40 protein-coding genes and 1 pseudogene (2 of these 41 cut by a window edge) are annotated in these 57,671 nt (G+C 75.1%); 27 read left to right on the top strand and 14 right to left on the bottom strand.

All coding sequences use genetic code 11. The annotated features are described in order from the left end of the window. Positions 1–110 carry the beginning of a M48 family metalloprotease gene (locus ACZ3TI_RS04560; protein WP_465723244.1) on the bottom strand. It extends 1,126 nt beyond the left edge of the window, so 110 of the gene's 1,236 nt are visible here — the first part of the coding sequence; its start codon is at positions 108–110; its stop codon lies beyond the left edge, outside the window. 129 nt (positions 111–239) lie between these two features. Next, entirely contained in the window at positions 240–1,124 is an 885-nt protein-coding gene (locus ACZ3TI_RS04555; protein WP_465723242.1) for a universal stress protein, read from the bottom strand. A gap of 249 nt (positions 1,125–1,373) precedes the next feature. On the opposite strand from ACZ3TI_RS04555, the gene ACZ3TI_RS04550 reads away from it, so the two are divergent. The 8 genes from ACZ3TI_RS04550 (at position 1,374) to ACZ3TI_RS04515 (ending at position 8,763) form a co-directional block, all read left to right on the top strand. Then, positions 1,374–2,579, top strand: a complete 1,206-nt coding sequence (locus ACZ3TI_RS04550) for a CapA family protein (protein ID WP_465723240.1) — start codon at positions 1,374–1,376, stop codon at positions 2,577–2,579. A gap of 498 nt (positions 2,580–3,077) precedes the next feature. Then, entirely contained in the window at positions 3,078–3,860 is a 783-nt protein-coding gene (locus ACZ3TI_RS04545) for a 2,3-dihydro-2,3-dihydroxybenzoate dehydrogenase (protein ID WP_465723238.1), read from the top strand. 85 nt (positions 3,861–3,945) lie between these two features. Next, positions 3,946–5,157: an isochorismate synthase DhbC gene (gene dhbC, locus ACZ3TI_RS04540; RefSeq protein WP_465723237.1), complete on the top strand. Its 1,212-nt coding sequence runs from the start codon at positions 3,946–3,948 to the stop codon at positions 5,155–5,157. Next, complete coding sequence (locus ACZ3TI_RS04535) at positions 5,154–6,842, top strand: (2,3-dihydroxybenzoyl)adenylate synthase (RefSeq protein WP_465723235.1); 1,689 nt, start codon at positions 5,154–5,156, stop codon at positions 6,840–6,842. The genes dhbC and ACZ3TI_RS04535 overlap by 4 nt, the downstream gene beginning before the upstream one ends. 79 nt (positions 6,843–6,921) lie before the next feature. Continuing rightward, positions 6,922–7,569 carry an isochorismatase family protein gene (locus ACZ3TI_RS04530; RefSeq protein WP_465723233.1) on the top strand — a complete coding sequence of 216 codons (648 nt, stop codon included), beginning with the start codon at positions 6,922–6,924 and terminating at the stop codon, positions 7,567–7,569. Next, complete coding sequence (locus tag ACZ3TI_RS04525) at positions 7,566–7,724, top strand: hypothetical protein (RefSeq protein WP_465723231.1); 159 nt, start codon at positions 7,566–7,568, stop codon at positions 7,722–7,724. The genes ACZ3TI_RS04530 and ACZ3TI_RS04525 overlap by 4 nt, the downstream gene beginning before the upstream one ends. 5 nt (positions 7,725–7,729) lie before the next feature. Continuing rightward, on the top strand, positions 7,730–7,954 hold the full coding sequence (locus tag ACZ3TI_RS04520) for a phosphopantetheine-binding protein (protein ID WP_465723229.1): 225 nt from the start codon (positions 7,730–7,732) through the stop codon (positions 7,952–7,954). Further along, positions 7,954–8,763, top strand: coding sequence for an AMP-binding protein (locus tag ACZ3TI_RS04515; protein ID WP_465723227.1), 810 nt, complete (start codon positions 7,954–7,956; stop codon positions 8,761–8,763). Before ACZ3TI_RS04520 ends, ACZ3TI_RS04515 begins: the two co-directional genes overlap by 1 nt. A 125-nt stretch (positions 8,764–8,888) precedes the next feature. On the opposite strand, the gene ACZ3TI_RS04510 is transcribed toward ACZ3TI_RS04515, so the two are convergent. Then, on the bottom strand, positions 8,889–10,121 hold the full coding sequence (locus tag ACZ3TI_RS04510; RefSeq protein ID WP_465723225.1) for an amidohydrolase: 1,233 nt from the start codon (positions 10,119–10,121) through the stop codon (positions 8,889–8,891). A 119-nt stretch (positions 10,122–10,240) separates the two neighbouring features. Between ACZ3TI_RS04510 and ACZ3TI_RS04505 the strand changes: the two genes are divergently transcribed. The 4 genes and pseudogenes from ACZ3TI_RS04505 to ACZ3TI_RS04490 all read left to right on the top strand — a co-directional run. Further along, positions 10,241–17,872 carry an amino acid adenylation domain-containing protein gene (locus ACZ3TI_RS04505; RefSeq protein ID WP_465723223.1) on the top strand — a complete coding sequence of 2,544 codons (7,632 nt, stop codon included), beginning with the start codon at positions 10,241–10,243 and terminating at the stop codon, positions 17,870–17,872. Continuing rightward, positions 17,869–18,054 (top strand): MbtH family protein, encoded by a 186-nt coding sequence (locus ACZ3TI_RS04500; RefSeq protein ID WP_465723221.1) that lies wholly within the window; start codon positions 17,869–17,871, stop codon positions 18,052–18,054. The genes ACZ3TI_RS04505 and ACZ3TI_RS04500 overlap by 4 nt, the downstream gene beginning before the upstream one ends. Further along, positions 18,051–19,454, top strand: a complete 1,404-nt coding sequence (locus ACZ3TI_RS04495) for a DHA2 family efflux MFS transporter permease subunit (protein ID WP_465723219.1) — start codon at positions 18,051–18,053, stop codon at positions 19,452–19,454. The genes ACZ3TI_RS04500 and ACZ3TI_RS04495 overlap by 4 nt, the downstream gene beginning before the upstream one ends. Before the next feature lie 45 nt (positions 19,455–19,499). Then, positions 19,500–19,616 (top strand): annotated as a pseudogene (locus ACZ3TI_RS04490) (Uma2 family endonuclease); the annotation flags it as partial. A gap of 222 nt (positions 19,617–19,838) precedes the next feature. On the opposite strand, the gene ACZ3TI_RS04485 reads toward ACZ3TI_RS04490, so the two are convergent. From ACZ3TI_RS04485 to fhuB, 3 genes are all read right to left on the bottom strand, one after another. After that, positions 19,839–20,693 carry an MBL fold metallo-hydrolase gene (locus ACZ3TI_RS04485; protein ID WP_465723217.1) on the bottom strand — a complete coding sequence of 285 codons (855 nt, stop codon included), beginning with the start codon at positions 20,691–20,693 and terminating at the stop codon, positions 19,839–19,841. Between the two features lie 89 nt (positions 20,694–20,782). After that, the gene (gene fes / locus ACZ3TI_RS04480; protein WP_465723215.1) at positions 20,783–21,961 is read right to left on the bottom strand and encodes an enterochelin esterase; all 1,179 of its coding nucleotides are present in this window, start codon (positions 21,959–21,961) and stop codon (positions 20,783–20,785) included. A 19-nt stretch (positions 21,962–21,980) separates the two neighbouring features. After that, positions 21,981–24,161 carry a Fe(3+)-hydroxamate ABC transporter permease FhuB gene (gene fhuB, locus ACZ3TI_RS04475; protein ID WP_465723213.1) on the bottom strand — a complete coding sequence of 727 codons (2,181 nt, stop codon included), beginning with the start codon at positions 24,159–24,161 and terminating at the stop codon, positions 21,981–21,983. Between the two features lie 116 nt (positions 24,162–24,277). Between fhuB and ACZ3TI_RS04470 the strand changes: the two genes are divergently transcribed. From ACZ3TI_RS04470 to ACZ3TI_RS04430, 9 genes are all read left to right on the top strand, one after another. After that, the gene (locus ACZ3TI_RS04470; protein ID WP_465723211.1) at positions 24,278–25,294 is read left to right on the top strand and encodes an ABC transporter substrate-binding protein; all 1,017 of its coding nucleotides are present in this window, start codon (positions 24,278–24,280) and stop codon (positions 25,292–25,294) included. Positions 25,295–25,321: 27 nt separating this feature from the next. Further along, on the top strand, positions 25,322–26,104 hold the full coding sequence (locus tag ACZ3TI_RS04465) for an ABC transporter ATP-binding protein (RefSeq protein WP_465723209.1): 783 nt from the start codon (positions 25,322–25,324) through the stop codon (positions 26,102–26,104). 155 nt (positions 26,105–26,259) lie between these two features. Continuing rightward, positions 26,260–27,411 carry a PQQ-dependent sugar dehydrogenase gene (locus tag ACZ3TI_RS04460; protein ID WP_465723207.1) on the top strand — a complete coding sequence of 384 codons (1,152 nt, stop codon included), beginning with the start codon at positions 26,260–26,262 and terminating at the stop codon, positions 27,409–27,411. Positions 27,412–27,640: 229 nt separating this feature from the next. Further along, positions 27,641–28,498: a DUF4132 domain-containing protein gene (locus ACZ3TI_RS04455; RefSeq protein ID WP_465723205.1), complete on the top strand. Its 858-nt coding sequence runs from the start codon at positions 27,641–27,643 to the stop codon at positions 28,496–28,498. Next, a complete protein-coding gene (locus ACZ3TI_RS04450; protein ID WP_465723203.1) occupies positions 28,495–33,594 on the top strand; it encodes a hypothetical protein in 5,100 nt (1,699 codons plus the stop codon). Before ACZ3TI_RS04455 ends, ACZ3TI_RS04450 begins: the two co-directional genes overlap by 4 nt. Further along, on the top strand, positions 33,591–34,742 hold the full coding sequence (locus ACZ3TI_RS04445; RefSeq protein ID WP_465723201.1) for an ATP-binding protein: 1,152 nt from the start codon (positions 33,591–33,593) through the stop codon (positions 34,740–34,742). The genes ACZ3TI_RS04450 and ACZ3TI_RS04445 overlap by 4 nt, the downstream gene beginning before the upstream one ends. Positions 34,743–34,746: 4 nt before the next feature. Then, entirely contained in the window at positions 34,747–38,373 is a 3,627-nt protein-coding gene (locus ACZ3TI_RS04440; RefSeq protein ID WP_465723199.1) for a vWA domain-containing protein, read from the top strand. A gap of 2 nt (positions 38,374–38,375) precedes the next feature. Further along, the gene (locus ACZ3TI_RS04435) at positions 38,376–40,388 is read left to right on the top strand and encodes a hypothetical protein (protein ID WP_465723197.1); all 2,013 of its coding nucleotides are present in this window, start codon (positions 38,376–38,378) and stop codon (positions 40,386–40,388) included. 14 nt (positions 40,389–40,402) lie between these two features. Continuing rightward, on the top strand, positions 40,403–40,705 hold the full coding sequence (locus ACZ3TI_RS04430; protein WP_465723195.1) for a MarR family transcriptional regulator: 303 nt from the start codon (positions 40,403–40,405) through the stop codon (positions 40,703–40,705). Positions 40,706–40,754: 49 nt separating this feature from the next. Here the strand turns inward: ACZ3TI_RS04430 and ACZ3TI_RS04425 are convergent, their stop codons facing one another. The 5 genes from ACZ3TI_RS04425 to ACZ3TI_RS04405 all read right to left on the bottom strand — a co-directional run bounded on the left by ACZ3TI_RS04425 (position 40,755) and on the right by ACZ3TI_RS04405 (position 46,049). Next, complete coding sequence (locus ACZ3TI_RS04425) at positions 40,755–41,330, bottom strand: GTP-binding protein (protein ID WP_465723193.1); 576 nt, start codon at positions 41,328–41,330, stop codon at positions 40,755–40,757. An 84-nt stretch (positions 41,331–41,414) separates the two neighbouring features. Further along, a complete protein-coding gene (locus tag ACZ3TI_RS04420; protein WP_350629240.1) occupies positions 41,415–41,798 on the bottom strand; it encodes a DUF742 domain-containing protein in 384 nt (127 codons plus the stop codon). Next, positions 41,795–42,226 (bottom strand): roadblock/LC7 domain-containing protein, encoded by a 432-nt coding sequence (locus ACZ3TI_RS04415; protein ID WP_350519085.1) that lies wholly within the window; start codon positions 42,224–42,226, stop codon positions 41,795–41,797. Before ACZ3TI_RS04415 ends, ACZ3TI_RS04420 begins: the two co-directional genes overlap by 4 nt. Continuing rightward, on the bottom strand, positions 42,226–44,361 hold the full coding sequence (locus ACZ3TI_RS04410) for a sensor histidine kinase (protein WP_465723191.1): 2,136 nt from the start codon (positions 44,359–44,361) through the stop codon (positions 42,226–42,228). The genes ACZ3TI_RS04415 and ACZ3TI_RS04410 overlap by 1 nt, the downstream gene beginning before the upstream one ends. Before the next feature lie 416 nt (positions 44,362–44,777). Next, positions 44,778–46,049, bottom strand: a complete 1,272-nt coding sequence (locus ACZ3TI_RS04405; RefSeq protein WP_465723189.1) for an acyl-CoA dehydrogenase family protein — start codon at positions 46,047–46,049, stop codon at positions 44,778–44,780. A 416-nt stretch (positions 46,050–46,465) separates the two neighbouring features. Between ACZ3TI_RS04405 and ACZ3TI_RS04400 the strand changes: the two genes are divergently transcribed. From ACZ3TI_RS04400 to ACZ3TI_RS04390, 3 genes are all read left to right on the top strand, one after another. Then, entirely contained in the window at positions 46,466–47,542 is a 1,077-nt protein-coding gene (locus tag ACZ3TI_RS04400; RefSeq protein ID WP_465723187.1) for a GAF domain-containing protein, read from the top strand. Between the two features lie 350 nt (positions 47,543–47,892). After that, entirely contained in the window at positions 47,893–49,479 is a 1,587-nt protein-coding gene (locus ACZ3TI_RS04395; RefSeq protein WP_465723360.1) for a lipase maturation factor family protein, read from the top strand. 207 nt (positions 49,480–49,686) lie between these two features. Next, a complete protein-coding gene (locus ACZ3TI_RS04390; protein ID WP_465723185.1) occupies positions 49,687–51,864 on the top strand; it encodes a hypothetical protein in 2,178 nt (725 codons plus the stop codon). 143 nt (positions 51,865–52,007) lie between these two features. On the opposite strand, the gene ACZ3TI_RS04385 is transcribed toward ACZ3TI_RS04390, so the two are convergent. Further along, positions 52,008–52,829 carry a helical backbone metal receptor gene (locus ACZ3TI_RS04385; protein WP_465723157.1) on the bottom strand — a complete coding sequence of 274 codons (822 nt, stop codon included), beginning with the start codon at positions 52,827–52,829 and terminating at the stop codon, positions 52,008–52,010. 122 nt (positions 52,830–52,951) lie between these two features. Here ACZ3TI_RS04385 and ACZ3TI_RS04380 point away from each other — a divergent pair, with 122 nt between their 5' ends. The 3 genes from ACZ3TI_RS04380 (at position 52,952) to ACZ3TI_RS04370 (ending at position 56,004) form a co-directional block, all read left to right on the top strand. Next, positions 52,952–54,034, top strand: coding sequence for an ABC transporter substrate-binding protein (locus tag ACZ3TI_RS04380; protein WP_465723126.1), 1,083 nt, complete (start codon positions 52,952–52,954; stop codon positions 54,032–54,034). A gap of 138 nt (positions 54,035–54,172) precedes the next feature. Further along, positions 54,173–55,207, top strand: a complete 1,035-nt coding sequence (locus ACZ3TI_RS04375; protein ID WP_465723358.1) for a FecCD family ABC transporter permease — start codon at positions 54,173–54,175, stop codon at positions 55,205–55,207. Then, positions 55,204–56,004: an ABC transporter ATP-binding protein gene (locus tag ACZ3TI_RS04370; RefSeq protein ID WP_465723124.1), complete on the top strand. Its 801-nt coding sequence runs from the start codon at positions 55,204–55,206 to the stop codon at positions 56,002–56,004. Before ACZ3TI_RS04375 ends, ACZ3TI_RS04370 begins: the two co-directional genes overlap by 4 nt. A gap of 18 nt (positions 56,005–56,022) precedes the next feature. Here the strand turns inward: ACZ3TI_RS04370 and ACZ3TI_RS04365 are convergent, their stop codons facing one another. Further along, entirely contained in the window at positions 56,023–56,982 is a 960-nt protein-coding gene (locus ACZ3TI_RS04365) for an L-tyrosine/L-tryptophan isonitrile synthase family protein (protein ID WP_465723122.1), read from the bottom strand. A 125-nt stretch (positions 56,983–57,107) separates the two neighbouring features. Next, positions 57,108–57,671, bottom strand: partial view of a cytochrome P450 family protein gene (locus tag ACZ3TI_RS04360; protein WP_465723120.1) — the end only. The gene runs 756 nt beyond the window's last position; only the last 564 of its 1,320 coding nucleotides appear in the window; its start codon lies beyond the right edge, outside the window — the gene reads right to left on this strand; the stop codon is at positions 57,108–57,110.

The raw sequence follows: 57,671 nt of genomic DNA, 5'->3' as shown, positions 1-57,671 counted from the left end.
GCGCGGCGCAGCGCGCGGCCCCGGGCGCGCTCGGCGGGGGTGAAGTCGGGGTCGGGGCCGAGGTCGGGGCCGGTGTGGAGCTGGGCGGCGGGATCGGGGGTGGTGTCCATGGGCGGGGTACGGCTCTTCCGGTCGTCCGGTTTTCCGGGCAGGTGTCGCGGTTCAGCATGGCGTACCCGGCCGGGGGCCGCGCACCCCTGCGCCGGTGGTGACCCTTCCGGTCGCGGCTGCGGCGGGCTTCACTCCTGCGCGGCATCGGTGGCGCTGTGGACGCCCGCGCGCAGCAGCTGGTGGCCGAGGTCGACCAGGGCGCGGCCGACCGCGAACTCGTCGCCGACCTGCGGGGCCGGGGTGTCGCGGGGGTTGCGGCGGGATCGGGCGTCGCTGTGCAGGACGTTGCCGTCGGCGTCCAGCACGGCGTGCACCCGGGTGGTGTCCCGGTCCTCCACCACGTGCAGGCTGAGCTGCCAGTCCTTGGTGCGGACGGCCTGCTCGCCGACCGCGCCCGCGTCGCCCGCCGCAGCCGCAGCCGCAGCCGCCGTCGCGCCCGTCGCCGCAGCGGGCCGCGGTGGCACGGTCGCCGATCCGTCGGAGCGGACGATCACCACCGGGCAGCTCCCGTGCACCGCGCAGCGGGCACTGACGGAGCCGAGCAGCGTCCGGGCGAAGGTGCCGCGGCCTCGGCTGCCCAGCACCAGCAGGTCGGCGTCCTCCGCCGCATCCAGCAGCACCTCGGCGGCGTGGCCGAGCACCAGGCTCTCCCGGACCTCCACCGGGCGCTCCGGGCCGAGGACCTCGTTGATCTCGGCGCTCAGCGTGCGGCGGGCGGTGCGCTCGAACCCGTCGTCCACCATCGGAGCGAACCAGCCGTACAGCGACGGGTACTCCCAGGCCGCCACCGCGTGCACCGTCGCCCCGGTCAGGACGGCCTGTCCGACCGCCCAGCGTAGGGCGGCCTTCGAGGGGGCGGAACCGTCGATGCCGACCACGATCCGGCGCGCCCGGGCGGGGGAGGGACGGCTGCCGCCCGGGCCGCCGGTCGCGCTGCCGCCCGTGTCGCCGTTGCCGCCGCCGCTGCCGATGCCGCCGCCATTGCCGTTGCCGCCGCCGATGTTGCTGCCCATCACGTCACACCTCCGGACCCCCGGCGCGGGACCGCTTCCCCTTCCCCGTACCACCCACGCTGCGCGCCCTGCCCGCCGCCGCGCCAGGGACGCGGTGGCCGGGGCGGGTGGGGTGATTGGGACGAGTGGGCCAGGATTCGCTCCGCCGGTGCCCCTTTGTGGCCGGAATGTTGCGGGTGCGGGCTCAAGTCGTGGGGATTCGGTGGCGTAGGCTGACCGCTCTTGCACCGTCCTCGGGGGGAACCACTCATGCGCCGTGCCGCGGCCGCCGTCGCGCTGCTCGTCGGGCTGACCGCCGTCACCGCCTGCGGTCCGGACGACCCCGACCCGGCCCCGGCCGGCGCGGCTCCCGCCCCGTCCTCCTCCGCCGTCGCCCCGGGAGGCCCGGGCACCCCTTCCCCAGGCGCGCCCCCGAGCAAGAGCAGCGCGCCCCGGCCCGACGGCACCATCACCGTCGCCTTCGCGGGGGACGTCCACTTCGAGGGCCGCACCGAGGCCAGGCTGGCCGTCCAGCCGCCCGAGCCGGCGCTCGGCCCGACCTCCCGCACCCTCGCCGACGCCGACCTGTCCGTCCTCAACCTGGAGACCGCGATCACCGGGCGCGGAGCCCCGGAGCCCAAGCTCTACACCTTCCGCACCTCGCCCAAGGCGCTCTCGGTGCTGAAGGACTCGGGCGTCGACGTCGTCTCGATGGCCAACAACCACGCCGTGGACTTCGGTGCCGACGGCCTCACCGACACCCTCGCCGCCAAGGACTCCTCGCCGATCCCGGTCGTCGGCGTCGGCCGCAACGCCAAGGAGGCGTTCGCCCCGTACGTCACCACCGTGCGCGGAGTGAAGGTCGCCGTGGTCGCCGCCAGCCAGGTCGAGGACCTCACCAACCAGAAGTGGCGGGCCGGCGCGAACAAGCCGGGCATCGCCTCCGCGCTGGACGTCCCGGCGCTGGTCAAGGCGGTGGAGACGGCCAAGCAACAGGCCCCGGTCGTGCTCGTCTACCTGCACTGGGGCGAGGAGGGCAAGGCCTGCCCGACCGCCGCGCAGACCACCGTCGCCAAGAAGCTCGCCGGCGCGGGCGCCACCGCCGTGGTCGGCACCCACGCGCACACCATGGTCGGCTCGGGCATGCTCGGCAACACCTACGTCGGGTACGGCTTCGGCAACTTCCTCTGGTACGGCACCTCCAACTACCCGAACTCCAACGAGACCGGAGTCACCACCCTCACCCTCACCGCCGACGGCAAGGTGACCGGCGAGGCGTTCGACCCGGCGACCATCGACGACAAGGGCGTCCCGCAGCCGGTCACCGGCGCCGCCGCCGAGGCCGCCCTCAAGCGCCGCGACGGCCTGCGGGGCTGCGCGGGCCTCTCCCCGGCGCCGAAGGCTCCGGCTGCTGCTGCAGCTCCCTCGGCCCCCGGGGCCCCCGCGGCTTCCGGGGCTACCACCGCGTCGCCGTAAGGCGCCCGTACGGTCACCTCATGACGGACCTGTCAGGCATGACGAACTGACGACCCGTCGGCCCGCCCTGCGTCTCCCGGGCGAGGGCGGCACTGCCGTAGCGGCCTGGGCGGGGGCCACCGAGCCCGGGCTCCCCCTGATCGCCCGCATCCGTCCGGTCGGCCCTGGCTGTGGCGCTTACGCCCGGCCGACCTCGTCTCCCGGCGGGTGGCCTTACGAGTCGGCCTGCGGCGCGCCGAGCACGTCGACGGCGTGGGTCGCGACGGCTTCGACTGGATCCGTCGGTTCCCCGCTGGGCGGTGGTTCCGCCGCCGCCGGATCGGTGCAGCCGGTCGTCCGCGGCCCCGGGGGCCGTCCCCGGCTCGCCGCCGTCCGCGGGTGTTTCCGCGTTCGGCGGGCGGGCTTTCCCCGAATTGACGTTCGCACAGGCTCTCGGCGTAGGCGAACAACTGTGTTAGGTTAGCCTTGCCTAATCTTGCTGGTCGGAGGGGATGTCCTGTGCAGCAGCAGTCCGAATTCGCCGGTACCGTCGCATTGGTCACCGGGGCCGGACAGGGCATCGGCGCGGCCGTGGTCCGGGCGCTGGTGGCCGAGGGAGCCGTCGTCGCGGCGGTGGACCGCAAAGCCGGTGCGCTCGACGCCCTGGTGGCGGAACTGCCGGCCGTCAGGCCGTACGTCCTGGACGTGTCCGACGCTCAAGCGGTCGGTGGCGCGGTCGAGTTGATCGAAGGTCGACTCGGCCCGGTGGAGACGCTCGTGAACGTCGCCGGGATCCTGCGCACCGCGCCGGTCGTCGAACTCACCGACACCGACTGGGCGGACACCTTCGCCGTCAATGCCACCGGCGTCTTCCACGTCAGCCGCGCCGTCGGGCGGCGGATGGCGGAGCGTGGGCGCGGAGCCGTCGTGACCGTCGGGTCCAATGCCGCCGGGGTGCCGCGGGCCGGGATGGCCGCGTACGGGGCGTCCAAGGCGGCGGCCACCATGTTCACCCGCTGCCTGGGGCTGGAACTCGCCCGGTCCGGGGTGCGGTGCAACGTCGTGTCGCCCGGGTCCACCGACACCGAGATGCAGCGCGCGCTGTGGGGCGAGGACGCCTCAGCGGCCGAACGGCGGGTGATCGAGGGCGACTTGGGGGCCTGGCGGGTCGGCATCCCGCTCGGCCGGATCGCCGCGCCCGCCGACATCGCGGAGGCCGTGGTGTTCCTGGCCTCCGACCGGGCGCGGCACATCACCATGCACGACCTGTACGTCGACGGCGGCGCGACCCTGCGCGCCTGAGCCGTCCCCTCGACCCTCCCAAGGCCTGCCGGTCACCGAAGGCCTGCTGCCCCCCATAGACCCGTCCCAGACTGGAGAATCCACCGTGACCACGGTGCACCACGCCCCGGCGGCCCCCGCCGCCGGCGGACCCGACCACGCCGTCATCGGCGCGGCCAGCGGACTGCTCGGCCAGTACCGGGCCGCCCCCGACGAGGCGTTCTTCGCCTCGCCGACCCGCACCCTGCTCACTTCCGGCGTGCACGCCCGGGTGCCGCAGGACGGGCGGCCGCTGCCCGAGCGGGTCGCCGGGGCGCTGGCCGAGGCGGGCCGCACCGGGGTCGAACGACCGCTGGTGGTCGGCGCGGTGGCGTTCGACCGGGACAGTCGGGTCGAGCTCGTCGTGCCCGAGCGGGTCCGGACCGCCGGGGCGCTGCGCGACGACCCGCTGATCGCGCTGCCCGCGCCGCCCGCCGAGCCGACCGACTGGCGGATCCGCCCGGTGCCCGAGCCGGAGGCGTACGGCGCCGGTGTCGCGGCGGCCGTCGAGCGGCTGCGCGGCGGGGAGTTGAGCAAGGTGGTGCTCGCCCGGACGCTGGAGCTGAGCGCCGCCGAGCCGCTCGACCTGCCCGCGATCCTGCAGCGGCTGGCCCGCCGCGACCCGGGCGGCTACAGCTTCGCCGTCCCGGCGGGCGGCGGTCGCACCCTGATCGGCGCCAGCCCCGAACTCCTGCTCTCCCGGCGGGGAACGGCCGTGCTGGCCAACCCGCTGGCCGGCTCGGTGCCGCGCAGCGAGGACCTCGGCGAGGACGTCCGGCGCGCCGCCGCGCTGCTGGAGTCGCCCAAGGACCTGCACGAGCACGCCGTGGTGGTGGACGCCATCCGCGAGGCGCTGGCGCCGTACTGCCGCACCCTGACGGTGCCCGAACGGCCCACCCTGGTGCGGACCGCCGCGATGTGGCACCTGGCCACCACGATCACCGGCGAGCTGGCCGACCCGGCGGTCTCCGCCCTGGAGCTGGCCTGCGCGCTGCACCCGACCCCGGCCGTCTGCGGCACGCCGACCCGCCTCGCGCGCCGGGTGATCCGCGAGGTCGAGCCCTTCGACCGCGGGCTCTACACCGGCATGGTCGGCTGGGGTGACGCGGCGGGCGACGGCGAGTGGGTGGTCACCATCCGCTGCGCGGAGGCGGACGAGCGGACGCTGCGGGTGTATGCCGGCGCGGGGGTGGTCGACCGGTCCCGGCCGGAGGACGAACTCGCCGAGACCAGCGCCAAGTTCCGCACCTTCCTGGACGCCGCGGGGGTGAACCGGTGACGACGACGGACGGATTCACCCCGTACCCCGCCGAGTTCGCCGAGCGCTACCGGACCGCCGGGTACTGGCGCGGCGAGACCTTCGGACGGATGCTGCGCGAGCGCGCCGCCGCGCACGGCGAGCGGATCGCCGTCGTCGACCCGGGCGGCCACTCGGTGGCCGCGACGGAGCGGCGCTGGACGTACGCCGAACTCGACCGCCGGGCCGACCGGATGGCCGCCGGCCTGCGGGCCCGGGGGATCCGGTCCGGGGACCGGGTGGTGGTCCAACTGCCCAACGCCGCCGAGTTCTTCGAGGTGGTCTTCGCGCTGTTCCGGATCGGCGCGCTGCCGGTCTTCGCGCTGCCCGCGCACCGGTACACCGAGATCGGGCACTTCTGCTCCTTCACGGGTGCGGTTGCGTACGTCGTGCCGGCCGTCGACGGCGGCTTCGACTACCGCGAACTCGCCTCCCGGGTACGGGCGGAGAACCCCGCGCTGCGACTGGTGCTGGTGGCCGGCGAGGACGCGGGGGAGCACGTGCGGCTGGCGGACGTGCCCTGCGACGGTTCCGGCGACACGGCCCATGGCGAGCCCGGCGGCACGCCCTGCGACGAGCCCGGGCCGGGGGATGTGGCCTTCCTGCAGCTCTCGGGCGGCAGTACCGGTGTGCCCAAGCTGATCCCGCGCACCCACGACGACTACATCTACTCGCTGCGCGGCTCGGTCGAGCTGTGCGGGCTGGACGCGGACAGCGTCTACCTGTGCGTGCTGCCCGCCGCCCACAACTTCCCGCTCAGCTCCCCGGGTTCGCTCGGCACACTGTACGCGGGCGGCCGGGTGGTGCTCTGTCCGCAGCCCAACCCGGAGACGGCCTTCCCGCTGATCGAGCGCGAGGGCGTGACCGTCACCGGTCTGGTGCCGCCGCTCGCGCTGCTCTGGCTGGAGGCCGCCGAGCGCGGCGCCCGCGGTTACGAGAGCCTCGAGGTGCTGCTGGTGGGCGGCGCCAAGTTCAGCACGGAGGCGGCCCGGCGGGTGCGGCCGGTGCTGGGCTGCACGCTCCAGCAGGTGTTCGGGATGGCCGAGGGACTGGTCAACTACACCCGGCTGGACGACCCGGAGGAGCTGATCACCACCACCCAGGGCCGTCCGATCTCCCCGGACGACGAGGTCCGGGTGGTCGACGACCAGGACCGGGACCTGCCCGACGGTGCCACTGGCCACCTGTTGACCCGCGGCCCGTACACCATCCGCGGCTACTGGAACGCGCCGGACCACAACGCGAACTCCTTCACCGCGGACGGCTTCTACCGCACCGGCGACCTGGTCCGGCGGACCCCGACCGGCCACCTGGTGGTCGAGGGGCGGGCCAAGGACCAGATCAACCGGGGCGGCGAGAAGGTCGCCGCCGAGGAGATCGAGAACCACCTGCTCGCACACCCCGCCGTGCACGACGCGGCGGTGGTGTCGATGCCCGACCCGTACCTCGGCGAGCGCACCTGCGCGTACGTGGTACTCCGCGCCGAGCACCGCGAACAGCCGCCGAAGGGCGTCGAGTTGAAGCGGTTCGTGCGGCAACGGGGGCTGGCCGAGTACAAGGTGCCGGACCGGGTCGAGTTCGTCGAGGCCTTCCCGGCCACCGGGATCGGGAAGGTCAGCAAGAAGGACCTGCGCGCCGCCATCGCGGCCTCCCTGACCGCCGGTTGACGGCCGCCCGGTCCTCGTCCGGTCGCTGTCCAGCCGTTGTCCAGTTGCTCTCCGTCTAGTTGTTAAGGAACCGACCACCGTGGGCCTGCCCCGCATTCCCTCCTATCCCATGCCCGCCGCCGAGGAGCTGCCCGCCAACCGGGTCGCCTGGACGGTGGACCCGGCGCGCGCCGTCCTGCTGGTGCACGACCTGCAGAACCACTTCCTGGGCGCCTTCGACACCGAGGCCGCACCGGTGCCCGAACTCCTCGGCAACGTCGCGGGGTTGGCCAAGGCGGCGGGTGCCGCAGGTGTCCCGGTCGTGTACTCGGCGCAGCTGGGCGGACAGAGCCCGGCCGAGCGCGGGCTGCAGCAGGACTTCTGGGGACCGGGCATCCCGGACGACCCGCGCGCCACCGCGATCGCCGACGCCGTCGCCCCGGCGCCCGGCGACACCGTGCTGACCAAGTGGAAGTACAGCGCCTTCGTGCGCACCGAGTTGGAGCGGCTGCTGCGCGAGCAGGGCCGGGACCAGCTGGTCATCACCGGCGTGTACGCGCACATCGGGGTGCAGGCCACCGCCTGCGACGCCTGGATGCGGGACATCCAGGCCTTCGTGGTGGCCGACGCGGTCGCCGACTTCGGCGCGGCGGAGCACCGCGCCGCGCTGGCCTGGGTGGCCGGGCGCTGCGGAGTGGTCACCATGACGGAGACCATGCTCGGGATGCTCGACGGGATGAGCGGATGAGCGGTACGGGCGGGATCAGCGGTACGGGCGAGATCAGCGGTACGGGCGGGATCAGCGGTACGGGCGCGATGGGTGCGATGGGTACGACGGGCGCGATGGGTACGACGGGCGTGATGGACGGCATGGGCGAGACGGACGAGGTGGGCGGGAAGTGACGGGTATGGGATTCACGGTGGAGCGGATCCGGGCCGAGGTCGCCGACCTGCTCGGCGAGGACCCGGCGGACATCCCGGTGGACGAGAACCTGGTCGACTGGGGGCTGGACTCCATCCGGCTGATGACGCTCGCCGAGCGCTGGCGGGCGGAGGGCGCCGAGGTGGCGTTCGTCCAGCTCGCTGAGCGTCCGGCGGTCGAGGCCTGGGCCGAGCTGCTGGGCGCGGCCTGATGGAGGCGGTGGTACGGGACGCCGCGCGGGGGTTCGTGCCGGAGGCCGTCCGGGAGTTGGTGCGGGAGGAGGTGCTGGCCGCGGCGCCGTCGCTGCCCCGCCGCACGGTGACCTACCCGGCGACCACCGTGGTGGGCCCGGTCGAGGCGCAGGCCGCCCGGACGCCGGACGCGCCGGCGCTGGTGCTCGCGGGCGGGGAGACCGTCACCTACCGGGAGCTCAACGCCTCGGCCAACCGGCTGGCGCGCGCCCTGGCCGCCCGCGGGGCCCGTCCGGGTGCGGTGGTCGGCCTGGCGAAGCCCCGGCGTCCGGCGGAGCTGCTGACGGCGCTGCTGGCGGTGGTGAAGTCGGGTGCGGCGTACCTGCCGCTGGACCCGGCGGACGCGCCCGGGCGGCGGGAGCGGCTGCTCGCGGAGAACGCGCCGGTGTGCGTGCTGGGGGAGGGGGTGCCGGGGGCGCTCGCCGGGCTGGAGACGGACGGCGAACTGCCCACCGACCCGCCCCGGGCGCTCACCCCGCAGCACCTGCTCTGCGTCGGGTACGGCCCGGGCGGGCGCCCGACGGCCGTCCGGCTCACCCACGCCGAGGCGGACCGCCGGATGCGCGAGCTGCAGGCGGAGCACCCGCTCGGCCCGGGTGACCGGATCCTGCAACTGGGCCTGCCGCTCTGGGAGTTCCTCTGGCCGCTGCGGACCGGCGCCGCCGTGGTCCTCGCCGACCCGCAGCGGGAGGGGGAGATCGGGGAGCTGGTACGGGAGCTGGGCGTGACGGCGGTGCGGGTGGCGCCGACGGTGCTGCTGGGCGGGTGACGGCGGACAGCTTCCAGACAGACTTCGGCGAACAGATTTCGGTGAACAGATTTCAGCGAACAGACGATGAAATCTGTTCGCTGAAATCTGTCAGCTGTCACCTGCCGTCTCCCACCTGTCGCTTGTTACTCGCCCGCCGCCAGGTCCGCCGCCGTCCACGCCATCGCCACCGCGCCGTCCAGTACCGCCCGCTCCGCCGCCGCACCCAGCGCCGCCTCGGCGAACGCCTCCTCGTGCGGGGCGCAGGCGCCGCCGGTGATGTCCAGGACCGGATGGATCGAGGGCACCGCGTGCGACACGTTCCCCATGTCCGTACAGGCGAACGGTCCGCGCTCGACCGGCTCCGGCCGGCCGAGCGCCGCCGCGTTGGCCCGCCACAGGTCCAGCAGCCTCGGGTCGGAGCGCATGTCCAGGTAGTCCGGCTCGGGTCGGGAGAGCTCGACCTCGCAGCCGGTGGCGACGGCCCCGGCGCGGAAGCAGTCCTCGACCCGGGTGCGCAGCTCCGTCAGGTCCTCGGCGGCCGAGGCTCGGATCTCGTACTCGGCGCTCGCGCTGTCCGGGATCAGGTTCGGCGCCGTCCCGGCCGCGGTGGTGATGCCGTGCACCCGCCAGTGCGGCGGGAGTTGCTGGCGCAGCAGCCCGATCGCGACCTGCGCGACGGTGAGCGCGTCGGCGGCGTTGCGCCCGTCGTGCGGGTTGAGGCTCGGGTGGGCGGCGCGCCCGGTGTAGCGGACGGAGAGCGTGCCGAGCGTGAAGGAGCGGAAGTCGGCGACCTCGACCGGGCAGGGGTGGATCATCATCGCCGCGTCCACCCCGTCGAAGGCCCCCGCCGCGAGCAGCAGCGCCTTGCCCGCCCCGCGCTCCTCGGCCGGCGCGCCGATCACCCGTACCGTGAGCCCGAGTTGATCGGCGTACGGGGCGAGCCCGAGCGCCGCGCCGAGACCCGCGGCGGCGATCAGGTTGTGCCCGCAGGCGTGTCCGAGGCCGGGCAGCGCGTCGTACTCGCAGACCAGTGCGACGGTGACCGGTCCGCTGCCGAGGGTCGCGCTGAACGCGGTGGCGAGGCCGTGCGCGGGCGCGGTGACGGAGTAACTGTGGTCGCGCAGCAGGTCGGCGCACCAGGCGGCCGCGCGGTGCTCCTCGAAGGCGGTCTCGGGGTGGGAGTGGATGCGGCGGCTGAGCGCGAGCAGCTCCGCCCGGTGCGCGTGCACGCGGTCGTGGACGGCCTGCTTGGCCGCGGTGAGGTCCGCGGGCAGCTTCACGGTGAGGTCCGCGGACAGGTCCGCGGGCAGCTTCACGGCGAGGTCTGCGGACAGGTCCGCGGGCAGGGGCTCGGAAAGGGACTCGGGCAGGGGCATGGGCGGCGCCTCCGGGGCGTCAGGGCTCGGCCTTTGGGGGGCCGTTGACCGGATCATATGAAGTTAGATTAGGCTAACCTAAGTAAGGCGTTCCGGATCCCCGAGGAGCTCTCCGAACCATGCCCGCCGCCGAGACCCAGACTGGCGACACCCAGACCGTCGAGACCCGGACCGGGGAGGCCCGGACCGTCGGGACCCGGACCGGAGAGCCCCAGGCCGTCGACATCCCGTTGCTCGCCGCCCAGGCGGCCATCTGGTACGCCCAGGCGCTCGACCCCGCCACCCCGGTCTACAACACCGGCGACGCCGTCGAGATCGCCGGCTCGCTCGACGAGGACCGGTTCGAGCGGGCGCTGCGGCAGGCGGTGGAGGAGGCGGAGGCGCTCGGCGCCGTCTTCGTCACCGGCCCCGACGGTACGCCCCGTCAGCGGCTGCGCCCGGCCCGCCACTGGCCGCTGCACCGCCTCGACCTGCGCGCCGAGACCGCCGGTAGCGAAACCGCCGGTAGCGAAACCGCCGGCAGCGAGACCCTGCGCAGCGAGACCGAAGCCGACCCGCAGGAGGTCGCCGAGGCCTGGATGCGAGCCGACCTCGCCCGCCCGGTCGACCTCGCCGAGGGGCCGTTGTTCACCCACGCGCTCATCCGCCTCGCCGACGACCACCGGATCTGGTACCGGCGGATCCACCATCTCGCCGTCGACGCCTACGCGTTGACCATCCTCGGCGAGCGGGTCGCCGAGCTGTACCGCGCAGGCGCCGCCGCCGAGGCCGCGACTGCCGAGCCCGCCGCTGCCGGACAGCCGGCCCCGAGCCCGTTCGCCCGCCTCGCCGAGGCCGCAGCCGAGGAGGCCGCGTACCGCGACGGCGAGGACTACCGCGCCGACCGCGCCTACTGGTCCGCCCGGATGGCCGACGCCGACACCCCGGCGACCCTCCCCGGCATCCCCGACCACCAGCCCGATCGCCCCACTGATCCCCACGCCGACGCGACCCCGCTGCGCCTCACCGCCGAGCTCCCCGCCGGCACCCGCGACCGCCTGGAGCGCGCCGCCGGCGCCGTCCGCGCCACCTGGGCCGAGCTGATCCTCGCCGCCACCGCCGGCTACCTGCACCGCCTGACCGGCAGCCGGGACGTCGTCCTCGGCCTGCCACTCGCCAACCGGCGCGGCCCGGCCGCCCTGCGCACCCCCGTCGCCGCCGCCAACGTGCTCCCGCTGCGCCTCGCCGTCAACCCCGCCGACAGCGCCGAGGCCCTGCTGCGCCGGGTGGTCCGCGAGCTGCGCGCCGTCCGCCGCCACCAGCGCTACCCGTTGGAGGACCTGCGCCGCGACCTCGGCCGCACCGGCGACCGCCGCGCCCTGTTCGGCCCGATGGTCAACATCAAGGCCTTCGAGGGCGACCTCGACCTGGCCGGCCTGCCCGGCACCGTCCGCAACCTCGCCGCCGGTCCCGTGGACGACCTCGCCCTGAACGTCTCGCCCGGCCCGGACGGCGCGCTGCGCCTGGTCATCGACGCCGACCCGGCCCGCCACGGCGCCGCTTCCCTCGCCGCCCACCGCGACGGCCTGCTGCGCTACCTCGACGCCCTCGCCGAGCTGCTGCTCACCGCCCCGCAGGAGCCGATCGCCCGGATCGACCTGCTCGACGCCGACGCCCTACGCCGGGCCACCGCAGGCCGCGCCGAACCCCCGGTCGAGCGGACGGTGCCCGAACTGTTCGCCGCCCAAGCGGCCCGCACCCCGGAGGCCGTCGCAGTCCGCTGCGGCGCAACCGCCCTGACGTACCGCCAGCTCGATGCCGCCGCCAACCGTCTCGCGCACCGGCTGACCGCCCTCGGGGTTCGGGGCGGCGCGCCGGTCGCGATCGCCCTGCCGCGCGGCGTGGACACCCTGATCGCGATGCTCGCCGTCCTCAAGGCCGGCGGCGCCTGCGTCTCCCTCGACCTTGCCCACCCCCCGCAGCGGCTCGCCGCCGTCCTGGCCGACGCCCGCCCGGTCTGCGTCGTGGGCACCGCCGAGGCCCTCGCCGGACTCGACCTGCCCGCCGACCTGCCCGCCGACCTGCCCGCCGTGCTCCCGGGGGAGGGCGACGGCGCTCCGGACACCGCCCCGCCCGCACCGCAACTGCACCACCCTGCCTATGTGTTGCACACCTCGGGCTCCACCGGCCGCCCCAAGGGCGTGGTGGTCACCCACGCCTCGCTGGCCAACCTGCACGCCGGCCTCGCCGAGGACCACATCGTCCCCGCCCTGCGCCGCACCGGCCGCGAGCGCCTGCGCGTCGCCCACAGCGCCTCGTTCGCCTTCGACGCCTCCTGGGACCCGGTGCTCTGGATGGTCCACGGCCACGAGCTGCACCTGCTGGACGACGCCACCTACCGCGACCCGGCCGCCCTGGCCGCCCACCTCGACCGCGAGCGCATCGACTACCTCGACCTCACCCCCTCCTACCTCGAAGTCCTCATCGCCGAAGGGATCCTGGACGAGGGGCGGCACCGTCCGTCCGTCCTCGTGGTCGGCGGCGAGGCCACCCCGCCCGCCCTCTGGCAGCGTCTGACCGCCGTCCCCGGCCTGCACCCCGTCGACCTCTACGGCCCGACCGAGACCACCGTCGACGCCTACGCCTGGAGCCCGGGCCCGGACGGCGCCCCGGTCGGCCGGGTGGTGCGCGGCTCCCGTGCCTACGTCCTGGACGGCTCGCTGCGCCCCGCACCCGACGGCGTGACCGGCGAACTGTACGTCGCCGGAGCCTGCCTGGCCCGCGGCTACCTCGGCCGCCCCGACCTCACCGCCGAGCGCTTCCTCGCCGATCCCTTCGGTCCGCCCGGCAGCCGGATGTACCGCACCGGCGACCTCGCCCGCCGCGGCCCGGACGGCACCCTGGCGTTCCTCGGCCGCGCCGACGGCCAGGTGAAGATCCGCGGCTTCCGGGTCGAGCCAGGCGAGATCGCCGCCGTCCTCGCCGAACTGCCCGGCGTCGCCCAGGCCGTGGTGATCGCCCGCCCGGGACCGCAGGGCCGGCGCCTGCTCGGCTACGCCGTCCCCGCACCCGGCAGCGCCCCTGAGCCGGACGGGCTGCGCGCCGCGCTCGCCGCCCGGCTGCCCGCGCACATGGTCCCGGCAGCCGTGCTGCTGCTGGACGAACTGCCGCGCACCACCCACGACAAGCTCGACCACCGCGCCCTGCCCGAGCCGGCCGTCGCCACCGAAGGCGCCGCCGCGGCCACGCCGCAGGAGGAGCTGGTGTGCGGGCTGTTCGCCGACGTCCTCGGCCTGTCCCAGGCCCCCGGCCGGGATGCCTCCTTCTTCGACCTCGGCGGGCACTCGCTGCTCGCCGGGCGCCTCGCCAACCGGCTCCGCGAGACCTTCGCCAGGCCGGTCGGGTTCGCCGACGTGTTCCGCCACCCCACCCCGGCCAGCCTCGCCGCCCTGTTCGGCGGCCAGGCCGATCCCGGCCACTCCGACACCCCGGAACCGCGATCCGCCGCGGTGCCCGTCCCGGTGCCCGTTCCGCGCACCGAGCGGATGCCGCTGTCGCCCGCCCAGCGCGGTCTCTGGTTCCTGCACCGCCTCGAGGGCCCCAGCCCGACCTACAACATCCCGCTCGCACTCACCCTCACCGGCCCGCTCGACCGGCAGGCGCTCACCCTCGCCCTCGGCGACCTCGTCGCCCGCCACGAGGTCCTGCGCACCGTCTACGGCGAGGAGCCGGACGGCACGCCGTACCAGCGGATCCTGCCCGCCACTTCGGTCGAACTGCGCGACGGGAGCGGAGAGTTGGCCGACGCCGTCCGATACTCGTTCGACCTGACCGCCGAACCGCCGCTGCGGGCCACGCTGTTCTCCGACGGGCCTGACGGGCCTGACGGGCCTGACGGGTCTGGCGGGTCCAACGGGCCTGGGTCTGACGGGCCCAATCGGCCTGATGGTCCAAGCGGACCTCCTGTCGGGCACACCCTGCTCCTCCTGCTCCACCACATCGCCGGCGACGGCGCTTCCACCACCCCGCTGGTCCGCGACCTGGCTGCCGCCTACTCCGCCCGACTCGACGGACGGGTGCCCGAACTGCCGCAGCTCACGGTCCAGTTCGCCGACCACGCGGCCTGGCAGCGGCAGCGCCTCGGCACCGCCGACGCGCCCAGCCCGCTCGCCGTCCGCCAGACGGAGTACTGGCGCACCGCGCTCGCCGGAATCCCCGACCAGCTGGAGCTGCCCACCGACCGTCCCCGCCCCGCCGTCGCCGACCACCGGGGTGCGACCGTGCCCTTCGCCCTCGACACCGAGGCGCACTCCGCCCTCGCCGGGCTGGCCCGGGCCGCCGGCAGCACCGTCTTCATGGCCGTCCAGGCCGGGCTCGCCGCCCTGCTCACCCGACACGGCTGCGGCGCCGACATCCCGGTCGGCACCCCGGTGGCCGGGCGTGAGGACGAGGAAACCGCCGCACTGGTCGGCTACTTCGTCAACTCCGTGGTCCTGCGTACCGACATGTCGGGCGATCCGACCTTCCGCGAGCTGCTGGCCCGCGTCCGCACCACCGTCCTCGACGCCCACGAGCACGCCGACCTGCCCTTCGACCGCCTGGTGGAGGAGCTCAACCCGGCGCGCTCGCTCGCCCGCCACCCGCTGTTCCAGGTGATGCTCGCCTGGCAGAGCCGCCCCGACGAGCGCACCGCGCTGGGCGGCGGGCTCACCGCCGAGATCGCCGCCGTCCCCAGCGGCACCGCCAAGTTCGACCTCACCCTCAACGCGGGCGAACTGCCCGGCGGCGGCATCGGCGGCTTCCTGGAGTACCGCACCGACCTCTTCGACGCCGCCACCGTGGCCGCGCTCGCGGAACGGCTGTCCCGGCTGCTCACCGCCGCCGCGGCCGCCCCCGACACCCCGATCGGCCGGCTCCCGCTGATCAGCGAGGAGGAGCGACTGCGCGCCCTGGTCGAGTGGAACGCCACCGGTGACGCTGTCGGCCCGACCACGACTCCCCCCGCCGCCACCCTGCCCGAACTGTTCGAGGCAGCCGCCGCAGCCAACCCGCACGCTGTCGCGGTGAGTTACCAGGGAAGCGAGCTCGACTACACCGAACTCGCCGCCCGCGCCGACCGGTTGGCCCGGTTGCTGGTCGCCGACGGCATCGGCCCCGGTACCATCGTCGCCCTCGCCCTGCCGCGCTCGCTCGAACTCGTCGTCGCGCTGCTGGCGGTGGCCAAGTCCGGCGCCGCCTACCTGCCCCTCGACCCGGACTACCCGGCCGACCGGCTCGCCTACATGCTGGCCGACGCCACCCCCGCCGCCCTGCTCACCGACCGCGCCACCGCACCCCGGCTGCCCGACCACCAGGTGCCGCAGATCCTGGTCGACGGGCCGGAATCCGCGCGGTACCCGGCCGTCCCGCTCGCGCAGCACGAGCGCACCCGCCCGCTGCGCGCCGGGGACACCGCGTACGTCATCTACACCTCCGGCTCCACCGGCCGCCCCAAGGGCGTGCCCGTCACCCACCACAACGTGGTCCGGCTGTTCAGCGCCACCGACCACTGGTTCGGCTTCGGCGCCGAGGACGTCTGGACGCTCTTCCACTCCTACGCCTTCGACTTCTCCGTCTGGGAGCTGTGGGGCGCCCTGCTGCACGGCGGGCGGCTGGTCGTCGTCCCGCACCTGGTCAGCCGCGACCCGGCCGCCTTCCTCGAACTGCTCGCCCGCGAACGCGTCACCGTGCTCAACCAGACGCCGTCCGCGTTCTACCAGCTCAGCGCCGCCGACCGGGACCGACCTGGTAGCGAACTCGCCCTGCGCTACGTGGTGTTCGGCGGCGAGGCACTGGAACTCGCCCGGCTGGACGACTGGTACTCCCGGCACGCCGAGGACGCACCGACCCTGGTCAATATGTACGGCATCACCGAGACCACCGTGCACGTCTCGTACATCGCCCTCGACCGGGCTAGGGCCGCAGCCGGAAGCAGCAGCACCATCGGCGTCAACATCCCCGACCTGCGCGTCTACGTCCTCGACCGGCACCTGCAGCCCGTACCGCCCGGCGTCACCGGCGAGATGTACGTGGCCGGGGCGGGCCTCGCCCGCGGCTACCTCGGCCGCCCCGACCTCACCGCCACCCGCTTCGTCGCCGACCCGTACGCCGGACTGTTCGGCGAGCGCGGCACCCGGATGTACCGCTCCGGCGACCTCGCCCGCCGCCGCGCCGACGGCGTTCTCGAGTACTTCGGCCGCGCCGACCAGCAGGTCAAGCTGCGGGGCTTCCGGATCGAACTCGGCGAGATCGAGGCCGTGTTGGCCGCTCACCCGGCCGTCGCCGACGCCGCGGTGGTCGTCCGCGAGGACACGCCGGGGGACAAGCGGCTGGTCGCCTACGTGGTGGCGGGTGGAACGGTGCCCGACGGCGGCAGGGTGCCCGACGGCTCGGAGTCCGATGGCGCGATGCCCGGCAGCCTGGTGCCTGAAGACCTGCGCGCCCACGCCGCCGCCGAACTGCCCGTCCACATGGTGCCCTCCGCCGTCGTGCTGCTCGACCGCCTGCCGTTGACCGCCAACGGCAAGCTCGACCGCCGCGCCCTGCCCGCCCCCGGGGCCCCTGCGGCGGGTGCCGGCCGCCCGCCGCGCACCCCGCGCGAGCAGCAGCTGTGCGAACTGTTCGCCGAGGTGCTGGGCGTGGCCGCGGTCAGCGTCGAGGACGACTTCTTCGCCCTGGGCGGGCACTCGCTGCTGGTCGTGCGCCTCGCCGGGCGGATCCGCGAGGTGCTCGGGCTGGAGGTCGGCATCGGGACGCTCTTCCAGGCGCCCACCGTCACCGCCCTCGATGCGGCGCTCGCCGCGGGGGCGCAGGGCATCGACGCGCTGGACGTACTGCTCCCGCTGCGGCCCGCCGCCCCCGGACGGCAGCGCCCGCTGTTCGCCATCCACCCCGCCGGCGGCCTCAGCTGGTGCTACACCGGCCTGATCCGCCACCTGCCCGGCGAGGTGCCGATCTACGGTCTCCAGGCCCAGGGCGTCGGCGCCGCCACCGCCGCCGACCCGCTGCCCGGCACGATGGAAGAGCTGGCCGCGCACTACGCCGACCGGCTGCGCGAGGTCCAGCCCGAAGGCCCGTACCGGCTGCTCGGCTGGTCCACCGGCGGGATCATCGCCCACGCCGTGGCCGTCCGGCTCCAGGAGCTCGGCCAGGACGTCGAGTTGCTCGCCATCCTGGACGCCTACCCCGCCGAGGGCTTCCGCGAGCTGCCCGTCCCCGACCAGGCCGAGGCGCTCGAGGCGCTGCTCACCATGGGCGGCTTCGGACCCGAGGACCTCGACGGCCGCCCGCTCGAACTCGACTCCGTCACCGAGCTGTTGCGCCGCGAGGGCAGCCCGCTCGCCGGACTCGACGACGCCACCGTGGCCGCGCTGAACCGGATCTACCTCAACACCAACCACCTGGTGCGCGGCTACGACCACCGCCGCTACGAGGGCGACGTGCTCTTCTTCCGCGCGACCGTCGACACCATCGACGACGCCCTGGTGCCCGAGCTCTGGACCCCGTACGTGTCCGGCCGGATCGCGAACACCGACGTGGCCTGCTCCCACAAGGACATGACCCTGCCCGCCCCGATCGCGCACATCGCGAGCGTGATCGCCGAACGCCTGACGGCTGCCGAGCACCCGATGGCCGCCGAGCAGCCGGTGGCCACCGAGCCCGTGCCCGCCGCCGACCACCTGGCGACCGCCGACCACCCGAAGAAGACCGACGATGGAGAAGACCACCGATGAGTGACGCCCCCGCCAACCCCTTCGACGCCGACGGCGACTTCCTCGCCCTCGTCAACCCCGAGGGACAGCACTCCCTGTGGCCCGCCTTCGCCGCCGTCCCGGCCGGCTGGAACGTCGCCCACGGCCCGTGCGAGCGGTCCGCCGCCCTCGCCTGGATCAGCGCGCACTGGACCGACCTGTGACCCCTCCCGAGGCCCCCGCCGTCCAGGCCCCGGCGCGCCCCCTGCTCGCGGGGCGCGCCGCGGTAGTGGTCGTCTACACGGCCGCGATGTGCATGAACGGCCTGGACTCGACCATCGTCAACCCCGCGCTGTTCAGCATCGCCGACGACTTCGGCAGGCCCGTCTCGGCGGCCAATGCCGTCGAGACCGCCTTCCTGGTCGGCCTCGCCCTCGGTCTGCCGGTGGCGGGCTGGCTGGGCGACCGCTTGGGCGTCAAGCGGGTCTTCCTCGCCGCGCTGAGCGCCTTCACCCTCGCCTCCGCCCTGTGCGCCGCCGCACCCGGCCTCGGCTCGCTGGCCCCCGCGCGCGCCGTGCAGGGCGTGGCGGGCGGACTGCTCACCCCGGTCGGGATGACCCTGCTGTTCCGGGCCTTCGCCCCGCACGAGCGGGCGGGCCTGGGCCGGATCCTGATCGTCCCCACCGCGTTGATGCCCGCCCTCGGGCCGCCGCTCGGCGGCTTCCTCACCGAACACCTGTCCTGGCACTGGCTGTTCCTGGTCAACGTGCCGATCGGGGCGGCGGCCGTCGCCATCGGTGTCCTCGGGCTGCGCGGCGCGGAGGAACCGCCGGCCGGCCGCTTCGACACCACCGGATTCCTGCTCGCCACCCCCGGCCTCGGCCTGCTGACCTACGCCCTCGGCTTCGGCCCGGGCCACGGCTGGTCCTCCCCGGGCGTGGCCCTGAGCGGGATCGCGGGCCTGGTCCTGCTCGGCGCGGCCGTTCGCCACCAACTCCGGTCCGACGAACCGCTGGTGGACCTGCGACTGCTCGCCGACCGGACGTTCGGCACGGCGAGCCTGCTGGCCCTGCTCACCTCGGCCGGACTGATGGGTGCGCTGTTCGCCCTCCCGCTGCTCTACCAGGCGGCCCTCGGTGCCTCCGCGCTCGACGCCGGGCTCAGCGTCTTCCCGGAGGCGCTCGGCCTGATGGCCGCCTCCCAGCTGGTGGACCGCCTGCTGCCCCGCCTCGGCCCACGACGCCTCGCCCTGCCCGGCCTGCTGCTGGCCGCCGCGGTGCTCGCCGCGCTCGGCTACGCGGAGGACCCGTGGCTCGTCCGGGCCCTGATGTTCGGCGTCGGCCTGATCCTGGGCACCGCCGTCCTCACCGTCCAGATCGCCGGCTTCGCCGACGTCCCCCCACCCGCGATGGGCCGCGCGATGGGCCTCTTCACCATCCTCCGCACCCTCGGCGGCGCCCTCGGCATCGCCGCCACCGCCGCCCTCATCGCCGCCCTGCCCACGGACTCGGGCACCACCCCCTACCGCCTGGCCCTCCTCCTGACCGCTCTCCTGGTCGCCGTCGCCGCCGTCCTCGCCACCCGCCTCCCCGCACAAGCACCGCCCCCACCCCCGGAGGACTGAGGGCAGCGCCGGGCGTGACGCCTCCGGTGCGCCGGCCGCCGCGGCATCGAGCTGGGGCGCGAGGTCCCCGCCGAACTGGCCCTGATCGCGGTCGAGATCGTCTCACCGTCCAACCCCGAGAACGACTGGAGCGGGAAGGTCCGCGACTATCCGCGGATGGGCTTCCCGCTCTACCTGATCGTGGACCCGCGGCAGAAGACCGTGGCTGTTCTCCGAGCCGAACCGCGACCGCTACCACACGAGGACGGAAAGGGAGTTCGGCGAGTCCATCCGCATCCCCGAGCCCTTCGCCTTCGAGCTGGACCTGTCCCGACTCGTCCCGTACCGGGACTGACCCCACCCGGCGCTCCTTGGCCCGGGGCGGCGCCGCCGTCCTGTCAGTCCTCAGCCGCCGGGCCGGAGGATCAGGTCGGGGAGGGCGTGACGGCGGGGGTGGTCGCCGAGGCGGGTGAGGGCGGCGTGGATCTGGTGGAGGTGGTCGGGGGTGAGTTGGAGGGGGGCTTCCTGGGGCTGGTAGGTGGTGCGGGCGGGGTAGTCGAGGCCGGGGTAGCGGGTCATCTCGATGTGGCAGCCGAGGAGGTGCGTCACCGGGCGGGTGGCGGTGAAGCGGAGCAGGCGGTCGACGGTGCGGCGGAAGGCGGCCCAGTCGTCGATGTGGATCCGGCCGGGGTAGACGGTGTCACCGGTGAGCAGGATGCCGGTCCACGGGTCGTAGTAGGTCACCGCCGACTTGTGGTGCCCGGGTGTGGCGAGGCATTCCAGCACGCGTCCGCCGCCCAGGTCGACCGTGGCCACGGCCTCCGGGTCCCGGTCGAAGCCGAAGTACGGCCAGGTGGTGGTCATCCGGGCGTCGACCACGGTCGTCGCGGGGCGGTCGGCGAACTGCCGGTCGCCCGCGATGTGGTCGACGTGGTCGTGGGTGTGGAGCACGAGGAGTTCGTAGCCGTTCCGGGGGTTGCGGGCGAGCCACTGGTCGATGAGGCCGTCGACCACCGTGCGCAGCGGGAAGAACTCCGGTTCGGCGGTGGCCCCGGTGTCGAGCAGCAGGGCGCGGTCCGTCCCGAACAGGAGGTAGAGGAACGGCGCCTCGTGGTGGACCGCCTTGTTCTGCCGCAGGATGACGGTGTGCTCGTCGTACGCGTGGACCTGGAGTTCCGGGTCCGTGTTGTGCTTCGCCGACGGGGACCCGTGGATCCACCGGGCCGCCAGCGGACGTGCGACCGGCACACCGACAGTCATGGACATCTCCTGTTGGGCCGCCCGCTCCGGACGGGCGCGCTCCCTCGAACGCTAGGGGCTCGGCCGCCCGGCGGACGGGCCTCCTCGCGCTACTTCGCCCTTTCGGGTGACCCGGGTGCCTCGGCTTCCTCGGCTTCCTCGGCTTCCCCGGGCGCACCGAGGGGCCCGGCCGGCCCCAGCAGGTGCGCCAGCCCGTCCGCCAGTCCGCCGCGCCAACAGGCGTAGTCGTGCCCGCCGTTGAACTCGCGGTACGCGAGGTCGTAGCCGCGCGCCACGAGCACGTCCCGCAGGTGCCGGTTCTGGGTGAGCAGCATCCACTCCTGCAGCCCGACCTCCAGGTAGAAGCGCGCCGGGCGCCGTTCCCCGGCCGCGAACTGCCGGGTGAGCCATTCGCTGCCCGCGTCGAACTCCGTCCCGTCCGGCCACCAGAAGGAGCCGGACTGGGAGAGCGCGTTGCCGAAGCGGTCGGGCCGCCGGTACGCGGCGAAGGCGGCGGTGAGCCCGCCCGCGCTCTGGCCGGCGATCACGGTGCGGGTCGGGTCGGTGGTGACGCCGAACTCCCGCGCGGCCCAGGGGAGGAGGTCGTCGGCGAGCAGGTCGGTGAAGGCGGGGTTGCAGCTGAGGTCGTCGGGACGTCCGGGGCCCATGGTGTGGACGAGGAGGGCCACGGTGGGCGGGATCACGCCGTCGGCGGTCAGGTTGTCGAGGGTGTCGCCGACGGACAGCACCTCGCCCCACATCTCCCCGTCCAGCAGCACCGCCACCGGGTAGGGGCCGATCCCGTGCCCCGCCGGCAGGTGGACGTCGACCCGACGCCCGGCGACGGTGTGTGGCACCGTCCGCCCGCGCGGCACGCCGTCCCGCCGCCGGACGTACGGCTGCGCGGGCGCGTCGGGCAGGCTGAGGACCGAGGACGGGTGGCGGCCGTCGCGGGCGGGCAGCCGGGGTTCGGTGTCGTACGGGTCGGGGCGGGCGTGGTCGAGGACGCGCAGCCAGTCGGGGCGGGCCGTGCCGGGGACCTCGCCGCGGAACGGGTACAGCTGGTAGGAGGCCCGGTGGTCGGCGCGCAGCCGGTAGGTGATCGACCACGCTCCGCCTGTCTGACGCTCCATCAGATGCGTTGCCAGGTCGCCGGTGTGGCGGTCCTTGTCGGTGACGGTGTGCAGCAGTGCGAGGACGCCGTCCCACTCCTCGTCCCGGTGGGTGAGGGTGACCAGGCGGTACGCGGGGTCGTCGGGGTCGGGCGCGACGACGGGATGGTTTTCCACGGCAATGACTCCAGGTGGCTTACGCGGTGCTGCCCTTGCGGCTGAGCAGCACCCAGAGGAGGAAGGGACCGCCGAGGACGGTGGTGACGATGCCGACGGGGATCTCCACCCCGCCGATCAGCACCCGTCCCAGGGTGTCCGCGAGGACGACGAGCAGGGCGCCGGTGAGCGCCGAGCCGAGGACCGGCACGCGTGCCGGTCCGGCGAGGCGTCCGGCGATGACGGGTGCGGCCAGCGCCACGAAGCCGACCGGTCCGCAGACGCCGACGGCGAGCCCGGCGAGCGCGACCGCCAGCAGCAGGCAGGCGAGCCGGACCCGGCCGGGGTCGACGCCGAGCGCGGAGGCGACGTTGTCGTCGAAGCGCAGTACGGCCAGCCGCCGGGCCGCCGCCAGGGCGAGCGGCACCAGGACCGCGAGCCCGATCAGGACGGGCGTGGCGATCGCGTAGTCCCGCCCGTTGAGACTGCCGGAGGTCCAGACGTACAGCGAGCCGGCCGAGTTGAGCGAGCGGCGGGCGAGCGCGACCTGGATGACCGCCGAGGCGAGCGCGGACATCGCGAGCCCGACGACCAGCACCCGGTACCCGCGGGCGCCGAGCCCGCCCGAGACCAGGGTGACGACCAGGACGGCGGCGAGCGCGCCGAGCGGCCCGGCCCACCAGGCGCCGAAGGTGCCGGAGGCGGTGGCGGAGATCAGGACGGCGGCCGTCGCGCCGTCGTTGACGCCGAGGAGTTCGGGGGTGGCGAGGCGGTTGCGGGCGAGGGTCTGGGTGAGGCAGCCGGCCAGGCCGAGCGCGGCTCCGGAGGCGAGCCCGGCGACGATCCGCCCGAGCCGGAACTTCTGTACCAGCAGCACGTCGAGGCGGTCGCCGTAGCCGAACACGGCCTGGAAGGTGCGGCCGAGGTCGAGTTCGCTCTGCCCGGCGTGCGCGGAGACCACGACGGCGGCGAGCAGCGCGGCGGCCAGGCCGAGCGAGGCGGCCAGCGCCCGGCGGGGGAGCAGCAGCGACCACACGCCGTGGCGCAGCGCCAAGTCCGGCTTCGGGGCGGGCGGTTCGCCGCGCCGTGCGGGCGGGGCGGCGGTCTCGGCGGGGTCGGCCATGGCGAGGACGGCGGAGCGCCGGGAGCGGACGATCGCGATCAGCGCGGGGGCGCCGACCAGTGCGACGATCACCGACACCGGCGCCTCGAACGGCCGGGCGACCACCCGGGCGAGGACGTCGGCACCGGTCAGCACGGCGGCGCCGAACAGCCCGGCGAGCAGCGTCAGTCGGCCGACCCGCGGGCCGGCGACGGCCCGGGCCAGGAACCCCGCGAGCAGGCCGAGGAAGGAGATGGGGCCGGCCAGTGCGACCGCCGAGGCGGTCAGCAGGGTGACCGCGAAGGCGACCGCGGCCCGGGTCGCGCCGGGCCGGTGGCCGAGGCCGCGGGCGAGGTCGTCGCCGAGCGCCAGGGCGGTGAGCGGGCGGGTGGTCAGCAGGGCGAGCAGGAACCCGACACCGAGGACGGGGGCGAGCCGGCACAGTGTCGCCCAGCCCTCCACCCCGGACAGCGAGCCGAGCACCCATACCCGATAACGGTCGTAGGCCTCGGGAGAGTTGACGATCAGTACGCCGGTAAGCCCGCCGAAGGTCGCGCCCACCGCCGAGCCGCCCAGCACCAGTCGCATCGGCGACCCGCCGCCCCGGCTGCCCGCGATCAGCAGCACCAGGGTGCTGGCGAGCACCGCGCCGCCGAAGGCGAAGGCGAGGTAGCTGTACGAGGTCTGCACGCCGAGGACGGCGATGCCGAGGACGACGCCCAGCGAGGCACCGGCGTTGACGCCGAGCAGGCCGGTCTCGGCGAGCGGGTTGCGGGTGACGGACTGCAGTTGGGCCCCAGCGACGCCGAGGGCGGCGCCGACCAGCAGGGCGGTGGCGGTGCGGGGGAGTCGCAGGTCGCCGACGACCAGGGCGAGCCGGCCGTCGGCGCGGGCGCCGTCGCGGTTCAGCAGGTAGTCCAGGACGCGTCCGGGGCCGACCTCGCCGGCGCCGACCGACAGCGAGAGCGCCGTCAGGGCGAGCAGCAGCGCCGCTACCCCGACGACGACGGGCCAGGCGGGGCGCCCGGGTTCGGACCGGCGGGGCTCTTCCGTCGGCGGCGGGGCGTCCGGCGCGGCGGCGGGGGACGCTTCGTGGACGCCCGCTTGCGACAATGTCATAAGGTAAGGCTAACCTAATGGTCGAGCCGTCCCGTCGGGCCCCGCGCAGGGCACCCGTCGTTCCACGTTGCCGGGACGCCACTCAACTCCCGTACCACCGTTGCCCGGAGGCACCCATGCCGTTCGCCCGTCGCCCGCTCAGCCCCGTCCGCCGCCGCGCGGCCCAGGTGCTGGCCGTCACCGGGGCGGCCACCCTCCTGCTCACGGGCTGCGGCTCCTCGGGTTCCTCCGGCTCCTCCGCGGCCTCCTCGGCCCCGGCGGCGGACGCGGCGGGCGGCGGCAACGGCGGCAAGCGGACCGTCAAGGACGCCACCGGCAAGCCGGTCGAGGTCCCCGCCGAGCCCAAGCGGATCGTCACCCTCACCCAGGAGGACCTCGACGCGGTGCTCGCCCTCGGCGTCAAGCCGGTCGGCATCACCAACGGCCAGGGCCTCAACGAACCGCCCGCGTACCTCAAGGAGAAGGTCCAGGGCGTGCCGGTGGTCGGCAACCTGCTGCAGCCGGTGATGGACAGGGTGATCGCCGCCAAGCCCGACCTCATCCTGGCCGGCGACATGCAGGACGAGCAGGTGCTCAAGCAGCTGCGCGAGATCACCCCCGCCACCCTGGTCACCATGGCGCCCACCGACGACTGGAAGCTCGCCTTCCGGGGCATCGGCAACGCCGTCAACAAGCTCGACCAGGCCAACAAGGTGATCGGCGACTACGAGACGAAGGCCGCCAAGGCGGGCGGTGAGCTCACCAGGAACAAGGGCGCCGCCGTCTCCATCGTCCGCTGGAACCCCACCGGCCCGAGCTGGATGGAGAAGAAGCAGTTCGCGAGCGGCGTCGCCCTCGACATGGGCCTCACCCGTCCGGCCGCGCAGGACAAGGACGGCAACGCGCACAGCCCGGCGCTCAGCCTGGAGAAGCTCTCCGAGATCGACGGCGACTGGCTGTTCCTGTCCACCCTCACCGACGACGGCAAGTCCGCGCTCAAGGACGTCCAGTCCAAGCCCGCCTACCAGGAGCTGAACGCGGTGAAGAACAACCACGCCGTGACCGTGGACGGCTCGGTCTGGTCCACCCGGGGCGGCCCGCTCGCGGCCGACGTCGTCATCGGCGACCTCGGCAAGGCGCTCGGCGGCAACTGAGCGCGCGCACGACTGGGGGAGTCTGCCATGGAGTTGACGATCGAGGGGCTCACCGCCGGCTACGGCCCCGGCCGCCCGGTGCTCGGCGGGGTCGACCTCACCGTCCCGGCCGGGCAGGTGGTGGCGGTGGTCGGGCCGAACGGCTGCGGCAAGTCCACCCTGCTGCGGGCCGTCGCCCGGCTGCACCGGCCGGACGGCGGACGGGTGCTGGTCGGCGGCGAGGACGTGTGGCGGCTGCGCCCGCGTCAGGCCGCGCACCGGATCGCCCTGCTGCCGCAGAGCCCGCAGGCGCCGGAGGCGGTCACCGTCGCCGGACTCGTCCGCTACGGCCGCCATCCGCACCAGGGCCTGTTCCGCCAGTGGTCGCCGGACGACGAGCGGCTCACCATCGAAGCCCTGCGCGCCACCGGCGTCGAGGAACTCGCCGACCGCCGCCTCGACCGCCTCTCCGGCGGGCAGCGCCAGCGCTGCTGGCTCGCCATGGTGCTCGCCCAGGACACCCCGGTGGTCCTGCTCGACGAGCCGACCAGCGCGCTCGACCTCGGGCACGCGGTGGAGGTGCTGGAGCTGGTCCGCCAAGTCGCGGCGGGCGGGCGGACGGTGGTCATGGTCCTGCACGACCTGGCGGCGGCCGCCCGCTACGCGGACCTGGTGGTCGCCCTGCGCGGCGGCGCGGTGGTCGCCTGCGGGCCGCCGCGCGAGGTGGTGGACGCGCCGCTGGTGCGGGCGCTGTACGACATCGACAGCCACGTGCTCACTGCGCCGGGCGACGGCGCGCCGGTGATCGTGCCCCGGGCGCCGCTGGGCTGACGCACCGCGCCCGACCGGGCGGCGCGGCCCCGCACGGGTGGCGCGGGGGCGTCGTACGGGCGCCGCCGCCTTCGCGGTCCTCCGTCGGCGGGGTGGCGCGGCGGCCGGGGGCGGGTGTGGTGTGCTGGGGCCTCCCGTCCACGGAGAGGCACCCGGTGCACCGTCGTCCCGCCGCCCTGTTGTCGGCCGTGCTGCTTGCCCTCGCCGCCTGCTCCTCCGTCTCCGGCCCCGTCTCCTCCGTCTCCGGCCCCGTCTCCGTCGGCTCCGCCCAGGGCTCCGCCGACTCCGCGGTGCCGGTGGTGCGGGCCACCGTGGCGGACGGGCTGGCCGTGCCGTGGGGCGTGGCCCTGCTGCCCGGCGGCGACCTGCTGGTCTCGGAACGGGACACCGCACGGATCGTCGGGGTCGCCGCGTCCGGCGGCGCGAAGACCGAGGCCGGCGTCGTACCGGGCGTGACGGCCGGGGGAGAGGGCGGGCTGCTCGGCCTCGCGCTCTCCCCGTCGTTCGCCGACGACCACCTGGTCCACGCCTACCTCAGTACGGCCGAGGACAACCGCGTCATCCGCCTCCGCTACCACCCGGAGCGGCCGGCCGGTACCCGACTCGACGCCCCGGAAGTCCTGTTGAGCGGCATCCCGCGCGGCCCGCGGCACAACGGCGGTCGGATCGCCTTCGGTCCGGACGGCCTGCTCTACGTTTCCACCGGTGACGGCAGCAGGCCCGAACTCGCCCAGGACAAGGGATCGTTGGGTGGCAAGATTCTCCGGCTCACCCCCGAAGGCGCTCCTGCCCCCGGCAACCCCTTCCCCGGCTCGCCGGTCTACTCGTACGGCCACCGCAACGTCCAGGGCCTCGCCTGGGACGGCGAAGGGCGGCTCTGGGCCTGCGAGTTCGGGGCGGACACCTGGGACGAACTCAACCTGGTCCGCCCGGGCGGCAACTACGGCTGGCCCGCCGTCGAGGGCGTCGGCCACCGCCCCGAGTACCTTGACCCGGTCGCCCAGTGGCGCCCCGCCGATGCCTCCCCGAGCGGCCTCGCGTACGCCGACGGCGCCCTGTGGATGGCCGCCCTGCGCGGCACCCGGCTCTGGCGCGTCCCGCTCGTCGGCGACCGGCTCGCGGGCAGTCCGCAGGCCTACCTCGACGGCGCCTACGGTCGGCTGCGCACGGTCGTCACCGACCGCGACGGCACACTGCTGCTCGCCACCGGCAACACCGACGGCCGCGGCGACCCGCGCCCGGGCGACGACCGCATCCTGCGGCTCGGCGTGCCCGAGGGGGCCACTGCGCGGGGTGCCTCCGGCTGAGGCGCGCCCCGGCCGCCACCCGGTGCCCCGTGTCTCGCATCCGTGCCGCATCCGTGCCGCTCACGCCCATCGCTCGCTCGTTCGAGTGGTTTGAGCTGTCCGCGCCGTCACCCGCCTCCACCCCGCCCGCCGCGTTGTCAGTGGACCTCGCTACGTTCCTCGCATCGCTGGTCAGCAGGTGATCGAGGCGTGGTTCCCGGGTGGGTTCCCGGGTGGGAGGAGTACGGCCGTGGCATGGGTGGAGACGGGCGCGGGAGGGTACCGCGTCGCGCTCGACGGGGAGGGCAGGGTGGTGTGCCGCAACGCGGCGGGCCGCGAGCTCAAGTCCGTTCCGTCGAAGCTCGGTGACGACCCGGTGGTCACCCAGCTCAAGCAGCTCGCCGAGTGGCTGGCCGCGCACGAGCGGGGCTGCCAGGACGACGTCGAGCGCTGGATGGTGCGCTCGCTGCCGGTGCCCGCCGCGGTGATCACCGCCGTGTGGCCGGACGAGGCCTGGCAGGCCGTGCTGCGCGACCTGGTGGTCACCGGCACGGACGGCTCGGTGGCCGGCTTCCTGCGCGGCGCGGACGCCGAGCGCGGCCTCGGCCTGGTCGACCTGGACGGCGACACCGTGCGCCTCACCGACGGCGAGGTCCTGATACCCCACCCGGTCCTCCTGGAGGACCTCGACGAGCTGCGCGAGTTCGCCGTCGAACTCGGCGTCTCCCAGCGCGTCCAGCAGCTCTACCGCGAGGTCTGGCACCGGCCGGCGGAGCTGCCGGTCGGCACCGAGGTCACCACCTACGCCGGCGGCCGCTACCGCGAGCTGCGCGAACTGGTGGGCCGCTGCAACCGGCTCGGCTGCCGGGTCCGCGGCGGCTCCGCCGTCCAGTCGGTCACCGAGGGCGGGCGCACCGTCGAGGCCCGGGTCTGGGTCGGCGACTACTACGAGTACGACGAGTGCGAGACCGGAGCACTCAGCTGGGCGGGCCCCGACGGCCGGGCCCTGCCGCTCACCGAAGTCGGACCGGTCGCCTGGTCCGAGGGCATGCGGATGGCCGCCGCCCTGTACGCCGGCCGCACGCACCAAGGGGAGGACGCCGCATGACCGCCACCGGCCCGAACACCACCGCCACCGCCCCGAACACCACCGCCGCCGGCTCGCCCGCGGCCGCCGCGCCCGAGGCACTGCTCGACGCCGGCGCCGTGCTGCCGCCCGGCACCCTGCCCGACGCGGGGCGCCCCGACAGCGCCGCCGACGTGCTCACCGCCCGCGCCTACACCCACCCCGCGCTCGACGGCCGGCGGATCGTCCGACTGGTCCCCGGCGCGCTCGGTCAGGCCGAGGACCTCGCCCTCGACTTCCTCGGCCTGGCGCCCGACGGCGAGCCCGCCGAGGTCGGCCAGGTCCGCCAGGAGGCGCTCGGCTTCCCCGCCTGGGCCCTGGTCCACGACCCGGCCAACGGGCACCACGCGCTCGCCCTGGTCAAGGAGATGGAGCGGCTCGCCCGCCAGGCCGCCGCCAAGCCCGGCGCCGCCAAGGACGGCTTCGACGAGCTCGTCACCCGGCTCGGCCGCGCCGTCCCGCACTTCCTGCCCACCTTCTGCGAGGAGGTCGGCCGGATCTTCCTCGGGCACGGCAACCAGACCTACGCCGCCGCCTGGTTCGGCAAGGCCCGCGAGGCCGAGCGCACCCACGGCCTCACGGTGGACGAGGAGCGGCTGCGCGCCGTCTTCCTGGAGTTCGCCCTGGCCGGCGCGCTCACCGTCAAGTCCCTGCGCCAGTACGTCAAGGAGCTCGCCCAGCGGCTCGACCCGCAGACCGCCTGGCAGCGCTTCCGCCAGCTGTGCACCGAGCGCTCCGCGGCCGGCATGGCCCCGTACGCCGGGGTCGCCGAGGACGCCCGCGCACTGATCCGGGCCGCCGGGCTGGACCGCACCGAGCACGAACAGGCGCTGCTCGCCGAGCTGCTGGCCGCCCCGGGGATCAACCGCGCACCCGCCGCGTTCTGGAAGTCCTGGCACGGCGCGCTGGTCGAGCTGGGCATGCGCGACGCCGACGTCCGCACCCGCCTGCTGGAGCTGCTGCCGGACCCGGCCTCCTCCGACCCGGCCCCGCACGACACCGCCTGGCTGGCGGTGCTCGCCGAGACCGGCACCGAGGAACGGCTCACCGGCCCCCGCGCCGAGGGCGCCGAGCCCGCCGCCGCCTGGCTCCAGCGCTGGTGCCAGCACCTCGGCCGCGGCTGGCGCACCCGGCCCAGCTGCCCGGCCACCCTCGCCCTGGCCGGCCGGATGGTCGAGCGGCTGCGCGCAGACGCCGTCCCCGTGGACCTCTTCACCGGCATCCGCGCGAGCCACACGCGGCTCGACCTGCTGGACCTCCTGCTGGCCGCGGGCGTGCCGGTCGCCGACCCGCCGGCCGGCCTCGGCTTCGACCTGCGCGACTGGGTCGGGCACTGCGGTCCCGACAGCGCCGGCCTCGCCGCCGTCGCCGCCGACGCCCGCTACCGCCCGCTGCTGCGCCGTGCCACCCCGGCCGCCTGGGAGACGGCGGTCAAGCGCCAAGCGCCCGTGCTGCCGCTGCTGAACGAGCTGTTCGCGGAGTGGGCCGAGGCCCGCGCCGAGGAGGTCACCGCCGCCCGCGGCCTGGCCGGCGCCGCCGACCTGGTCCGCTCGCTGAGCCAGTACCGCACCGCCATCCGCACGGTCGCCCCGGCCGCCGCCGAGAAGATCGCCGCACTCGACGTCACCGGCCTGCTCGCCCGCGCCCTCGGCGCCGGCATCCTGGACGAACTCGGCTGGCCCGCCCTGGAGGACGCGCTCGCCAAGCTCGCCGACCCGCCCGCCGACGACGCCCCGCCGACCACCGCCCCCGGCCTGCGCACCCGGGGCCTGGACGGCCTGATCGTCGAGGACGCCTGGCCCTACCTGATCCTCGCCCGCCTCGACCGGGCCGTCGCGGTCGGCCCGCAGGGCATCCTGCTGGAGCACACCCTGCGGGTGCCCAAGCTGACGGAGAACTGGAACCGGCCCCGGCTGCGCCTGGTCGACGGCGAACTGCTCGTCGTCTGGTGGGAGGACGGCAAGCAGACGGCCTACTGGTCCGGCCGCCCGGGCGAGACCTTCGAACTCGAGGGCCGCACGATCGCCGGCTACCACTACGGCGAGCGGTTCCCGGACGAGCCGTCCCTCCCGCTGCCCGGCGGCGGCCGCACCACCGGCGAGCGCCCGCTGCACCCCGGCGACACCCGGATGCCCCACGAACACCCCGTCCTCGGTGACGGCGCCGGCTACTGGACGCTGCGCCACGGCACGGACGGCCCCGTCCTGCGCGAACTCGACCCGGCCACCGGCACCCTGGGCCGCGCCGCCGAGCCGCCCGTGATCGCCGGCACCGCAGGCGCCGGCCGCCTCATCGAGGGCAGCACCCGGCTGCTGCCGCTGCAGCCCGGCCTGGAGCAGAGCCCGCTCGGCACCGACGGCACCGTGCTCGGCCACTGGGTCCGCAGCGAGCCCGGCCGCGCCGTCACCACCTTCACGGCCGACGGGCAGCGCATCGTCCTGCCGCTGAACGGGCGGCGCGAGCCGGACTCCGTCCCGGTCGGCCGACTCGCCCTGCCCGGCGAGGCCGCCCCGGTGGTCAGCCGCCCGGGCGGCGAGCACCTCTCCCTCAACCTGCCCGACCTCGCCGACCGTGCGGACCGCACCGCCGACCTGCGCCCCTGCCGGTCGGGCGACCTCTCCGCCGCCGGCACCGTGCTCGTCCCGCCGTACGACCACTGGCACGCCCTGCGGCCCCGCGACGAGGCCGGATCGCGCGTGCTGCGCGACGTGACCGCCGAGCAGGCCGCGCACCTGATCGACCTCGCCTGGCCGGTCGACGCCGAGCCCGTCCCGCAGGACGAGCAGCGCTGGCTCACCGTCCAGGGCGTCCGGCGCCCGCTCGCCCAGCAGGGCGCGGCCCGCAACACCCTGCCCGTCGAGGCGATCGGCGCCGCCCTGCCCGGGATCGCCCACCCGCTGCTGCTCGCCGGCGTCGCCGGGTTCGCCCGCTTCGCCGCCGACCTGCTGGACCGGATCGCCCGGTTCGTCCCGCAGCCGGACGCCGAACGCCCGAGCAAGGCGGAGGCCGCCGAGTGGCGGCCCGACCACGGCCGGGACGACGAACTGCGCGACGCCGTCCGCGCCGTCCTGCCCGAGATCGGCGGCTTCGGCAACAGCTGGGGCACCTGCGACCGCCACTGGGTGCTCAACAACCTGCGCACCGTCACCACCGTCCTCGCCGCCCCGCCCGCCGCGAACGGCGAGGGCTGGACCACCCCGGCGACCGTCACCCTGCGCGGCGGCGACGCCGGCCACGGCTGGCTGCACCTGCTCGGCCGGCTCGACGTCCTGGCCCACGCCGTGGCCGCCCCGCTCACCCTCCCGGCCCACCGCTCCTCGCTGGTCCTGCTGCTCGGCGAGCTCACCAAGGCCCCGCTCGCCGACCGCGTCGCCACCCTGCGTGAGATCGTCCTCGGCGAGCCGCCGCAGAGCACCGCCGGCGACCGGCCGGCCCTCCAGCGCCAGGGCGAGGTGCTGCGCCACGGCGACCGCACCGTCGTCATCCTCGGCCACCGGCGCCAGTTCACCGACGGCACGGTGCACTGGCTCGCCGTCGACCACGACCCGAGCGGGGAGTTCGGCCCCGTCGCGCACTTCACCACCGTCGAGGAGCGCGGCACCGAGGAGCGGGTCTCCGCCGCCTGGGTCGCCAAGTTCTGGCAGGTCGCCGCCCTGCGCGGAGGCGTCCCCTGGGACACGGCCCGCGCCGCCGCCTTCTCCGAACTCACCGGCATCGGCACCGCCCGCGCCACCCTGCTGCTCAGCCCGCCCTCGGGCCTGCTGCACTGGGGCAACGCCGAGGTGCCCGCCGAGTACGGCCTCAAGCCCGCCGAGGTCCGGGCCGCCCAGACCTGGCTGCGCGGACACGACCACGCCGGGCTCGCCGAGGTCTGGGGCGCCCTGCTTCCCGCCGACCCGAAGGAGCTGTGGACCGAGGGCCCCGCCCTCGACGCCGGCGCCGAGGCCTGGATCCGCCGCTTCGGACGGCTCGTCACCCTCCCCGAGGAAGCCCTCGCCACCGTCCAGGGCGTGTCCATCGGCAGCATCGAGGCGGTGCTCAACCCCGCCCGCACCCCGTGGCTGACCGGCAGCACCGGCTTCCGACGCCAGGACACCGACCACGGCCCGTCCCAGCTGGTCGCCGAGGACCCGTCGGCCGTACCCGAGTCCGGCGCGCTGGCCTCCGGCATCGGCGCCATCCGCTGGCTCGCCTATCACCTGCCCGCCGACAGCCCGCTGCGCCCGCTGCTGCCCCGGGCCGCCACCGCCCTGCGCGACCGCCTGGCCGACCCCGAGCTGCTGCTCGACCTCGACCTCGTCCGCACCGTCAAGGGCGCCTCGCTGGCCGCCGTCCTGCGCACCCACTTCGGCCTGCCCGCCGAGGGCGGCGCCGACCCGGACGGTCTGGTCCGCTGCGGCCCGGCGCTCGTCCTCACCCCGTACCACGAGGACTTCGAGCGGATCTGGCTGCGCCCGGCCGCCCTCACCGGTCCGGACGACCCGCTGCTCGAGCTGCTCGAAGGGCTCTCCAGCAGCTACTGGTTCGGCACCGAGCGGGCCGCCATCGAGTCCGTCCTGCGCGGCGAGCCGGAGCGCCTGGCCGCCTCCGCCGCCGCGGTGCCGGCCACCGGCGACGGACCGGCCTGGCTGCAGAACCCGCAGCTGTCCGCCCCCGGGCTGGTCGCCGAGGTGTCCCGCACCCACGGCCTCGGCGAGGACGCGGCCGCGCTCTACCTCCAACTGCTCGCCCTGCCCGACCCCACCGACCGCAACGTCGCGCGCTGGACGGGCTGGAAGCCCGCCCGGCTGAAGAAGGCCCGCGCCGAACTCGCCGCCACCGCGCTGGTGCTGGAGGCCAAGCGGTCCCGGGCCGGCCGGAGCCTCTTCCTGCCCGGCGGCTGGCAGGAGGCCAAGTCCCCGGGTCTGCCCGCCGAGACCTGGAAGGCCGCCCTGTACCCCCTGCCCACCCACCGGCCCGTGCTGGCGCACTTGCCCGTCCCCGAGCTGTTCGCCCGGGCCTGGCAGCGCACCGTCGACGGCGACGCCCCCGGTTACGAAGAACTCCAGACCAGCAAGCGCAGGAAGGCCCGCCGATGAGCACGACCACCACGACCGTCCCGGACACCGCGGAGCGGCAGATCGTCCCGCCCGAGGAGAAGTACGCCGCCGAACTGGAGTTCCTGGCCGCGTACGACAGCGGCCCGCGCCCGCCCGGCTGGCGCCTCACCCCGCGCGCCGTCGTCACCTTCGTGATGGGCAGCGGCGGCGAGAAGCTCAAGGCGGGGCGCAAGAGCCTCGCCGTCGAGCCGAAGTTCGTCGGTGAGCGCGCCCTGGTCGAGCGCTGCGTCGTCACCCTCGCCGGGGAGCGCGGCCTGCTGCTCGTCGGCGAGCCCGGCACCGCCAAGTCGATGCTCTCCGAACTGCTCGCCGCCGCCGTCTGCGGCACCAGCGCGCTCACCGTCCAGGGCACCGCCGGCACCACCGAGGACCAGCTCAAGTACGGCTGGAACTACGCCCTGCTGCTCGCCAAGGGCCCCAGCCGCGAGGCCCTCGTCCCCTCCCCGGTGCTCACCGCGATGACCACCGGGGCGGTCGCCCGGGTCGAGGAGGTGACCCGCTGCCTGCCCGAGGTGCAGGACGCCCTGGTCTCCCTGCTCTCCGAACGGCGCGTCGCCGTACCCGAGTTGGCGGGCACGCCGGACGGGCAGCTGCACGCCGCCGCAGGCTTCACCCTGATCGCCACCGCCAACCTGCGGGACAAGGGCGTCAGCGAGATGTCCGCGGCCCTCAAGCGGCGGTTCAACTTCGAGACGGTCGGCCCGATCGGCAGCCTCGCCGCCGAGGTCGACCTGGTCCGCCGGCAGTCCACCGTCGCCGTCGCCCGGGCCGGCGCCGGCTACGCCGTCGACGACGCCGTCCTGGAGGCCCTGGTCACCGCCTTCCGGGACCTGCGCACCGGCCGCTCCACCGAGGGCTGGGACGTCGAGCGCCCGTCCACCGTGATGAGCACCGCCGAGGCGGTCTCCGTCGCCACCGCCCTCGGCGTCACCGCCGCCTACCTGCCCGACGGCGGCGACCTGCTCGGCCGCCTTCCCGGCCAGCTCCTCGGCGTGGTCCGCAAGGACGACCCGGCCGACGCGGCCCGACTGCTCGGCTACTGGGACGGCCCGGTCCGCCGCCGCGCCGAACAGGGCGCCGCCACCTGGCGCACCCTGTGGGACCTCCGCTCGGCACTGGAGGCCTGAGCCGATGAGCAGCGCGGTGACTCCCGCCCCGGACGACGCGGACCGCACGGTCCGGACCGAGGCCGACCGGCTGGCCGCCTCCGGCACCGACCGGCCGGGGCCCTACCTGATCGGCGTGCGCCACCACGCGCCGTCCCTCAGCGCGGTCGTCCCCGCGCTGCTCGACGCCGCCCGGCCCGAGGCGGTACTGGTCGAACTCCCCGCCGAGTTCCAGCCCTGGCTCGGCCGGCTCGCCGACGAGGCGACCGAAGCCCCGGTCGCCCTCGCCGCCGCCCCCGCCGGGCCCGAGGAGGCGGGCGGGCCCGCCTTCTACCCGTTCGCCGACTTCTCCCCGGAACTCGCCGCCCTGCGGTGGGCCCGGCGCAACGGGGTGGAGGCCATCGCCTGCGACCTCCCGCTCGCCCACCGCACCACCCGGGCGGCGGGGGAAGGTCGGGGGCCGGGGTCGAGGACCGCCGACGCACCCGGGGTCGCCGAGGCGCTGCGCCACCGCCTCACCGGCCGGGACTCCGACGAGGACCTGTGGGACCGGCTGGTCGAGACCGCCGCCCCCGGCTCCACGCCGGAAGCCGTTCGGCGCGCCGCCCTGCTCGTCGGCTGGGCACTGCGCCACGACGCCGAGACCGGCCCCGGCGTCGACCCGTACGACCTCCGCCGCGAGGCCTGGATGCGCGCCCGCATCCGGGCCGCCGCAGCGGGCGGACGCCGGATCGCCGCCGTCGTCGGCGCCTTCCACGCCCCCGCGCTGCTGGAGCCCGTCCCCGACGGGCCGACCGCCGCCGAGGAGCCACCGCACCCGGACGGCCCCGGCCACGTCCTCTCCCTGATCCCCTACACCTACCCGCTGCTCGACGCCCGCTCCGGCTACCCGGCGGGCATCCGCGACCCCGAGTGGCAGCACACCGTCCTCGAGGCAGGGGGCGACCCCGACCGGCTCGCCGAGGCGCTCACCACCACCGCGGTCCGCATCTGCGCCGCCCTGCGCACCCAGGACCACCCCAGCGGTCCCGCCGACGCCCGCGAGATCGTCCGCCTGGCCGGCGACCTCGCCCGGCTGCGCGGCCACGCCGCCCCCGGCCGCGGCGAACTCGTCGAGGCGGTGCAGACCGTCCTCGCCCAGGGCGAACCCCTCGGCCGCGGCCGGGCCGTCGCCCGCGCCCTCGAACAGGTCCTGATCGGCACCCGCACCGGCCGCCCCACCCCCACCGCCCCGCGCAGCGGACTCGCCCCCGCCGTCGAGACCCTCCTCGCCGACCTCGGCCTCCCCGGCCCCGCCGACCCGGGCCCGCGCGACCTGCGCCTCGATCCGTTGCGCAGCCCCCTCGACCGCCGCCGCGAGATCCTCCTGCACCGCCTCACCGCCTGCGACGTCCCCTACGCCGACCCCGTCGCCACCACCGGCGCCGGCGGCACCGAAACCCTCGGCACCCGCTGGCGCCTCCACTGGACGCCCGCCACCGCCGCCATGCTCACCGTCGCCGGCACCCGGGGCGTCACCCCCGCCCAGGCCGCCGAAGGCGCCCTGCGCGCCCGCGTCACCGCCGAACCCACCCCGCGCGAGATCATCGACGGCCTCACCGCCGCCGCCTCCTGCGCCCTCCCCACCCTCATCGACACCCGCCTCACCCAGCTCACCACCACCCTTCCCGCCACAGCCACCCTCCCCGACCTCCTCGACGCCCTCTCCCTCCTCGACCGCCTCGCCGCCGGCCACTTCCCGGGCTGGACCCCGGAAGGTAAGGAGCCGCCGCGTACGGCCGACGGCAAGGGCGTTGATGCGCCTGGCTCCTCCTCGGCCACCACCTCCTTTCCGTCCTCGTCCTCCTCCGCCGGCCCGCTGGCGGCAGCCGGGGAGGTGCTGACGGTCGCTGCCGTGCGGCAGCTGGAGGGGCTGGGCGGGTCGGACGATCCGCAGGACGCGCGGGCACTGGTGGAGCTGGTGCGGCGGGCGGACCGGCTGGGCGGGGTACGGCTGGCGTACGTGCTGGCCGAACTCGCCGATCGGGGGAGCCCGTTGGTGCGGGGTGCGGCCGGGGCGGTGCGGGTGCTGCTCGGGCAGGAGCCGGCCGGGGTGCTGGGCGACCGGGCGGCTTCCTGGGTGGACGGGGCGACCGGTCCGGAGGCGCGGCAGACGCTCGCTCGCGCGCTGGTCGGGTTGCTGACGGCGGCGGAGGGGCTGTTCGACTCCGCGCCGGAGGCGCTGGAGCCCGTCCTGGAGCGGGTCACCTCGCTGCCCGACGGCGCCTTCCTGGACCGGCTGCCCGCACTGCGCGGCGGCTTCGACACGCTCAGCCCGGCCGCCCGCGACCGGCTGCTGGCCCTGGTCGAGGAGCGCCTGGGCGCCCGGCTCACCGCGCTGCCCGAGGAGGCCGGCCCCGCCGTGGTCGCCGGCTGGGTGCGGGCGGACCTCGCGGCCCGCGCCGCGCTGGCCCGCCGCGGCCTGCTGCCGCCGACACCCCGGGAAGCTCCCGACCCGGACCCGTCCGCGCCGACTCCCGAGCCGGGTGACCCGGCCCGGCACACCCTCGCCCCCACCGAGCGCTGGCGCCTGCTCCTGGGCCGCCCCGGCAGCGGCGGCCTGAGCAGCCGCGGCTCCCGACTCGCCACCGCCCTGGACGAGTTGTACGGCAGCGGCCACGGCGAGGGCTCCGGCCCCGGGCTGGAGAGCCGGGGCAACCGGGGAGGCCGCGAGGCCCCCTACCCCGGGGTGCGGGAGTGGGCGGAGGAGCTGGAGTCGCTGTTCGGCCCGGGCCTGCGGGAGGAGGTGCTGGCCGCCGCCGTCGTGCAGGGCCGCACCGACGTCCTGGACGCCGTCGAGCCGTCCGCCGTCCGCCCGTCCGTCGACCTGCTGCGCACCGTCCTGGAGCACGCGGGCGGCCTGCCCGAGGCCCGGCTGGCACGGCTGCGTCCACTGGTGCGGCGCCTGGTGGACGAGCTGACCCGGCAGCTGGCGACACGGCTGCGCCCGGCGCTGACCGGGATCGCCGTGCCGCGGCCGTCCCGTCGTCCGGGCGGCGGACTCGACCTGGACCGGACCATCCGCGCCAACCTCGCCACCGCCCGTCCCACGCCGGAGGGCGGCACCCTGATCGTGCCCGAGCGCCCGGTGTTCCGGACGAGGGCGCGGCAGGCCAACGACTGGCGGCTGATCCTGGTGGTGGACGTCTCCGGGTCGATGGAGGCCTCCACGGTCTGGGCGGCGCTGACGGCCTCGATCCTGGCCGGGGTGCCCTCGCTGAGCACCCACTTCGTGGCGTTCTCCACCGAGGTCGTCGACCTCACGGAGCGCGTGGAGGATCCGCTGAGCCTGCTGCTGGAGGTGCGGATCGGCGGCGGCACCAGCATCGCGAGCGGCCTGCGCTACGCGCGGGAGCTGGTGACGGTGCCGTCCCGCACGCTGGTCGCGGTGGTCAGCGACTTCGAGGAGGGCGGGCCGGTCTCCGGGCTGCTGGCCCAGACCCGGGCGCTGGTGGACTCCGGCGTCCACCTGCTCGGCTGCGCGGCGTTGGACGACACCGGCACGGCCCGCTACTCGAAGGCGGTCGCGGGCCGACTGGTCGCGGCCGGAATGCCCGTGGCGGCGCTGAGCCCGCTGGAACTGGCCCGCTGGGTGGGGGAGAAGGTGCGATGAGCATGACTGCGCGGACGAACGACTGGCCGGCGGTGCGGCCCGAGGTGGTCGCCGAGGTGGTGGCCGGGCTGAGCGCCCGGCTGCAGAAGCGGCTGGACGGCGCGGCGGCGAAGCTGGCGGAGCGTCCGGTGGCCCGGGAGGGCGAGGAGTGGCGGATCGAGGTGGACGAGGAGACGGTGCTCGTCCTGCACGCTCCGGGCGGGGTGGTCGCCGAGCAGGCGGACATCCGTTGCGGCTGCCTGCTCGCCCCGGCCTGCGTCCACCGGGCCGCCGCCGTCACCCTCTGCCCGCTCGCCGGGGCGACGCCGGAGGGCGAGCCGGCGGGGCCGACCGGCCCGACCGGTCCGACCGGTCCGACCGGTCCGACCGGTCCGACCGGTCCGACCGAGCCAACGGGAACGACCGAACCGGCGGAAGCCGTAGCCCCACCCCGGGAGCCGGTGGAGCCGCAAGCCCCCCTCACCGCCGCCGAACTCGCCGCCGCCCACCACCTCCACCGGGCCGCGGCTGCCGTCCTCGCCGCCGGGGTGAGCGGCGCGGGCGCGGTCGCCCAGGCCGAACTCCTGCGCGCCGCCCACCGGTCCCGGCTCGCGGGCCTGTACCGCCCGGCTGCGGCGGCCGTCGCCGTCGTGACCCGGGTCCGGGCGGCCCGGTCCGGGGCGCCCGACCACCGACTGGCGGACCTGGTGGCCGGTCTGCGCGAGCTGCTCGGCCTCACCGCCGCGCTGACCGCGGGCCCCGGCCCGGTCGCCGAGCTGCGCGGCACCGCACGCCAGACCTACCGGGAGGAGGGCGGCCTGCGGCTCTACGGGTTGTTCGCCGAGCCGGTGCTGACGGCGACCCACGCGGGCGCCATCGGCTGGGCGGTGGATGCCGACGGCCGCCTGAGCACGGTCTCCGAGGTCATGCCGCACGAGGACGCGGCCGCCGCCGCCCCGCAGGCGGTCGGGGCGGGCAACCGGACGGTCCGGCTGGGCGACGCCGCGCTCAGCCACCGGGAGTTCAGCCGCGCCGGGCTGGCCGTCCAGGGTGCGACCAGGTCCGCCACCGGGCGGCTGGGGGCCGGTGCCGCCGTCCGGGCGGTCCGCGCGGCGGGCGCGGCGTGGACGGCGGAGCCTGCGGCCCGGCTCTGGTCCGTACCGGCGGCCGATCAGGTGGCGCGGGCGCTCGCGGCCCAGGAGCTGCCGTACGAGAGCCGGCCTGCCGGGAGCGACCTGCTGTTCCTGGACGTCACGCTGCTGGGCGCCGCTCCCACCGGGCCGGGCGGGGTGCCGCAGCTGTCGGCGCGCTGCGTGGGCGGCGGTCCGGTCATCGCCCTGCGCGCGGCGCACGAGCACCCCGAGCTGCCCTTCCGGGCGAACCTCGCGCTGCTTGCCACCCTGCCCGGCCTACGGCTGCGGGTGATCGGCCGGCTGGAGCGCGCGGACCGCCCGGAGTTGCGCCTGCTCGCGATCGGTACACCCCCGGACGGCCCGGACCCGCTCGCCCTCCCCGCCGACCGCGCCGGCCGGGTCAACCTCGGTCTCGAACGCCTCCAGACCGCCGACCTGGCAGCCCCCGACGCAGCCCCCGACGCGGCCTCCGAGGTGGCCTCCGAGGCGACACCCGCCGCGACGCCCGATGCAACGCCCCGAACGCCGAGCGGTACGACTCCGGAGCGCCCGGAGCGCCCGGAGCGCCCGGAGCGCCCGGAACCCCCCGCCCCGTACGGCCCGCCCGTTCACGTGCTCGGTCGCCGGGTGGAGCAGACGGTCACCACCGGCCGTTACGCCCTCGCGCCGAGCGGGGCCACGGCGGCGTCCGACCGCGGTCTGCTCCGCGCCGCCGGGCTGGCCACCGCCGCCGAGCTGCTGGACGGGCTGCGGGCCGCCGCGGCGAACCAGCGGCGCGACGTGTTCGGGCGGATCGTCGCGGACGACCACGAGGCCTTCGCCACCGCCTGGTTGGCCGCCGCCTGGTACACCGAGGAGCTGGCCACGGCGCTCTGTTCGGCGGCGTGGACCGGGGAGGGGTGAACCATAAGTCGAACATGCGGAGGCAGCAGCTGGCCCGCGCGGCGGCGCTGAGCAGCAGCGCGACCACCCGGTTGGTGAGCCGCCTGGAGGACCGGGGCCTGCTGAGCCGCTACCTCTGCGCGGACGACCGGCGCGGCATCTACACCGAGCTGACGCAGGAGGGCCGTGACTTGCTGACGGCTGCCCGTCCGGTGCACGACGCCGCGCTGGAGGCGACCCTGGCGCGGGCCACCGAGGTCCCCGAAGTGGCCCCGCTGGTCGGCTCACTCGCCGAACTCGACCCGGCCACGCCTGACGCACGCCTCACGCACGCCTGACGCGGCATCCCCGCCCGGCTGCCGGCTGCTTCGACTCCGGGACCGGCCCTCACCGCCGCCCGGCGGCCAGGGCGTCCCGGTGCACCCGGTCGAGCAGGGCGAGCAGCAGCTCCTTGCTGGATGCCCGCTCCCGGACGTCGCAGAGCACGACCGGGACCTCCGGTCCGAGGTCGAGGGCGGTGCGGACCTCCTGGGGCGTGGCCTCGCGGCGGCCGTGGAAGCAGTTCACGCCGATCGCGAACGGGATCCCGCGCTGCTCGAAGAAGTCCACGGCGGCGAAGCTGGATTCGAGCCGTCGGGTGTCGGCGAGGATGATCGCCCCGAGGGCGCCGAGCGCGAGGTCGTCCCACATGAACCAGAACCGGAACTGCCCCGGCGTGCCGAAGAGGTAGAGCACCAGGTCCTCGCGGACGGTGATCCGCCCGAAGTCCATGGCCACCGTGGTGGTGGACTTGTCCTGGACGCCGTCGAGGCTGTCGACCCCGATGCTGGCGCGGGTCATCCGTTCCTCGGTCTGGAGCGGTTCGATCTCGCTGACCGAGCCGACCATGGTGGTCTTCCCGACGCCGAAGCCGCCGGCGACGAGGATCTTGACCGCGCCCGGCACCAGGCTCTGGGTCGTCAATTCGGGTCTCCTGGAAGGGAACGGGGAGAACGGGGAGAACGGGAGCGAGCGGGGCGGCCGTGCCGAGGGCGGGTGCCCCGCCGGTCAGAGCCGGCGGACGCCCTCGATCACGGCCTGGATCAGCGAGATGTCCGGCGCCTCGGCGAGCTGGACCGGGGCGCGGGTGAGGATCAGCCGGGCCTCGGCCAGGTCGTCCAGCAGCACCTTGACGACGCTGACCGGCAGGTCGAGGGTGGCCGCGATCTCGGCCACGGCCAACGGGCGTTCGCGGCACAGGTCGATGATCGCGGCAGGTTCGGGCGAGAGCCGGGTGGTGTCGGTGCGCGGGTCCGCGGTGACCACCAGGGTGATCAGCGCGAACCCGTCACGGACCGGTCCGGTGCGCCCGTTGGTGATCGCGTAAGGACGGACCAGATGGCCGGCGTCCTTGTCGTAGAACCAGCCCTCGTCGGCGTCGGCGGTGGTCACGCACCGCCACCCACGCCGACCTGGCCGGCATCGCTGCGCGGCGCCGCGGTGAGGTACTGGCCGACCTGCTTGACCAACATGTTGATCTCGTAGGCCATCAGCCCGGCGTCCACCTGCTCGCTGGTGAGGACGGCGAGCCGGGCGCCCTGCCCGGCGGTGGTGACGAACAGGAACAGCTGGTCCATCTCGACCACGGTCTGCCGGACCCGCCCGCCGTTGAAGCGGTGCCCGGCGCCGCGGGCCAGGCTCTGCAGTCCGGAGGCGACCGCGGAGAGGTGCTCGGCGTCGGCCCGGTCGAGGCCCTGCGACATGCCGACCAGCAGGCCGTCCTCCGAGAGGACGATCGCGTGCCGGGTCTCGGGTACCCGTGCGACCAGCTGGTCCAGCAGCCAGTTGAGGTCGCGCTGGGTTTCGGTGTGCTGCGTCATCACTGCTGTTCCTTGGCTTCCTGAGCGGCGGAGGCTTCCTGAGCGGCGGAAGGTGCGGCCGGGGTGTGCGGGGCGGCGGGCGCGGGCGAGGCCTGCGCGCCCGGTTCGGTGCCGGCCGCGCGGGCGGTCCGGGTGCCGCGCTGGATGGCGGCCATGGTGGCGCGGGAGCGCTGCGGCGAGGGGGCCTCGGCGTCGGCGTCGGCGCCGCCGTACCGGGGCGCGGCCGGGACAGGCGGCGCGGCCGGAGCGACGGGGGCGGAGTGGCCGACGGACGGCGGCAGCATGGCACCGGGCGCGTTGGCCTCGCGGAGCTGCTCGGCGAGGCTGGCGTTGCGGACCCGCTGCGGCAGGACCCGCGGGGTGCGCAGTTCGCCGTCCGGGCCGTGCTGCACCTGGTCCTCCTGCGGGCGTTCGTGGGTGGGCGCGGAACGGTCGGCGGGGACGCCGTCGAAGGGCGCGGTCACGGCGCCCGACAGCACGTCCGGCACCCCGTTCGTGACCGCACCCGGCGCGAGGTTCGTCACCGCACCCGGCAGGGCGTCCGTCCGCGCGTCGGCCGCGGCGTCGCCCGGGAGTTCGTACGGGCGCGGCAGGGTGGGCCGGGGGACGACCACGGCACCGGGCAGCCCGGGGATCTCGGCGCCGACGGCCAGACCGCCGTTGAGGGGCACCGCGGGACCGCCGTCCGCCGGACCGCTGCCCAGCAGAGCGCCGTCCGCCGGACCGTCCGCGAGGCCCGGATCGAGCAACTCGTCGGCGATCACACCACAATCACCCGCACCGGGCGAACCTCCGACGACCGGCGGAGCCTCCGACGTGGCGGGCCCCGCGGGCCCCGCAGGCCCGTTGCCCAGCAGCCCGCTGAGCACCCCGGCGAGCGTGCCCGTCAGCTCCCCGTCGACCTCCCCGAGGTCCCCGAGGTCCCCGTCCGTGCTCGGCAGGGCCTCCGGCACCGGGGTGCGGGTGACCCGTGCGCCGGAGGGCAGCCCGGGCACGGCGGCCGGCTGCTCGGCCTGCTCCAGCAGCACCGCGGGCACCAGCACCACGGCGCGGGTGCCGCCGTACGGCGAGGGCCGCAGGGTGACCTGGATGTCGTGCCGGGCGGCGAGCCGCGCGACGACGAACAGGCCGAGCCGCAGGTCGTCGCCGAGCGCGGAGACGTCCAGCTCGGGCGGGTTGGCGAGGTACTCGTTGAGCCGCTCGTACTCCTCCTCGCCCATGCCGAGGCCGCGGTCCTCGACCTCGACCGCCAGGCCCTTGGGCACCTCCTGCGCGGAGACCTGCACCTGGGTGTACGGCGGGGAGAAGGTGGTGCCGTTCTCGATCAGCTCGGCGACCAGGTGGATGACGTCGGCGACGGCCTGCCCGCTGAGCGAGGCGCGCGGCACGCCCTGGACGACGACCCGGGCGTAGTTCTCGGTCTCGGAGACGGCGCTGCGCAGCACGTTGACCACGGGCACGGCGTTGCGCCAGCGGCGGGCGGGCAGCGCGCCGCCGAGGATGACCAGGTTCTCGGCGTTGCGCCGCATCCGGGTGGCGAGGTGGTCGACCGCGAACAGCTCGCGCAGCAGCTCGGGTTCCTCGTGCTCGCGCTCCAGCGCGTCCAGCATGCTGATCTGTCGGTGGATCAGGATCTGCGTGCGCCGGGCGATGTTGAGGAAGACCTTCTTCGTCCCCTCGCGGCCCTGGGCCTGGTGGACGATGGCGGCGACGGCGGCCTGGCGGACGGCGGCGAGGCCGTCGGCGGTCTGCTGGACCTCGTCGCCGATCCGGCGGGAGGGCGTCCAGGCGGGCGGGGTGGGCACCGGCTCCCCGGCGCGCAGCCGCCCGACCACCTCGGGGATCTCCCGCTGGGCGAGCGAGAGGGTGTCGGCGCGCAGTCCGGTCAGTCGGCCGGACAGCGCCCGGGCGGCCCGGATGCCGCGGATCAGGCTGTACAGCAGGACGAGGGCGACGACGACGGTGCCGATCACCACCGCGGTGCGGTTCCCGGCGTCGCGCAGCAGGTAGGCGGCGTATCCCCAGGCGGCGGCGAGGCCCAGGCTGGGGACCAGCGCGAGGGCGAGGATCGAACTGCGGAGGGAGCCGGACCGGCCGGCGCGGTGGCCCGTGCGAGGGGCCGATATGCCTGGCATCTGATTCCTTGGTGCAGGGCCGAGTTGCAGGCCGGGTCTCGGGTCCGAACGGTGGGTCGGCCCGTGCGGCCCGTGTGGCCCGGGCGGGTTTCAGGGCGCCGAGGCCGGGGTCGCCGGACGGGGTGACGAGGTGTCACCGTCCGGGCGGAGTGCAGCCACGGCCGCCGACGGCAGGAAACCTATCAGTCCCAGGTGCCCTCATCGCAACATCAACTGACGATATGTGAGCGGTTGGTGGCGCCGGCAGGTCCGCCGGGCGGAAGTGTTCGCCGACGGATCGCACCAGCTCAGCGCACGTGCCGCGAGGTCCGGGCGGCTCTCCGGGGGCGGGGTCCGCCTCCCGGAGAGTCGTCAGGAACAGGTCAAGCGATCGTATGCTGAAGGGTCGCCGCCATGCGTTTCGACCGGGGGGTGGGTCAGCTCGCCAGCGGGATCGGGACCACCCGTCCGCCCCGCTTGCGCCGCTCCTCGGCGGCCTCCCGCTCGTTCAGCTCGGTCCACGCCCAGCTCGCCAGGTCGGACAGTTCGGCCGACCACTGCTTGCCGTAGGTTCCCGAGGCGAACTGGCCGAGCCGCAGCCGCTGGACGTCCGAGGTGCCGGCCGGGGCGTAGACGTGGGTGGCGTCGCGCAGGTAGCGCATGATGTTGAACTCCTCCTGGGTGCCGCGGGCGGCGAGGATCTCCATCGCGCTGCGGGCCGAGTCCATCGCGTACTCGGTGTTGATGAGCTTGGCGTTCATCAGCTCGGCGTCGCAGGCCTTGCCGTTGTCGAGCAGGTGCGAGGCGTGGTACGCGGCCAGCTTGGCGGTCATCAGCCTGGACTGCAGCTCGCCCAGCTTCAGCGCGACGCTGTTCAGCTGGTTCAGCGGCTTGCCGTACAGCACCCGCTCCTCCGCGTAGCGCACGACGTCCTCGACGATCGCGACGTGGATGCCGAGCGCGACGGCGCCCAGGTTGAGGCGGCCGTACAGGGTGGAGGAGGAGTAGGCGACGTCCAGGCCCTGCCCCTCCTCGCCCAGCCGGTTGCCGACCGGGATGCGGCAGTCCTCGAAGACGAGTTCGCCGAAGCTGAAGCCGTGCAGGCCGCCCTGGCTGCCGAGGGCGCCGGTCCGGAAGCCCGGGCGGTCGCTCTCGACCAGGAAGGCGGAGAGCCCCCCGCTGCCCCTGCCGGTGCGGAAGACCACGCCGTGCACGTCGCCGATGTGGGAGTTGCCGACGAACCACTTGCGGCCGTTCAGCACGTACTCGTTGCCCTCGCGGCGGGCGGATCCGGTCATGCCGAGCACGTGGCCGCCCGACTCCGGCTCGGTGACCGCGATGGTCGGCAGGGCCTTGCCGGAGGCGAACTTCGGCAGCCACTTGCGCCGCTGGACGTCCGAGCCGAAGTGGATGACCTTGGCGACGCCGAGCTGGGAGGCCTGCGCCACGGCGCCCATCGCGCCGCTGACGCGGGCCAGTTCCTCCACGATGATGGTCTTGGCCAGGTGGCCCAGCCCCAGGCCGCCGAACTCCTTGGGGATGGTCACACCGATCCAGCCCCGGCGTGCGATCTCCCGCGAGAGCTCGAACTCGACCTCCCGGTCGGCCTCCATTCTGGCCACCTCCGGCCGAACCTCCTTCTCCGCGAACTCGCGTACCTCCGCTCGGAGGCTCTCGTGTCGTTCGTCGGTGAAGTAGTCCATCGCCATGGTCGGTCCTCTCGTCCAGCGGGTGTCGTGCCTCCGTTCGTGCCGTCGATGCCGCGGCCGCCCCAGTGGAATCGGTGAAGCTGTGGGGGTGTGGCGGGCCGATCGCCCCCGTGCAATCGGTGCATGCGGACCCTGGAGCGGTTCCGCCCCGAGAGGGGATGAATACCGTCCGTGTCTTCGGCAGGGCTCATTGTCATATGTGAGCGCCCCTCGGGGCAGAGCCGATCTTGGATTGGCGGGATTCGAGCCATCCTTCCCGCTCGCGCGTTTCGCCCCGCCGCGGACTGGGAAATGATCTTACCCCTCGTTGCGGCCGGTGAACGTCCGCTCACATGCGGCTTTGACTGATCATCAGCAAACGCGGTGGCCGGTACCGGTAGCACCGAAGAGCCCGAATGTCTGATTACATGTGCGCCATGACTGATGTGATGAGCACTCAAGGCCAGTTCCCGGGTGCCGCCGGGGAGTCCGAGCGGACTCGCAGGCTGCGCAGCCTGGGTCTCAACGAACCGTCCGCGGACGAGGCCTTCGACCGCTTCGCGCACCTGGCAGCCAGCATCACCCGCGCTCCCATCGCGATGGTCAACTTCATCAACGACGAGCGCCAGATGTTCCGGGGGCTCTACATTCCGCCAAGCTCGCCCGAGATCGCGGCCGAGGAGGGGGCTTCCTGGGCGGACCGGGGCATCGCCTTCGACCTCCCCACCCGGCAGATGCCCCTGAGCCACGGCTTCTGCCCGCACGTCGTCGCCCAGCGCTCGCCCCTCGCGCTGGACGACATCCTCGCCTACCCCCGGTTCGCCGGAAATCCGGTCGTCGACGAACTCGGCGTCCGGGCCTACCTCGGGGCCCCGCTCGTCGACGACACCAAGACCGTCATCGGCACCGTCTGCGTCCTCGACCGGGAACCCCGGCAGTGGGGGCGCGAGCGGCTGCGCGACATCCAGCACCTCGCCGAGGCGCTGCTCTCCGAGATCCGACTGCGCGACAACCTGCTCGCCCAGCAGCAGGAGATGTTCGCCGCCTTCGACGGCTCCCCGTTCCCCATCATGCTCACCGACGGTCCCGGTCAGGAGATCCGCTACGCCAACGCCCAGCACGCCGACACCTTCGGCGCCCCGGTGGCGTACGGCTCGATCGGGCAGGCCTACCCGCAGCTCGGCGCGGCCGGCCTCCAGCAGGCCGTCTCCGAGGCGTACCGCACCGGCCGCACCACCGTCCTGAACGACGTCCGGGTGCAGTCGACCCGCCCCGAGGCCCAGCGCATCCAGCAGATCTTCAGCTTCACCTGCACCCCGATGCGGACCGCGCGCACCGGCCAGGTCAACGGTGTCCTCACCGTCGGCATGGACGTCACCGCGCAGTCCCGCACGGAGGAGGAGCTCGGCACGCTGGCCGCGCTGCTGGTCGACCGGCTGCAGCAGAACGGCGCCGCTACCCCGACCGGCCGCCCGGGCGCCGTCGGCGGGACCGGAATCGTCCTGCCGAGCTGAACTGCCGACCCGTCGCCCGCCCGCCCGTAGCGGCTGCTTCGCCCGTATTACCCGCATTGCTCGTACGACCCGCACCGTCCGCACCGTCCGCACTACCAGTGCCACCGGCACTGCCCGTACCGCACACCGCCGTGGCGGGGCGCCTCTCACCCCCGAGGAGAGGCTCCCCGCCACCGTGCCGTCCGGGGTCGGTCGGGCGCAGGGGCAGGGGCAGGGGCCCGGGCCCGGGCCTGGCAGAGGGCGCGGCCGTACGGCCCAGCGCGGTTCGGCCGGGCCGAGCGGGTGAACCGTCCACCGCCGGCGCCCCGGCCGGGCCCGCCCGCCGGGCGGCGGTGGTAGGCATGGGCCGCATGGACTGGTTCGCCGCCCCCGACGACTGGCTGAGCCGGCTGCTCGTCCAACGCCTGCTCGCCGCGCTCTACCTGATCGGATTCCTCAACGCCGCCGCGCAGTTCCGCGCCCTGATCGGCACGGACGGCATGCTGCCGGTGCCCCGCTTCACCGCCCGCGTCCCGTTCCGCCAGGCACCCGGCCTCTTCCACCTCCACTACAGCGACCGCTTCTTCGCCGCCGTCGCCTGGAGCGGCGCCGCCCTGGCCGCCGCCGTCACCGCCGGACTCGGCGACGCCGTCCCGCTCTGGGCCTCCCTCCTGTTCTGGGCGGTGCTCTGGGGCCTCTACCTCTCCATCGTCAACGTCGGGCAGACCTGGTACTCCTTCGGCTGGGAGTCCCTGCTGCTCGAAGCCGGCTTCCTCGCCGCCTTCCTGGGCAACGCCGACACCGCCCCGCCCACCCTGGTGCTGTGGCTGATGCGCTGGCTGGTCTTCCGGGTCGAGTTCGGCGCCGGACTGATCAAACTCCGCGGCGACAGCTGCTGGCGCGACCTGACCTGCCTGCGCTACCACCACGAGACCCAGCCGATGCCCGGACCGCTCAGCTGGTTCTTCCACCACCTGCCCGACCCGCTGCACCGGGTGGAGGTCGCCGCCAACCACTTCGTCCAACTCGTCGTACCGGTCGCCCTGCTGCTCCCGCAGCCGGTCGCGACCTACGCCGCCTGCGCCGTCGTCGCCACCCAGCTGTGGCTGATCGCCTCCGGCAACTTCGCCTGGCTCAACTGGCTCACCGTCACCCTGGCCCTCGCCGCCGTCGAACCCGCCCGCCTCGGCCTGCCCGTCCACGCCCGCGCCTACCCCGACGCCCCGCTCTGGTACGAGGCGGTGGTGATCGCGCTCACCGCGGGCGTCGTCGTCCTCAGCTACTGGCCGGTACGGAACATGGTCTCCCGCGGACAGGTCATGAACCGCTCCTTCAACCGGCTCCACCTCGTCAACACGTACGGCGCCTTCGGCAGCGTCAACCGGCTGCGCCAGGAGGTCGTGGTCGAGGGCACCGACGAGACGGACCTCACCCCGCGGACGGTCTGGCGCGAGTACGGATTCAAGGGCAAACCGGGCGACGTGCACCGCCTGCCGCGCCAGTACGCCCCCTACCACCTGCGGCTGGACTGGCTGATGTGGTTCGCCGGCATCTCGCCCGGCTACGCCCGCCCCTGGTTCCTGCCCTTCGTCACCCGCCTGCTGGCCGGCGACCCGGCCACGCTGCGCCTGCTGCGCCACAACCCCTTCCCCGACGCCCCGCCGACCCACGTCCGGGCGACCCTCTACCTCTACCGGTTCACCGGATGGCGCGAACTGCGGGAAACCGGCGCGTGGTGGCACCGCACCGCGCTGCACGAGTACCTTGCGCCGGTCGACCTGGTCACCCTCGGTCGGTCCGGGTACCGACCACCGCTCGGCCGACCGCGCCGGAGCGTCCGCGAGGTCCCGCTGGAGCGGCCGCGGCGGGGCGGCCGACGGCCCGGTCCGTCCACCGGTCGGCGGCCCGGACACCCGTCCGGACCAGCGCCCGACCACCCGGGTGGGTCCCCCGAGTAGCGGCCGGGCGGGCGGTACGGCATGCGACACCGGCCCGTCGGGGCGGTGGGTGCGTGCAAGGCTCGAACGGGCACCCGTATTCTGGGCCTCCACAACCGGCAGGCCGACCGCGCGCCCCCTCGCCCCGCCCCAGGGGCACCTCCGCGCAACCGGTCCGCCGCCCCCTCGCCGCCAGCCCCGCCGCCGTCGCCCAGAACCGGACCTCACATGACAGTGCTTCACTCGCGCAACGCCGATGCAGCCGACCCGGCGGACGTCGCCGACGCCGCAGACGTCAAGGACCCCCAGGACGCCGCCGCGGAGCCCGACCTCCGCGAGGACCTCGGCCGCTACGCCGAGCTCGGGGCCTTCACCCTCACCGCAGACACCCACGCCTGGTTCGCGGCCGTCGACACCGTCGCCACCCCGGAGGACGCCCGCGCCGCCTCCACCGCGCTCGCCGAGCTGCGCGGCCGCGACCTGCAGCAGACCTGGGAGGCCGTCACCGTCCTCGCCGCCGAGGTCAAGCTGGACGAGCCCGACACCGTCGCCAAGACCGCGCTCCTGGTCGAGATGCTCCAGCGGGTGCGCACCACCTCCGCCGTCCTCACCGCCGCCGCGTACGACGCCGACCTCGAGGCCCTCGCCGCCGCCACCGCCGACAAGGCCTGGCGCCGCGAGAACGGCGTCAAGCTCTCCTGGCTGCGCGGCCGCTCCCTGCGCAAGCAGGCCACCGCCCTGGCCGCCGACCGCCGCGTCCGCCGCGAGGACCTCCACCAGGCCCTCGGCTCCGCCGAGATCGAGCGCCGCGCCTGGGCCGCCCTCGCCCCGGCAGGCACCCTCCCGGTCGCACCCGCCGACGGCGCCCTCCTCGAGCGCACCGCCCAGGCCATCGAGGCCATCAACACCGGCCTGCGCGACCTCGCCCGCCTGCTGCCCGAGCACGACCTGGACGGGCTGCCCTTCGCGGAGCTCATCGACCTGGTCGAGCGGCTCGCCGCCGACGAGGGCACCCTCTACCGCCTCCCCACCATCCGCGGCCTGCGCGCCACCCTGGAGGAGGCCGGTCTCGGCGAACTGCTCGCCGAACTCGCCGCCGCCAAGGCCGACCGCCGCGCCGCCGAGGCCGCGTACTCGGCCCGCCAGGCGCTGGCGGGCGGGCAGCGGGACGGGCTGGCGGAGTCGGCGGTGGTCGAGGAGCCGGTGATCGAGGCGTCGGACGTCGAGGTGTCGGACGTCGATGCGTCGGACGTCGAGGTGTCGGACGTTGAGGAGACGGTCACCGAGGAGCCGGGCGTCGAGGCGTCGGACGTCGAGGCGTCGGACGCCGAGCTCTCGGACGCCGAGGCCGAGGCTGCGGCACGTCAGGCGCTGGCCGGTGGCCAGCGGGACGGGCTCGTGGAGGAGGTCCCGGTCTCGGTGACGGCTCCGGTCGAGGAGGCCGACGAGGTCGAGGCTGAGGCCGAGGCTGAGGCCGAGGTCGGCGCCGAGGTCGAGCTTGAGGCCGAGGCTGAGGTCGAGGTGGTGTCGGGCTCGGACACCGACACGGACGCCGCCGACGTCGAGCCCGCTACGGCGGAGGAGCTGACGGAGGAGGAAGCCCCGGCCGCTGTCGTCTCCCTCCCGGCGCCCTCCCCGGCCGCCGACGACCTGGTCGCCGCCGCGACCGCCGCCCTGGCCGAGGCCGCAGCGCCGGACGAGGTCGAGCCGGCTGTCGAGGTCGAGAAGCTCGCTGCTGAGGCTGAGGCTGAGGCTGAGGCTGAGGTCGAGGTCGTCGCGGAGGAGCCGGCCGTCGAGGTCGAGGAGCCCGCTGCCGAGGTCGAGGCCGAGGTCGAGGAGCCGGCTGTCGAAGCAGACGAGCCGGCAGCCGAGGTTGCGGAGACCGAGGTCGAGTTCGAGACCGTGGTCGTCGAGGAGCCGGCTGACGTCGAGCCGGTGGCCGAGACGGTTGCCGAGGAGCCGGTCGTCGAGGCGGAGGCCCCGATTGCCGAGCCCGTCGCCGTAGAGCTCGAGGAGCCGGCGGTCGAGGCCGAGGCCGAGGTCGCCGTGGAGGAGGTTGCTGCCGAGCCCGAGGCGCCTGCCGAGGAGCCCGTCGCCGAGGCCCTCGCTGAGGAGTCGGCCGCCGAGGAGCCCGTCGCCGAGGCCGTGTCGGAGCCCGTCGCCGAGCCCGCCCCCGCCGATGACGCTTCCGCCCGGCCCGCGAAGCCGGACTTCACGCCCGGTCGCCCCGTGACCGCCTACTCCGCCGACGAGCTGCTCGCCGTCGTGCGGTGGGTGGACGGCGACGGGGTCGAGCGGAGCGAGGAGGAGCTGCTGCGGGCGGCCATGAAGGAGCTGGGCTTCGCCCGTCTCGGCCCCCGGATCAAGGAGGCGCTGGGCGCCGCCGTCACCGCCGCGCGCGGCTGACGAGGGGACACCGCCGGATCGTCGGGGCCCGGGACGCGATCGTGCGTCCCGGGCCCCGCCGTGTTCGCACCGTCCTCCGTGGCCCCCGCCCGTCCCCGCTCGTCACCACCTGTCCCCACTGCTCCCGCTGCTTCGCGGTCGCCCTACGAGGTGCCGGTCCGGCCCGGTAGGAGCGGGTGGCCGAGGGCCTGCCGTAGGACGGTCGGTGCCGTGACGAGGGACGGTCCGTACCAGGTCAGGTGCCGTCCGCTGACCAGGGCGACCGGTGTGCCCGGGAACGCCTCCGGGCCGTCCCCGGCGGTGAAGCGGTACGGCTCGTCCGGCAGGACGACCAACTCCGCTCGCTCGGCGAGCAGTTCGGGCAGCGGGACGGCGGGGTAGCGCTCGGGGTGGTCGGCGTGGACGAGCCGGAGGCCCAGGCGGCGCAGCAGGTCCCCGGCGAAGGTGTCGCGGCCGAGGACCATCCAGGGGCGGCGCCAGATCGGCACGATCGCCCTCGGGCCGTCGGGCTCGCCGGTCGTCGGACCCGTTCCGACCGGTGCCCAGGCCGCCTCCGCCTGGTCCAGCCAGGCAGGGCGCGGCAGCCGGCAGGCGACGGTCAGCAGCCGGTGGAGGGAGCGGAAGGCGTCGTCCAGGGTGCGGATGTCGGTGACCCAGACCGGGACGCCGGCGGCCCGCAACGCGTCCAGGTCGGGGCGCCGGTTCTCCTCGTCGTTGGCGATGACGAGGTCGGGCTCGAGCGCGAGGATGCCCGGGACGTCCGGGTTCTTGGTGCCGCCGATCCGGGAGACGGGCAGGTCGGCGGGGTGGCTGCACCAGTCGGTCGCGCCGATCAGCAGTCCGGGCGCGGTGGCGGCGACCGCCTCGGTCAGCGAGGGGACCAGCGAGACGGCCCGGCGGGGCGGGCGCGGCCCGAGCCGGACGGGGAGGTCGAGGTCGTCGCGCGGGGCGGTGGGGTCGGCCATCCGGCCAGCCTACGTCGCAGATCCGGTGGATTCGGCGGGAACCCGTTGCCCGTGCCGTCCGACTACCTGGTCCGGGTCCGCAGCACGGGCCCGAGCACGGACCACCGACCAGGAGAGTTGTCATGCGCCCTCGCGTTGTCTGCGGAATCGCGGCTGCCGTCGCCCTGTTCGCCACGGCCTGCGGAAGCGGGGGCGGGGGCGGACAGGGCGCCTCCGTCACCGCCCAGGCCGCCCCGGCCGGTGCCTACCCGGTGAAGGTCGCCGACTGCGCGGGCAAGGAGACCGTCGTCGCCAAGGCGCCGACGAAGATCGTCACCAGCAACGCGTCGAGCCTGGAGATGCTGCTCCGGCTCGGCGCCGGCGATCGGGTGATCGGCACCGGCTTCCCGCCCGGCAAGGGCACCCTGCCGACGGACCTCGCCGAACAGGGCGCCAAGGTGCCGGTGTTGGGTGAGAAGACGATCCCCAAGGAGAAGCTGCTGGGCTCCGGCGCCGACCTCTACGTCGACACCTTCAGTGCGATGCCGATGATGGGCGGCGGTGCCACCGGGCCGAGCGAGGAGGAGTACGCGGCGGCCGGCATCCAGCACGTCTACCTGCTGTCCACCGCCTGCGCCGGGACCCCGAAGGCTGCCAAGGCGCCGCGCACCGACCTCGCTGGGATCGAGGACGACATCCGCCGGCTCGGCGCCGTCACCGGTACCGCGGCCCGCGCGGAGGAGCTGGTGGCCGGGATGGAGAAGCAGGTCGGTGAGGTCCGCACCGCGCTCGCCGCCGTACCGGAGGGGCAGCGCCCGAGCTACTTCGTCTTCGACTTCGACGCCGGCACCAAGCAGCCGGTGGCGGTCTGCGGCCGGCAGGTCGCCAACGCCGTGATCACCCAGGCCGGGGCGCGCAACGTGTTCGCCGACTGCGACGCCGACTTCAAGCCCGGCTCCTGGGAGGACGTCGTCGCCAAGAACCCGGACTGGATCCAGCTCGCCGTCCGCAACCGGGGCAGCGAGGAGGCCACCCGCAAGGCCTTCGACGACGCCGAGGCGTTCCTGAAGAGCTTCCCCGCGACCCAGGGCCTGAAGGCCGTCCAGGAGGGACACTTCGTCCGCCTCGGCTCCGAGGTGACCACCATCGCGGGTGTGCGCAACGCCGACGCCGTCCGGCAGATCGCCACGACCGTCCACCCCGACCTCGTCAAGAACGGCCAGTAAACGGTGACTTCGGCCCAGCACGCCGACACCTCCGACACCTCCGAGGCCTCCGAGGGCTCCGACGCTCCCGTGACCACCACGGCTGCCGCGACCACCGAGGCCGTCGAGGCCGCCGAGACCCGCCCCCCGGTCCGCACGCTGCGGGCCGGGCCGCTGGCCGCCTTCCTCGCCGTCGCCCTGGTGCTCGCGCTGACCGCAGCCGTCTCGCTCGGCTCGGTGGACATCCCGCCCGGCGAGGTCTGGTCGGTGGTCGCCCGCCGGCTCACCGGACAGGCCCCCGAACCCGGTACCCGCGACCTCATCGTCTGGCAACTACGCGTCCCGCGTGCCGTGTTGGCGGCCTTCGTGGGTGCCGGGCTGGGCCTGGTCGGCACCGCCGTCCAGGCCCTGGTCCGCAACCCGCTCGCCGACCCGTACCTGCTCGGCATCTCCTCCGGCGCCTCCCTGGGGGCGGTCGCCACCATCGTCCTCGGCACCACCCTCGGGCTCCAGCTCTCCTTCGGCAGCGCGCTCGGCCTCACCGTCTCCCTGGCGGCGTTCGCCGGCGCGCTCGCGGCGTTCTCGCTGGTCTGGCTGATGGCCCGGCGCGGCGGCGGCTTCTCCCCGCTGCGCCTGGTCCTCGCCGGCATCGGCATCGCCCAGTTCCTCGGCGGCATCACCAGCTACCTCGTCCTGCAGACCCGCGACGAGCAGCAGACCCGGGGCGTGCTGTTCTGGCTCATGGGCAGTCTCGGCGGCGCCGTGTGGGCCCAACTCGCCGTCCCCGCCGCTGCGGTGGCGCTCGGACTGGCCCTGCTGCAGGCCCGCGCCCGCGGGCTCAACGCGATGCTGATGGGCGACGAGACGGCCGCCGGGCTCGGCGTGGACGTCGCCCGGCTGCGCCGCGAGGTCTTCGTCGTCACCAGCGTGCTGACCGGGGTGCTGGTCGCCGTCTCCGGCGCGATCGGCTTCGTCGGCCTCATGGTGCCGCACGTGTGCCGGCTGCTCCTCGGCGGCGACCACCGGCGCCTGCTGCCGCTGTCCGCGCTCACCGGGGCCCTCCTGCTGGTCGTCGTCGACACCGTGGCCCGCACCGCCCTGGACGGCCAGGAACTGCCGATCGGCGTGGTCACCGCCGTCCTCGGCGCCCCCACCCTGCTCTACCTGCTGGACCGACGACTGGAGCGCAATTGAGGATCGCCGTCGAGGACTTGAGCGTCACCCTGGCCGGGCGGACCGTGGTGTCCGGGGCCCACCTGGTCGCCGAGGAGGGGGAGATCGCCGGACTGGTCGGGCCCAACGGGAGCGGCAAGTCCAGCCTGCTGCGCACCGTCTACCGGCACCTGCGGCCGAGCGCGGGGCGGGTGCTGCTCGCCGGGCGCGACCTGGCGGAGCTCAAGCCCGCGCAGTCCGCCCGGCACATCGGGGCGCTGCCCCAGGAGCGCGGCGGGGACTTCGAGTTGAGCGTCCGCGAGGTGGTCGCGATGGGTCGCACCCCGTACAAGCGGGCCTTCGCCGCCGACGACGCCGAGGACCATCGGATCACCGCCGAGGCGCTGGCCCGGGTGGGCATGGCGCAGGCCGCCGACCGCCGGTTCGCCCAACTGTCCGGCGGTGAACGGCAGCGGGTGCTGCTGGCCCGCGCGCTCGCGCAGCAGCCGGACGTCCTGGTGCTGGACGAGCCGACCAACCATCTGGACGTCCGGCACCAGGTGGAACTCCTGGCCCTGCTGCGGGAGCAGCGCCGCACCACCCTGGTCGCCCTGCACGACCTCAACGCCGCCGCCTCGGTCTGCGACCGGCTGCACGTCCTGCACCGCGGCGCCCTGGTCGCCTCCGGGGCACCACGCGAGGTGCTGACCGCCGAGCTGCTGGCAGAGGTCTTCGGGGTGCGGGCGGCGGTGGTCGAACACCCGCTCACCGGCGACCCGTTGATCGCCTTCGACCACCGCACCCCGGTCGGTGCGGTGGCCTCCGCGGCGGGGCGCTAGGCCCGCCGGGCTGCTTCCTCAGCGGCCCTCGTAGTGGCTCGGCCGGCCGTCGCGCAGCACCGGCCGGCCGAGCCGCGCGGCCTCCTCGCTGCGCATCAACTCCCAGTTCCCGTCCGTCCGATGGAGCACCGAGGAGTGCCACGGGGTGGTCCAGACGTCCTGCGCCGCCAGCAGCCGGATGCCGAACTTCGACACGCCGGCCGGCTGCGGGTGGATGGAGAGCCGGACCGCCCGGGGGTGGTGCTCGGCGATCAACTCGCCCCAGGCGCGGCTGCGCTGGATCACCCCGTAGGCGCGGCGGCGGCATTCGCGCTGCAGGGCGGAGCGGGTGCCGGGGAAGCCGACGGCGTCCTCGGTGAGGAAGCGGGTGATGCCGCGGTAGAGCCTCAGGGTCTCCTCCTCGGTCACCACCTGCTCGCGCAACTCCTCGACGGTCGGGGCGTACCGTTCGTGCACCCGGGCGCGCTTCTCGTCGTACGGGAGGTCGCCGAGGACGGCCCGCAGGTCGAAGGTGGCGAGGTGGGAGAGGCCCTCGCGGGCGATCATCGCGGTCAACTCGTCGGAGTACGCGTCGATGTGCTCGTCCGGGACACCGATCAGGTCGCCGAAGATGTGCCCGTCGGAGCAGATCAGGATCCGGGCGCCGGGCTCGTGGAGGCGGCCTATCTCGGCGCAGAGCCGGTCGAGGAAGGTCAGCGACAGGCGTTCGCCCTCGTCCGGCAGGTGGCCGAGCACCTTCGCGGGGTTCGGCGACTTGCAGGGGAAGCCGGGCAGGGTGAACACGATCGGCTCGTCGGCGGCTATGAAGTCCGTCAACTGCGCCAGCTGGAGCGGGAAGTGCTCCGGCCGGGCGTCGAACTCCGGGTCGGAGGCGCGGCGGTGCGGCAGCAGCAGGCCGAGGACGCGGGCGGCGAGGCGCCCGGGATCGGGCCTGCCGGTGGCGGGGGTCGGAGCGGTGACGGTGCCGACGGGCGGCATGGCGGGTCCTCCACGGATGGTGGTGTGATGCGGGCTGCGGGCAGGCGGAGCCGGGCTGCGGGTCACGCCCCCGGGCGTCCCCGGGCGTCCCCGGGCGGCGGTGGCCGGAGTGGTCGATGGTGCGGTCAGCGGCGCCGGTCGTAGGCGACGGGCAGGCGGTTGACCCCGCGGGCCAGGACGGCGGGGATCCAGGCGAGGTCGGCCAGGCCGTCCCCGGGGGCCTCGGCGGGGCGCAGGCCGGGCAGGCGGGTGAGCAGGGTGCCGATGGCGATCTGGAGTTCGGCTCGGGCCAGGGCGGCGCCGGGGCAGTAGTGGATGCCGTGCCCGAAGGCGAGGTGGGCGTTGGGGGAGCGGTCGAGGTCCAGGCGGTCGGCCTCGGGGAACTGCGCGTCGTCGCGGTTGGCGGCGCAGAGCGAGACGATCACCGAGTCGCCGGCCGGGACGGTGGTGCCGAACAGGTCGCTGTCCTCGGCGAAGAACCGCCAGGTGGTGAGCTCGAACGCGGCGTCGTGGCGCAGCAGTTCCTCCACCGCGCGGGCGAGCAGGCCGGGCTCGTCGATGCCTTCGCGCAGGCGGTCGAGCTGCTCGGGGTGGCGCAGCAGCGTGACCAGCATCGTGGTGATCTGGTTGGTGACCGGCTCCTGTCCGGCGACCAGCAGCTGGAACACCATGGAGTCGAGCTCCTCGCG

The organism is Kitasatospora sp. NPDC023120, assembly GCF_055560835.1.
Note: the sequence above shows the minus strand (reverse complement) of the source record. Positions and strands in the feature narration are given on the sequence as shown.

Coding starts and splice junctions, on each gene's coding strand:
- ACZ3TI_RS04400 (WP_465723187.1), top strand. CDS start 46,466: ATGACTGATGTGATGAGCACTCAAGGCCAGTTCCCGGGTGCCGCCGGG.
- ACZ3TI_RS04525 (WP_465723231.1), top strand. CDS start 7,566: ATGAGCGGTACGGGCGGGATCAGCGGTACGGGCGAGATCAGCGGTACG.
- ACZ3TI_RS04380 (WP_465723126.1), top strand. CDS start 52,952: ATGCGCCCTCGCGTTGTCTGCGGAATCGCGGCTGCCGTCGCCCTGTTC.
- fhuB (WP_465723213.1), bottom strand. CDS start 24,161: ATGACATTGTCGCAAGCGGGCGTCCACGAAGCGTCCCCCGCCGCCGCG.
- ACZ3TI_RS04470 (WP_465723211.1), top strand. CDS start 24,278: ATGCCGTTCGCCCGTCGCCCGCTCAGCCCCGTCCGCCGCCGCGCGGCC.
- ACZ3TI_RS04385 (WP_465723157.1), bottom strand. CDS start 52,829: ATGGCCGACCCCACCGCCCCGCGCGACGACCTCGACCTCCCCGTCCGG.
- ACZ3TI_RS04410 (WP_465723191.1), bottom strand. CDS start 44,361: ATGCCAGGCATATCGGCCCCTCGCACGGGCCACCGCGCCGGCCGGTCC.
- ACZ3TI_RS04510 (WP_465723225.1), bottom strand. CDS start 10,121: ATGCCCCTGCCCGAGTCCCTTTCCGAGCCCCTGCCCGCGGACCTGTCC.
- ACZ3TI_RS04465 (WP_465723209.1), top strand. CDS start 25,322: ATGGAGTTGACGATCGAGGGGCTCACCGCCGGCTACGGCCCCGGCCGC.
- ACZ3TI_RS04405 (WP_465723189.1), bottom strand. CDS start 46,049: ATGGCGATGGACTACTTCACCGACGAACGACACGAGAGCCTCCGAGCG.
- ACZ3TI_RS04520 (WP_465723229.1), top strand. CDS start 7,730: ATGGGATTCACGGTGGAGCGGATCCGGGCCGAGGTCGCCGACCTGCTC.
- ACZ3TI_RS04390 (WP_465723185.1), top strand. CDS start 49,687: ATGACAGTGCTTCACTCGCGCAACGCCGATGCAGCCGACCCGGCGGAC.
- ACZ3TI_RS04450 (WP_465723203.1), top strand. CDS start 28,495: ATGACCGCCACCGGCCCGAACACCACCGCCACCGCCCCGAACACCACC.
- ACZ3TI_RS04440 (WP_465723199.1), top strand. CDS start 34,747: ATGAGCAGCGCGGTGACTCCCGCCCCGGACGACGCGGACCGCACGGTC.
- ACZ3TI_RS04445 (WP_465723201.1), top strand. CDS start 33,591: ATGAGCACGACCACCACGACCGTCCCGGACACCGCGGAGCGGCAGATC.
- ACZ3TI_RS04365 (WP_465723122.1), bottom strand. CDS start 56,982: ATGCCGCCCGTCGGCACCGTCACCGCTCCGACCCCCGCCACCGGCAGG.
- ACZ3TI_RS04395 (WP_465723360.1), top strand. CDS start 47,893: ATGGACTGGTTCGCCGCCCCCGACGACTGGCTGAGCCGGCTGCTCGTC.
- ACZ3TI_RS04515 (WP_465723227.1), top strand. CDS start 7,954: ATGGAGGCGGTGGTACGGGACGCCGCGCGGGGGTTCGTGCCGGAGGCC.
- ACZ3TI_RS04415 (WP_350519085.1), bottom strand. CDS start 42,226: ATGACGCAGCACACCGAAACCCAGCGCGACCTCAACTGGCTGCTGGAC.
- ACZ3TI_RS04485 (WP_465723217.1), bottom strand. CDS start 20,693: ATGACTGTCGGTGTGCCGGTCGCACGTCCGCTGGCGGCCCGGTGGATC.
- ACZ3TI_RS04550 (WP_465723240.1), top strand. CDS start 1,374: ATGCGCCGTGCCGCGGCCGCCGTCGCGCTGCTCGTCGGGCTGACCGCC.
- ACZ3TI_RS04500 (WP_465723221.1), top strand. CDS start 17,869: ATGAGTGACGCCCCCGCCAACCCCTTCGACGCCGACGGCGACTTCCTC.
- ACZ3TI_RS04555 (WP_465723242.1), bottom strand. CDS start 1,124: ATGGGCAGCAACATCGGCGGCGGCAACGGCAATGGCGGCGGCATCGGC.
- ACZ3TI_RS04430 (WP_465723195.1), top strand. CDS start 40,403: ATGCGGAGGCAGCAGCTGGCCCGCGCGGCGGCGCTGAGCAGCAGCGCG.
- ACZ3TI_RS04505 (WP_465723223.1), top strand. CDS start 10,241: ATGCCCGCCGCCGAGACCCAGACTGGCGACACCCAGACCGTCGAGACC.
- ACZ3TI_RS04435 (WP_465723197.1), top strand. CDS start 38,376: ATGACTGCGCGGACGAACGACTGGCCGGCGGTGCGGCCCGAGGTGGTC.